The sequence below is a fragment of the Phycisphaeraceae bacterium genome, from assembly GCA_019636795.1.
GTDB lineage: Bacteria > Planctomycetota > Phycisphaerae > Phycisphaerales > UBA1924 > JAHBWW01.
In genome coordinates this window covers 115,344-173,014 of record JAHBWW010000005.1, presented here as the reverse complement: position 1 = coordinate 173,014, position 57,671 = coordinate 115,344, and the positions used below count along the sequence as shown (strand labels likewise).

Annotated in this window: 52 protein-coding genes (2 of these 52 cut by a window edge); 22 read left to right on the top strand and 30 right to left on the bottom strand. The window is 60.5% G+C overall.

Annotated features, from left to right (window positions below; translation table 11 throughout):
• The 6 genes from clpX to KF757_11595 all read right to left on the bottom strand — a co-directional run.
• Window positions 1-1,158, bottom strand: the 5' portion of a protein-coding gene (clpX, locus tag KF757_11620) for an ATP-dependent Clp protease ATP-binding subunit ClpX (protein MBX3323628.1). 246 nt of this gene lie to the left of the window's left edge; only the first 1,158 of its 1,404 coding nucleotides appear in the window; its start codon is at window positions 1,156-1,158; its stop codon lies beyond the left edge, outside the window.
• A gap of 129 nt (window positions 1,159-1,287) precedes the next feature.
• Complete coding sequence (locus KF757_11615) at window positions 1,288-1,677, bottom strand: hypothetical protein (GenBank protein MBX3323627.1); 390 nt, start codon at window positions 1,675-1,677, stop codon at window positions 1,288-1,290.
• Window positions 1,678-1,680: 3 nt separating this feature from the next.
• Window positions 1,681-2,418, bottom strand: coding sequence for a hypothetical protein (locus KF757_11610; GenBank protein MBX3323626.1), 738 nt, complete (start codon window positions 2,416-2,418; stop codon window positions 1,681-1,683).
• A gap of 28 nt (window positions 2,419-2,446) precedes the next feature.
• Window positions 2,447-3,721: a DUF418 domain-containing protein gene (locus KF757_11605; GenBank protein MBX3323625.1), complete on the bottom strand. Its 1,275-nt coding sequence runs from the start codon at window positions 3,719-3,721 to the stop codon at window positions 2,447-2,449.
• Window positions 3,703-4,395, bottom strand: coding sequence for a haloacid dehalogenase-like hydrolase (locus KF757_11600; protein ID MBX3323624.1), 693 nt, complete (start codon window positions 4,393-4,395; stop codon window positions 3,703-3,705). Before KF757_11600 ends, KF757_11605 begins: the two co-directional genes overlap by 19 nt.
• 37 nt (window positions 4,396-4,432) lie before the next feature.
• Window positions 4,433-4,702, bottom strand: a complete 270-nt coding sequence (locus tag KF757_11595) for an acylphosphatase (protein ID MBX3323623.1) — start codon at window positions 4,700-4,702, stop codon at window positions 4,433-4,435.
• A gap of 324 nt (window positions 4,703-5,026) precedes the next feature.
• Between KF757_11595 and dnaG the strand changes: the two genes are divergently transcribed.
• From dnaG to prmC, 3 genes are all read left to right on the top strand, one after another.
• A complete protein-coding gene (gene dnaG / locus KF757_11590; protein ID MBX3323622.1) occupies window positions 5,027-6,877 on the top strand; it encodes a DNA primase in 1,851 nt (616 codons plus the stop codon).
• Window positions 6,878-6,948: 71 nt separating this feature from the next.
• On the top strand, window positions 6,949-8,865 hold the full coding sequence (locus KF757_11585; GenBank protein MBX3323621.1) for a sigma-70 family RNA polymerase sigma factor: 1,917 nt from the start codon (window positions 6,949-6,951) through the stop codon (window positions 8,863-8,865).
• Between the two features lie 30 nt (window positions 8,866-8,895).
• Window positions 8,896-9,825 (top strand): peptide chain release factor N(5)-glutamine methyltransferase, encoded by a 930-nt coding sequence (gene prmC, locus KF757_11580; GenBank protein MBX3323620.1) that lies wholly within the window; start codon window positions 8,896-8,898, stop codon window positions 9,823-9,825.
• 17 nt (window positions 9,826-9,842) lie between these two features.
• Here the strand turns inward: prmC and KF757_11575 are convergent, their stop codons facing one another.
• Complete coding sequence (locus tag KF757_11575) at window positions 9,843-11,483, bottom strand: response regulator (protein ID MBX3323619.1); 1,641 nt, start codon at window positions 11,481-11,483, stop codon at window positions 9,843-9,845.
• Window positions 11,484-11,611: 128 nt separating this feature from the next.
• Between KF757_11575 and KF757_11570 the strand changes: the two genes are divergently transcribed.
• Genes KF757_11570 through KF757_11560 form a run of 3 tightly spaced genes read left to right on the top strand, consistent with a single transcriptional unit; the run spans window position 11,612 to window position 15,386 of the window.
• A complete protein-coding gene (locus KF757_11570) occupies window positions 11,612-12,556 on the top strand; it encodes an ABC transporter ATP-binding protein (protein ID MBX3323618.1) in 945 nt (314 codons plus the stop codon).
• Complete coding sequence (locus KF757_11565; GenBank protein MBX3323617.1) at window positions 12,553-13,275, top strand: ABC transporter permease subunit; 723 nt, start codon at window positions 12,553-12,555, stop codon at window positions 13,273-13,275. The genes KF757_11570 and KF757_11565 overlap by 4 nt, the downstream gene beginning before the upstream one ends.
• The gene (locus KF757_11560; protein ID MBX3323616.1) at window positions 13,275-15,386 is read left to right on the top strand and encodes a hypothetical protein; all 2,112 of its coding nucleotides are present in this window, start codon (window positions 13,275-13,277) and stop codon (window positions 15,384-15,386) included. The genes KF757_11565 and KF757_11560 overlap by 1 nt, the downstream gene beginning before the upstream one ends.
• Before the next feature lie 413 nt (window positions 15,387-15,799).
• On the opposite strand, the gene KF757_11555 is transcribed toward KF757_11560, so the two are convergent.
• Entirely contained in the window at window positions 15,800-17,410 is a 1,611-nt protein-coding gene (locus KF757_11555; protein MBX3323615.1) for an MmgE/PrpD family protein, read from the bottom strand.
• Window positions 17,411-17,552: 142 nt separating this feature from the next.
• Between KF757_11555 and infA the strand changes: the two genes are divergently transcribed.
• Window positions 17,553-17,777 carry a translation initiation factor IF-1 gene (gene infA / locus KF757_11550; protein MBX3323614.1) on the top strand — a complete coding sequence of 75 codons (225 nt, stop codon included), beginning with the start codon at window positions 17,553-17,555 and terminating at the stop codon, window positions 17,775-17,777.
• Between the two features lie 29 nt (window positions 17,778-17,806).
• Here infA and KF757_11545 read toward each other — a convergent pair whose 3' ends face one another.
• On the bottom strand, window positions 17,807-18,778 hold the full coding sequence (locus KF757_11545; GenBank protein ID MBX3323613.1) for an iron ABC transporter permease: 972 nt from the start codon (window positions 18,776-18,778) through the stop codon (window positions 17,807-17,809).
• A gap of 84 nt (window positions 18,779-18,862) precedes the next feature.
• On the opposite strand from KF757_11545, the gene KF757_11540 reads away from it, so the two are divergent.
• Window positions 18,863-19,312: a F0F1 ATP synthase subunit epsilon gene (locus KF757_11540; GenBank protein ID MBX3323612.1), complete on the top strand. Its 450-nt coding sequence runs from the start codon at window positions 18,863-18,865 to the stop codon at window positions 19,310-19,312.
• Window positions 19,313-19,333: 21 nt separating this feature from the next.
• Window positions 19,334-19,846, top strand: a complete 513-nt coding sequence (locus tag KF757_11535; GenBank protein ID MBX3323611.1) for an asparaginase — start codon at window positions 19,334-19,336, stop codon at window positions 19,844-19,846.
• Between the two features lie 4 nt (window positions 19,847-19,850).
• On the opposite strand, the gene KF757_11530 is transcribed toward KF757_11535, so the two are convergent.
• Complete coding sequence (locus KF757_11530) at window positions 19,851-20,687, bottom strand: thiazole synthase (GenBank protein MBX3323610.1); 837 nt, start codon at window positions 20,685-20,687, stop codon at window positions 19,851-19,853.
• A 72-nt stretch (window positions 20,688-20,759) separates the two neighbouring features.
• On the bottom strand, window positions 20,760-20,960 hold the full coding sequence (gene thiS, locus KF757_11525) for a sulfur carrier protein ThiS (GenBank protein ID MBX3323609.1): 201 nt from the start codon (window positions 20,958-20,960) through the stop codon (window positions 20,760-20,762).
• Window positions 20,961-21,031: 71 nt separating this feature from the next.
• On the opposite strand from thiS, the gene KF757_11520 reads away from it, so the two are divergent.
• The gene (locus KF757_11520) at window positions 21,032-21,877 is read left to right on the top strand and encodes a hypothetical protein (GenBank protein MBX3323608.1); all 846 of its coding nucleotides are present in this window, start codon (window positions 21,032-21,034) and stop codon (window positions 21,875-21,877) included.
• On the opposite strand, the gene lptD is transcribed toward KF757_11520, so the two are convergent.
• Window positions 21,874-25,044: an LPS assembly protein LptD gene (gene lptD, locus KF757_11515; protein ID MBX3323607.1), complete on the bottom strand. Its 3,171-nt coding sequence runs from the start codon at window positions 25,042-25,044 to the stop codon at window positions 21,874-21,876. The two genes, KF757_11520 and lptD, sit on opposite strands and share 4 nt — an antisense overlap.
• A gap of 219 nt (window positions 25,045-25,263) precedes the next feature.
• Here lptD and KF757_11510 point away from each other — a divergent pair, with 219 nt between their 5' ends.
• Entirely contained in the window at window positions 25,264-26,010 is a 747-nt protein-coding gene (locus KF757_11510) for a hypothetical protein (protein ID MBX3323606.1), read from the top strand.
• A gap of 90 nt (window positions 26,011-26,100) precedes the next feature.
• On the opposite strand, the gene KF757_11505 is transcribed toward KF757_11510, so the two are convergent.
• Window positions 26,101-27,354 (bottom strand): homogentisate 1,2-dioxygenase, encoded by a 1,254-nt coding sequence (locus tag KF757_11505; GenBank protein ID MBX3323605.1) that lies wholly within the window; start codon window positions 27,352-27,354, stop codon window positions 26,101-26,103.
• A 161-nt stretch (window positions 27,355-27,515) separates the two neighbouring features.
• Between KF757_11505 and KF757_11500 the strand changes: the two genes are divergently transcribed.
• Window positions 27,516-28,610, top strand: coding sequence for an aromatic ring-hydroxylating dioxygenase subunit alpha (locus KF757_11500; GenBank protein MBX3323604.1), 1,095 nt, complete (start codon window positions 27,516-27,518; stop codon window positions 28,608-28,610).
• Between the two features lie 26 nt (window positions 28,611-28,636).
• Here KF757_11500 and KF757_11495 read toward each other — a convergent pair whose 3' ends face one another.
• Window positions 28,637-29,227, bottom strand: a complete 591-nt coding sequence (locus KF757_11495; protein ID MBX3323603.1) for an SIS domain-containing protein — start codon at window positions 29,225-29,227, stop codon at window positions 28,637-28,639.
• Window positions 29,228-29,438: 211 nt separating this feature from the next.
• Between KF757_11495 and KF757_11490 the strand changes: the two genes are divergently transcribed.
• The 4 genes from KF757_11490 (at window position 29,439) to KF757_11475 (ending at window position 34,212) form a co-directional block, all read left to right on the top strand.
• Window positions 29,439-30,269, top strand: coding sequence for a hypothetical protein (locus tag KF757_11490; GenBank protein MBX3323602.1), 831 nt, complete (start codon window positions 29,439-29,441; stop codon window positions 30,267-30,269).
• A 219-nt stretch (window positions 30,270-30,488) separates the two neighbouring features.
• A complete protein-coding gene (locus KF757_11485) occupies window positions 30,489-31,310 on the top strand; it encodes a hypothetical protein (GenBank protein ID MBX3323601.1) in 822 nt (273 codons plus the stop codon).
• Window positions 31,311-31,422: 112 nt separating this feature from the next.
• Window positions 31,423-33,279: a hypothetical protein gene (locus tag KF757_11480; protein MBX3323600.1), complete on the top strand. Its 1,857-nt coding sequence runs from the start codon at window positions 31,423-31,425 to the stop codon at window positions 33,277-33,279.
• A gap of 192 nt (window positions 33,280-33,471) precedes the next feature.
• Window positions 33,472-34,212, top strand: a complete 741-nt coding sequence (locus KF757_11475; protein MBX3323599.1) for a hypothetical protein — start codon at window positions 33,472-33,474, stop codon at window positions 34,210-34,212.
• A gap of 57 nt (window positions 34,213-34,269) precedes the next feature.
• On the opposite strand, the gene KF757_11470 is transcribed toward KF757_11475, so the two are convergent.
• Window positions 34,270-35,211 (bottom strand): methyltransferase, encoded by a 942-nt coding sequence (locus tag KF757_11470; protein MBX3323598.1) that lies wholly within the window; start codon window positions 35,209-35,211, stop codon window positions 34,270-34,272.
• A 114-nt stretch (window positions 35,212-35,325) separates the two neighbouring features.
• On the opposite strand from KF757_11470, the gene KF757_11465 reads away from it, so the two are divergent.
• From KF757_11465 to KF757_11450, 4 genes are all read left to right on the top strand, one after another.
• Window positions 35,326-36,126 carry a tRNA (guanine(37)-N(1))-methyltransferase gene (locus KF757_11465; protein MBX3323597.1) on the top strand — a complete coding sequence of 267 codons (801 nt, stop codon included), beginning with the start codon at window positions 35,326-35,328 and terminating at the stop codon, window positions 36,124-36,126.
• A 71-nt stretch (window positions 36,127-36,197) separates the two neighbouring features.
• Window positions 36,198-36,590 (top strand): 50S ribosomal protein L19, encoded by a 393-nt coding sequence (gene rplS / locus KF757_11460; GenBank protein MBX3323596.1) that lies wholly within the window; start codon window positions 36,198-36,200, stop codon window positions 36,588-36,590.
• A 144-nt stretch (window positions 36,591-36,734) separates the two neighbouring features.
• On the top strand, window positions 36,735-36,998 hold the full coding sequence (locus KF757_11455; GenBank protein MBX3323595.1) for a hypothetical protein: 264 nt from the start codon (window positions 36,735-36,737) through the stop codon (window positions 36,996-36,998).
• 645 nt (window positions 36,999-37,643) lie between these two features.
• Entirely contained in the window at window positions 37,644-38,687 is a 1,044-nt protein-coding gene (locus tag KF757_11450; protein MBX3323594.1) for a zinc-binding dehydrogenase, read from the top strand.
• 9 nt (window positions 38,688-38,696) lie between these two features.
• Here KF757_11450 and KF757_11445 read toward each other — a convergent pair whose 3' ends face one another.
• The 14 genes from KF757_11445 to KF757_11380 form a co-directional block, all read right to left on the bottom strand.
• The gene (locus KF757_11445) at window positions 38,697-39,236 is read right to left on the bottom strand and encodes a hypothetical protein (GenBank protein ID MBX3323593.1); all 540 of its coding nucleotides are present in this window, start codon (window positions 39,234-39,236) and stop codon (window positions 38,697-38,699) included.
• Window positions 39,233-40,726, bottom strand: coding sequence for a D-glycero-beta-D-manno-heptose 1-phosphate adenylyltransferase (gene rfaE2, locus KF757_11440; GenBank protein ID MBX3323592.1), 1,494 nt, complete (start codon window positions 40,724-40,726; stop codon window positions 39,233-39,235). The genes KF757_11445 and rfaE2 overlap by 4 nt, the downstream gene beginning before the upstream one ends.
• Window positions 40,727-40,732: 6 nt before the next feature.
• On the bottom strand, window positions 40,733-41,806 hold the full coding sequence (gene lpxK / locus KF757_11435; protein ID MBX3323591.1) for a tetraacyldisaccharide 4'-kinase: 1,074 nt from the start codon (window positions 41,804-41,806) through the stop codon (window positions 40,733-40,735).
• Window positions 41,807-41,834: 28 nt separating this feature from the next.
• A complete protein-coding gene (locus tag KF757_11430; GenBank protein ID MBX3323590.1) occupies window positions 41,835-42,236 on the bottom strand; it encodes a hypothetical protein in 402 nt (133 codons plus the stop codon).
• Window positions 42,237-42,791: a DUF1643 domain-containing protein gene (locus tag KF757_11425; GenBank protein ID MBX3323589.1), complete on the bottom strand. Its 555-nt coding sequence runs from the start codon at window positions 42,789-42,791 to the stop codon at window positions 42,237-42,239.
• Window positions 42,788-43,537: a YebC/PmpR family DNA-binding transcriptional regulator gene (locus KF757_11420; protein MBX3323588.1), complete on the bottom strand. Its 750-nt coding sequence runs from the start codon at window positions 43,535-43,537 to the stop codon at window positions 42,788-42,790. Before KF757_11420 ends, KF757_11425 begins: the two co-directional genes overlap by 4 nt.
• 79 nt (window positions 43,538-43,616) lie before the next feature.
• On the bottom strand, window positions 43,617-47,168 hold the full coding sequence (locus tag KF757_11415) for a hypothetical protein (protein ID MBX3323587.1): 3,552 nt from the start codon (window positions 47,166-47,168) through the stop codon (window positions 43,617-43,619).
• A 44-nt stretch (window positions 47,169-47,212) separates the two neighbouring features.
• Entirely contained in the window at window positions 47,213-47,884 is a 672-nt protein-coding gene (locus tag KF757_11410; protein ID MBX3323586.1) for a hypothetical protein, read from the bottom strand.
• Window positions 47,884-48,300, bottom strand: a complete 417-nt coding sequence (gene rbfA / locus KF757_11405; protein ID MBX3323585.1) for a 30S ribosome-binding factor RbfA — start codon at window positions 48,298-48,300, stop codon at window positions 47,884-47,886. The genes KF757_11410 and rbfA overlap by 1 nt, the downstream gene beginning before the upstream one ends.
• On the bottom strand, window positions 48,297-48,710 hold the full coding sequence (locus KF757_11400) for a DUF503 domain-containing protein (GenBank protein MBX3323584.1): 414 nt from the start codon (window positions 48,708-48,710) through the stop codon (window positions 48,297-48,299). Before KF757_11400 ends, rbfA begins: the two co-directional genes overlap by 4 nt.
• A 65-nt stretch (window positions 48,711-48,775) precedes the next feature.
• Window positions 48,776-51,535 carry a translation initiation factor IF-2 gene (gene infB, locus KF757_11395; protein ID MBX3323583.1) on the bottom strand — a complete coding sequence of 920 codons (2,760 nt, stop codon included), beginning with the start codon at window positions 51,533-51,535 and terminating at the stop codon, window positions 48,776-48,778.
• A gap of 49 nt (window positions 51,536-51,584) precedes the next feature.
• Window positions 51,585-52,979, bottom strand: coding sequence for a transcription termination factor NusA (nusA, locus tag KF757_11390; protein ID MBX3323582.1), 1,395 nt, complete (start codon window positions 52,977-52,979; stop codon window positions 51,585-51,587).
• Between the two features lie 382 nt (window positions 52,980-53,361).
• Window positions 53,362-54,378, bottom strand: a complete 1,017-nt coding sequence (fliM, locus tag KF757_11385) for a flagellar motor switch protein FliM (GenBank protein ID MBX3323581.1) — start codon at window positions 54,376-54,378, stop codon at window positions 53,362-53,364.
• A 119-nt stretch (window positions 54,379-54,497) separates the two neighbouring features.
• Entirely contained in the window at window positions 54,498-55,046 is a 549-nt protein-coding gene (locus KF757_11380; GenBank protein MBX3323580.1) for a Maf family protein, read from the bottom strand.
• A gap of 174 nt (window positions 55,047-55,220) precedes the next feature.
• On the opposite strand from KF757_11380, the gene KF757_11375 reads away from it, so the two are divergent.
• The gene (locus tag KF757_11375) at window positions 55,221-56,009 is read left to right on the top strand and encodes a hypothetical protein (protein ID MBX3323579.1); all 789 of its coding nucleotides are present in this window, start codon (window positions 55,221-55,223) and stop codon (window positions 56,007-56,009) included.
• 255 nt (window positions 56,010-56,264) lie between these two features.
• Complete coding sequence (locus KF757_11370; GenBank protein MBX3323578.1) at window positions 56,265-56,492, top strand: hypothetical protein; 228 nt, start codon at window positions 56,265-56,267, stop codon at window positions 56,490-56,492.
• 153 nt (window positions 56,493-56,645) lie between these two features.
• Here the strand turns inward: KF757_11370 and tadA are convergent, their stop codons facing one another.
• On the bottom strand, window positions 56,646-57,671 hold the 3' portion of the coding sequence (gene tadA / locus KF757_11365; GenBank protein ID MBX3323577.1) for a Flp pilus assembly complex ATPase component TadA. It continues 630 nt past the right edge of the window; only the last 1,026 of its 1,656 coding nucleotides appear in the window; the start codon falls outside the window, past its right edge; its stop codon occupies window positions 56,646-56,648.

Below are 57,671 nucleotides of genomic sequence, written 5' to 3'. Positions count from 1 at the left end.
CAGGTGCTGATACTGCCGCACCAGAGCGTTTTTCGGCTCGGTGAGGATCTGGATCAGCGCATCGATACCCAGGGGCATCAGCGGCGTGATGACCGGCAGACGCCCGATGAGCTCCGGAATCATGCCGTAACTCACCACGTCCTCGTTGGTCACCTGTGCGAGCAGAATCTCGCGTTCCTTCAACTTGTCGCGCTCGGCCTGCTCGCCCGCCATGGCCGAGGCAAAGCCGATGCGGCTCTTTCCGACCCGGCGACGAATCACATCCTCGATCCCTACGAATGTGCCGCCACAGATGAACAGCACATGCTTGGTGTCGAACTGAATGTACTGCTGCTCGGGATGCTTGCGACCCCCCTGCGGCGGAACATTGGACACTGTCCCTTCGAGCATCTTGAGCAGACTCTGCTGCACACCTTCGCCCGAAACATCGCGCGTGATCGAGACGTTGTTGCTTGTCTTGCCGATTTTGTCCACTTCGTCGATGTAGATGATGCCGCGCTGCGCTGATTCGAGATCAAAGTCCGCAGCCTGCAGCAACTTGAGCAGCAGGTTCTCCACATCCTCGCCGACATACCCGGCCTCAGTGAGCGTTGTGGCATCGCCAATAGCGAACGGCACCTTGAGCATCCGCGCCAGCGTCTTGGCAAGCAGCGTCTTGCCGCTACCCGTCGGACCGATCAGCAGAATATTCGACTTGTCGAGTTCGATATCGCGCGACTGGTCGCTCTCAGAATGCAACAAACGCTTGTAGTGCGTGTGCACAGCCACCGAAAGCGATCGCTTGGCCTGATGCTGCCCGATCACGTACTGATCGAGAAACTCCTTGATCTCGCGCGGCGCTGGGATGTCGCTCAGCGCGCCCGAAGCCGAGCTGACTCGGCGACGCTCCTGCTTGAAAATGTTCTGGCACAGGTTCACGCAGTCGGAGCAGATGTAGACCTCGTTGGGGCCTTCGACCATCGGCCCGACCTCGCGGCTGGTCTTGCCGCAGAACGAGCACGTCGTGACGCGCCGCCCCTTAAACCCGCCGCCACCCGATCCTGACGTGCCGCCGCCGCCGCCCGAAGAGCCGGAAGAGCCATCGCCAGCTCCCGAACCTTGGCTGCGAGATGCGACAGGAGTCGGGACGTTCTTCGGAGTGTTTGGTTTGTCTGCCATGAATCCCTCAATCTCACGCAACCCTCTCGGCATGAGAGGGCGACTGGTCAATATCGACTTTCACTGTAGGTTTCTCAAATCACATTCAGTCCGCGTGCAAAGTTCCTCGCTTCGGACCGATAAAAACGTCTATTCCGCCTTTTTCCGTTCTGCGAGCGCCCGGAGCACTTCTGGCGGGAGTGGTTCACCCGTCAGGTCAAACCCTGGCCTTGCCCGCAGTTCTCCGGGCAAGGGTCCAAAGTCCGCCGGGCGAGGCGGAGGCTCTCGGCCCGCTGCCTTGGCCGCAATCGCTTTGCGCAAATAATCGTACTCGTGCTGGCTGATCTGGGCCTCGTCGCGCATGCGTTTGAGGTCATCGAACACTGATCCCGCGAGCGCCTGGTCGTTCCTGATCATCCGCTTGCGCACCACAAGCATCACAACGCCCGCGAGCAGCACAAGTCCGATCAGCACCGCCAGAAGGATGAGTACGTTCATCACATCCTGGCTCGAGCCGCGTTGTGCCAACACCACATTCACGACTCACCCTCCACTCGACGCGATCGCTGCCCGGATCGGTGCCAGGAGCGCCGGCACCAGTTTCGTATTGACCAAGTGTTCGCCTCGCTCGGCCAGCCGATCGAGCATGCCAGGCAGATGCTCGACTTCGACGCCGGGGTCGTACTGCCTCATGGTCAGGTAGATACTGATCGGATCGGACCGCACACGATCTGTGCCGCGCCGGGTCTTGACCTCGAAATGAGCCTCGATTCCCGTGGCATCGTGCCCGAGTTTCATCCCGTAGAGCGGTTGACAGTCGATCGCCGTCGCACCCTCCACATCCATCAGCGACGCCAGCGGCGAATCGCCGAGCAGAGCCGCCGCAACGATCGCATCGTGGTTTCCGGTTGTCACCATGTCAAACCCGAAGAGGAGTTCGACGAACTCGATATCCAGTGCGCTGATGCTGAGGAAGTAGGGTGCGACTTCGAGCACGCACCGGTGCAGGCCATAGGCATCCTCGAATGAATCCGGATTGACGACCCCCGAGCGGATGTTTGCGGGCTTGATCGCAAGCCATCGGCTGGGCCCGTGGCTGGGGATCGACTCGAGGGCGAGTTCATCTTCGTAGCGCCGAAACGACTGCATGGCCGGATACTCGCGCCGAACGCGCTCGAAGAGATCAAGCACCGTCTCGCGCGAGCTGGGCAGATCGAGTTTGACGCTCACCTTCTGGTTGATGTAGAAGTCCGAGCAAAGCGCACGATAACTGTCCGGCATTCCTGACCGCCTCCTGATGCAGGGCAGTCTAGCCAGCGTGCAGCCCTGAACGGGTTCTGCGAAGCGGGATCACCTTCCAGTATGTCAGAGATCTCCACACCCACTCAAGGGGGCCAAACTGAAACACTCGCAGCCAGAGCACGCTGAACGTGATGTTTACTGCCCAGACACCCGCCACGACCAGCCAAAGGTGCGGATACTGAATCCTGGCAAACAGCCCAAACCCGTATCCATAAAACAACGTCGTGCAGATGAGCGTTTGCATGAGGTAGTTGGACAGAGCCATGCGTCCGACCGCCGCCAGGGCCTTGGTCAGAAATCCGAGGAGATTGTTCCTGACCAGCAGGATCAGTACGGCTGCGTACCCGAGTGATGTCGGAATGCCCACCAACTGGCCAATCACGCTGAAGTACATACCCGCGAAATCGATGTTGGCTGCATTGAAACCCGAGATAACCAGGCCCGTGAGTCCCAAGCCGAGCACAAGACCACCGAAAGCAAGGGCTGCATAGAAGCGGTTGGATCGTTCTCCTGTGAGTACGCCAAGCCGCGTGAGCGCAATACCGGCAAGCATGATTCCCGTAATGGACACAGAAAAGAGCGGCCCCGAGAAGACGTACAACTGAACCAAAGTCCACAGGCGTGCGACAAGCGCTTCAAGATACGAACCTGTATAGGCCTGAACTTCGGAGGGAATAGTGCTGAAAAGGTCGAAACTGCCGCTGGAGTGAACGTGTGCTCCAATCGCCGTAACCCCGAGCAGAATCGCGGTTCCGAACAGATAGCAAGGCACCGCAATGAGAATCTGGGTCATCGGCTTGAGGCGGCGCAGCCACCAGACCAGCCCCAGCCCGCTTGCTGCGTACCACACGAGAATATCGCCAAACCACAGGAAGACTGCGTGCGTCAGGCCGATCGCCAGCAACCAGGCCATGCGCCGATACCAGAGCCCCGCGCCGACACGCAACGGAACCAGCCGATCGGGATTATCGAACTTGCGCGAGTACATCACGACCCCCGCTCCAAAGAGCAGGGCGAACAGGAACATCATCTTCCCATGAAAGAAAGACTGCGTCACGAAGTGCCCGAGCGCGTTGGCACTGTCGTTGGCCGGGCCGGTACCGAGCAGGTCGAGCGTCATCCCGAACACTTTCGTCTCGGACATGGCCATCTGAGGCCAAGAAAACGCCACGATGTTCGGCACAAGAATTCCCAGCATCGCAAAGCCACGAATCACATCCAGCGTCTCGATGCGTTTGCCTTCTTGCACCGGCGCAGATGTGATCAGTTCAGTTTCAGCCATGCGAGAACCTCCATCGTGTTGGATAGATCGGGCAAGACTTTGTGCGCGCCGGCCGCACTGAGCTGATCGGCTGTTGCGTGCCCCGTTGCGACGCCGAGCACACGGCACCCGTTGGCAATCGCACACGACACATCGTGGACCGTATCGCCAATGATGACCACCCGCTCTGGTTGCAAGTCCGCATCACGCCACGCGCGGTACCGTTCGATTGCTACCGCGGGCAGGTGCTCGCGCTGTGGTGGGGTGTGCGGTGATTCGTCGCCCCAGACATTGAGAACAAACGGCTCCGCATCCAGGCCCGACGAGGCCAGTTTCATCAGCCCCGTCTCCTGAAAATTTCCTGTCAGCAGCCCAAGCGTCAGATCCGATCGCTCGCTGAGTCTTCCCACCAGAGTGTAAACGCCCGGCAACGCGCGAGGCGTGCGCGAGGCCAACTGTTTTTCAAGGTGCTTGCGATACCCTGCCCGCATGGCAGTGCAGTTGGCAAGAGTCACATCCTGACCGTTTGCGATCAGCAGGTTCGTGATGATGACCGGGTCGAGCCGCCCGCCGTAGTCGGTACGCGTTTCGTCAAAACCGGAGCCGAAGAGTTCTCGCCCCGCCTCGCCCAGAGCCGCCATACCCGCGCCATCGGTGGTCAGCAAAGTCATGTCAATGTCAAACAGAATCAGCATGCGAACGACTTCCTTTGGGAAAACCAGCGTCCTGCTGTCAGTACGCGATCACAAACCCGGACTCATCCTCGACAATCGGGAGAGCCTCACGACGCGCTCGGGTGATAAAACTCCCCCGCTCCTGCACCACCGAAGCCAGGAACCGCTCGACCTCCTCGGCCACTCCCTGAACCTCAAGACGCACTGTCCCGTCAGGTTCGTTGCGCACCCACCCACTGACCTGAAACGGCCGGGCCAGAGATCGCACGGTTGCGCGAAATCCAACCCCCTGAACGAGCCCCGAATACGTCACGCCGATGCGATCCATCTGCCATTTCTCTCCATTGCAGGCCGTCTGCAAGTCTCTCTGCTGTGACCCTGTCGAAGCCAGTTTGATTCCATGAGGTACCGTGCTAGCCTATCCGTTGGCGGATTCCGAGCGCCCTCACCTTTGGCCTTCGCGGATCTCGCTCGGCGAGGATGATACCGCGAGTCGCTCACACGCATGTGGCGATTTGACAACCGGCTGAAGAAAACGGCCTTGGCGCTTCGCCAAGCAGGATTCGGCGCGCACGCGCCAGTTCGCGTCTGAAGTCTCAACTGTCGGAACCGCCGCTCGCATCGCGGCGTTGCCTTTCAAACGAGGGTGTGCATGAGTTCGGACCTTAGAGACGATGACAAGCAGCGCGTCCGTGACGCATCGAACATCGTTGACATTGTCGGCCAGCACGTCGCGCTTCGCCCTCGCGGGCGCGAGTTTGTAGGCCTGTGCCCATTCCATGACGACCACACGCCCTCCATGGCCGTCATCCCGCACAAGGACATCTTTTACTGCCACGCCTGCGGCACCGGAGGCGATGTCTTCTCGTTTGTGCAGAAATTCCACCGCATGGAGTTCCGCCCGGCACTCGAATACCTCGCTCAGCGCGCGGGAATCGAACTTAAACCCGCGACCGCAAAACAGGCCGCGACCGAACGCGATGGATTCGACTCGAACAGCATCGCTGAAGCCAACGGCATTGCACACATTTTTTTCCGCGCCATCCTCGCCCACGCCGAGCATGGCGAGCGGGCTCGCACGCTCATCGACCGTCGCGGAATCAGCGCGCAGATGGTTCAGGAGTTCGAACTCGGTGCTGCCCCGCAAAGATTCGATGGATTCCTGCTCAAGGTCCAATCACTCGCACGTTCCGAGGAACTGTTCGTCGCTGCTCATCTGCTCAAAAAACGAGATGCGGGCGGATTCTACGACACGTTCCGGGACCGCCTGATGTTCCCGATCCACGATCAGATGGGGCGCGTCATCGCGTTCGGCGCTCGGCGCATCGACGACAACGATCAACCCAAGTATCTCAACTCAGCCGAATCGCCACTGTTTCACAAGTCCGATACGCTCTATGGCCTGCGCCAGGCCGCCCGTTCGATCCAGCGCGAGGGCCGCGCCGTCATCGTCGAAGGCTATACCGATGTCATCGCATGCCACCAGGCCGGTTTCACCAACGTTGTCGGCACACTCGGCACCGCACTGACCATCGGCCACGCACGCACGCTGCGACGATTGTGCGACGAAATCGTTCTGCTCTTCGACGGCGACCAAGCCGGAACCAAAGCCGCAGATCGCGCCATTGATGTGTTCTTCAACGAAGATATCGACGTGCGCATCGCCACGCTTTCATCCCACACCGACGCCAAGGATCCCGACGAGTTGCTCGCTCGCACCGATGGCCCCGCCACCCTCAAAGCCGCGCTCGATCTGGGCACGCCGCTGCTCGAATACCGCTTCGACCGCATCCGTCTGGCGTGGGCAGGCAAGGGGCCATCCGCGCTCAACAAGGCGTTGACCGAAGAAATCAAGCATCTGGCCGACCTCGGCCTCACAAATCTGGAACCACGCAAGCGTGCGCTCATCATGCGACGCCTGCACGAAATCACGGGCCTCGATCACAAGACCCTCACCGACACCCTCCCGAGCGCACGTGCACGCAAGCCGCGTCAAGCCCCCGAGGAGAGCGCGACCAACTGGTCCCAGCCCGGCCGCGCCCTCCCTGCGCCACACGCTCTGCTTGGCTGCCTGCTGATCGAGCCGAAACTTTGGCGCGCACACGCACAGGACCTGGCGCTCCTGCCGACGGGCGAGCGGTTCGACACCCCGACCATTGCCATGCTGGCCGACTGCATCATGGGGCTCATGCGGAGCGGGCAGGATCCATCGCTCGAAGCCGTCCTCGACGCCGAGCATCGTCCCGAGGTGCAGGCCGCCGCCATCGGTCTTGCCACCGCAACCGAGACACAGACCGAACGGAACATGGATCGTGTGCGCACACTTTTTGAACATTGCCTCTCGACCCTCTGGGCCGATCACCACTCATCCCCAACCGATCGGCCCCCAACCGGCGATTCGACCGATGCACTCCAGCAGCGCCTCGATCGCCTCCGTCAGTCGCGCGAGCGACTCCCGACCAGTGCTCGCGCAAATCCCTGGAGAATGAAGCGCCCCACCTGACCTGACCGACATACCGTGTTGCAGGTTCGTTTCGGGCCTCCATGCGAGTCCCGCTCCCGCAAGGTTCATTCATGGCAGCAAAGTCCAACAACATCGTCGGCCCCAACCACCTTCACCCGGCGCTGCTCGAACTGCTCAAACTCGGTCAGGAACGCACCTGGCTCAGTTACGAGGAACTCAACAACACCCTTCCCGACGAGATGGTCTCTCCGTCTTCAATCGATGAACTCCTGAGCATCATCGACGCACACGGCATCGAACTCATTGATGAACTCGAATTCCGTGCCCGCGTCTACCGTGCCTCAAAAGACGCCGCCCAGCCACCCGAAGCACCAGAAGACACCATCACGGGCCTTCCCAAGCGATTTCGCGCCTTAAGTGTCCCCGGCGGCGAAGGCGGAAGCGATTCGCAAGCCATGCAGGTGCGCCTCAACGCGCAAAACCACGGCTTGTCACAGGCCGAACGCGATGTTGCCGAAGCCGAATCCCTCGACGACGAAACCCTCCAGCGTGACCTCGATGAGGCTGTGCATGAAGAGGGTGCAGTGCGCCGCGTCGATGATCCCGTGCGCATGTATCTCTCGCAGATGGGCTCAATCCCGCTGCTGACGCGCGAAGAGGAGATTCGTCTTGCCAAGAAGATCGAAACCACGCGCATGATCTTCCGTCGGCGATGCTTCGAGAGCGACTACATTGTCACCGAATCAGTCAAGGTTCTGCGCCTCGTCCATTCAGGCGATCTGCCGTTCGACCGCACGATGCGCATCTCGACTGCCGAGTCGAATCACAAGGATAAACTCGCCCGCCGCATTCCTGCAAATCTACCGACCGTCGACTCCATCCTCAGGCGCAACCGCGAAGACTGGGTGGCAATGCAGGAAGCCACAACCAAGTCGCGCCGCCAGTTCTATGCCGATCGCCTTCTCTCTCGCCGCCGCCGCATGGCCACCCTCGTCGAAGAACTCTGCCTCCGAACTGGGCGCGTGATCCCGCTGATGCGCAAACTCCGCTCCATCTCACAGAAGATGGAAGTCCTCTCCGAACAACTCGAAATAGCCTCCACGCGAGCACGCCACCATGATTCCGAAGACCTCGCGGTCATGGCCGAGGAACTCACGGGCCTGCGCGAGCTTGTCCTCGACGATCCTCAGGATCTCTTCCGCCGCATGCGACGCATCTCCACGGTCTTCTGGGAATACGAGCAGGCCAAACGCGATCTCTCCGGCGGCAACCTACGGCTCGTGGTCTCGATCGCCAAAAAGTACCGCAACCGAGGACTCAGTTTCCTCGATGTGATTCAGGAAGGCAACACCGGCCTCATGCGTGCCGTGGACAAGTACGAGTACCGCCGCGGATACAAATTCAGCACCTACGCCACATGGTGGATCCGCCAGGCCATCACGCGCGCAATCGCCGACCACGCCCGTACCATCCGCATTCCTGTCCACATGATCGAGACCATGAATCGCCTCCGCACGATTCAAAAGGCGCTGCTCCAAGCCAGTGGTGTCGAGCCCACGATCGAAGAAGTCGCAGAGCAAGCCGGTCTCACTCCTGCCGACTGCCGCCGAGTCATGAGCATCAGCCGCCAGCCTGTCAGTCTCGATCGCCCAGTCGGCGAAAGCGAAGATAGTTACTTCGGCGACTTCCTCGAAGATGAACGACAGGACGCACCCAGCGAAACCGCCGCCAACGAAATGCTTCGCTCACGCATCGATCAGGTCCTCAAGACCCTCACCTACCGCGAACGCGAAATTATCAAACTCCGTTATGGCATCGGCGACGGATACACCTACACCCTCGAAGAAGTCGGACGGATTTTCAAGGTCACGCGCGAACGCGTGCGCCAGGTCGAAGCCAAGGCCATCCGAAAACTTCAACACCCCGTCCGCGCCCGCAAACTTCAGGGCTTTGTCGATGGCTCGATCTATAAGGAGGTCAAGCCCGACCCCACCGAGCCCGATCGCAAAGGCACCGACGGCGACTGAATCTCCCATTTCCCGCATACACTCTTGATCGTGAGTGTCGCACAGAGCGGTCCAAACTCGGTCTGGACAACGCGTCGCCTGCTCTCGTGGATGAACGACACGTTCACTCAAAGAGGCGTCGAGTCGCCTCGCCTCTGCGCCGAGATGCTCCTGTGCCATGTCATTGGGTGTGACCGCCTGCGCCTGTACATGGATTCCGATCGCCCTGCCACGCCCATCGAACGACAATCGCTACGCGAACTTGTCGCGCGTGCCCTGGCCCACGAACCGATTCAGTATCTTATCGGCGAAGCATGGTTTTTTGGCCTCCCCATGCACGTCGATCGTCGTGTTCTTATTCCCAGGCCTTGCACCGCCATCATTGTTGAGCAGGTCATTCAGCATGCCCGTGGCCGACCGGGCTTCGGCGGACACGAAGGCGACGCACTTCTGATCGCCGATGTCTGCACCGGCTCGGGGTGCATCGCCGTCGCCATCGCCAGGCACCTTCAGCATGCCCGCATCATGGCCACAGACCTCTCGCCAAGCGCCCTCGAAGTTGCACGCCAGAACGCCGAGCGACACGCCGTCGCTGATCGCATCGACACGATCTGCGGCGACCTCCTCGAACCGCTGCTCAACCATCCCGTCGCTGGCAACAAAGCATCGCTCGGAGCGCTTGTGGCCAATCCGCCGTACATTCCTGACTCCGAATGGGATGATGTCGCCCCGCACGTCCGCAATCATGAACCGACAACGGCGCTTCGCGGCGGGACCGAAGGACTCGACTTCGTGGCCCCCATCATTGCCCACGCTCCGCCACTCCTTCGACCCGGCGGCTTACTCGCCATCGAGATCGCGACCAGGACCGCAGATACTGTCCTGCGCATCGCGCAGAACCACCCTCTCCTGACATCGCCCCAGATTCTGCGCGACGATGACGGACTGCCTCGAACGCTCGTGGCATGGCGCAATGCCTGAACTCACTCCACGATTGTTCAGTCGGCTTTGGGTGCGAGCGCCTTGCGAATCTGTTCGAGCAGTGCCTCGATCTCGAACGGCTTGAAAATCACCGCCGTCAAGCCTTCCTGACTCGCTCGCACGATCGAATGGTGCGGGTCGTAGCCAAATCCTGTCATCAGGATCACCGAAGTCTCACTATTCACCGCCTTGGCAGCCGCGAAGACTTCGTACCCATTGCGATCCGGCATCTGAATGTCGCTGATCACCAGATCGAACGGCAACTCCTGCTCGGCCTGTCGCGTGTGCAGTGCCTGAATTGCCTCTTCGCCGCAGGCAGCAATCGTGACATCGCAACCCTTACTCTTGAGCACTTCGCCGATAACCTTGCGAATCTTGGGCGCGTCATCAGTCACCAGCACCCGGCGCCCGATCAGGATCGGATCCTGCGTGCGCTCGGCCAGCGCCCGATCCACGCCCAGCAAAGTCTGAGGCCCGGACGCGACTTCCTTGACACGCTGACGGATCGACTCCACATCCGCCCGAATCCTCGCGATGTGCGCCGCCGCCTCGGGAGCAAAGACCTTGCCCGATTCTCCAAGCCATTCCACTTCGTGCAAAATGTCGTCAAGTGGCTCGTTCAGTTCGCCCTCGACGCGCCCGGTCACATTCTCGTTCGTCGCGCAGCGCTCAACCACCAGCAGATCGAGCATGTGCAGCGCCAAGGCCACATGCCGAGCGAAAATTTCAACAAAACGCCGATCTTCCTCGTCAAAAGCCCGAGGCTGCTGCGACTCGATGTCGATAATCCCGATCACCTGATCGTGCAGCAGCAGAGGCACAGTCAGCGAACTCCGTGCGCCCACCAGGCCCGGCAGGAACAACTCATCGGACTGCGCATCCTGACAGATATAACTCTGACCCGTCGCCGCCACAAACCCGCTGATCCCCGAGCCATCGGCTTCGGGGACCAGATTCAAATGCTGAATTTCCTGTGGCAAACCCGTCGAAATCACCAATTCCAATTTGCGAGAACGCTCTTCGATCAGAAAAATTGCGAAGTGGTCGTAGTGCAACACCTCACGCATGTATCTCACGATCTTGCTCTCGAGCAGCTGAAGCCTCTGCATCGAGTTCATCGCACGAACCGCCTCAGCGTCCAGACGCACCAGTTCATACCCGGCGCGGTCGATCGCCTCCATCTTCGCCTGCACGCTCCGCTCGCGCGTCACGTCGCGCAGCACCGCCGCCACACGCGAGACATCCTCGCGGTTGCACAACGCACCCTCATCCACACGCTGCTTGGCTGGAGTCACAAACACCTCATACAGCCGGCGGCCATCCTCCGACCCGACATCAAACTTGCACATCAAGTCGCGCAGCGGCACCTCCCCTTGTCCGACACGACTCACAAACCACGAAATCGCCTCGCTGCAGACGTCGATGATTCGCGCCCGGGTTGCCTCATCAAGCGCCCCGAAGTAACTGTTGCTCCAGAGCAACCCCCCCTGCTCGCCGCAGAGCACAATCCCCTCCACAAGCGAGTTCGCAATCAGTTCCACCACTGGCGCTTCGTTCGCCGTCGTCACTTCATACTGTTCCGCAAGCACAGTTTGCAACTGAGACACCTCTTCGGGTGACATTCCCTCGGCAATCACTGTGACACGGCCCTTGGTCATGTCCACGAACGGTCCCCGGTTTGCGTCTACTTACAACAGTGTATCGCCCGAGTGGGCACCCGCCCATTCATTTCGCGTCACAGGTCCTATACGTTCCACGACTTCCAGCCCGATATTGTCTGTACGCCATGATCGAAGCCAAAGTCATCTGCAAACGGTTCGGAAAGGTACGGGCCGTGCAGGACGTGTCCTTCTCGCTCATCCCCGGGCAGGTCGCAGGACTGCTCGGCCCAAACGGAGCGGGAAAGAGCACCACAATCCGCATGATTACCGGATTCCTCTGCCCGGATCAGGGCTCTGTCTCCATCGGCGGACACGACACCATTCGCGATCCGCTCGCTGCTCGCCGTCTGATCGGGTATCTTCCCGAGTCCGCCCCCGTCTACCCCGAGATGCGCGCGATCGACTACATTCATTACCGTGCTCGTCTGACCGGGTTGGGCCGCCGCGATGCCCGGGCCACCGCCCGCAAAGCCGCCGACCGCTGCCGTATTGGCACCATGCTGACCCGGCGGATCTCTACTCTGAGCAAGGGGTACAAGCAGCGCGTGGGGCTGGCAGCCGCACTGGTCCACAACCCACCGGTCCTCATCCTCGACGAACCGACGAACGGCCTCGATCCGACACAGATCCGTGACGCCCGAAGCCTCATTCGCGAACTGGCAACCGATCGCACAATGCTCGTATCCAGCCACATCCTGCCCGAGATCGAGCGCACCTGCGATCGCGTTATCGTGATCGTCGGCGGGAAGCTCTGCGCCGATGGTTCGCCCGATGCGCTCTCACGCACCGGATCTGCAGAGCTGATCGTCGAGTATCGCGCCAATGCGGGCGACGTTTTGCCCGAAGCATTGCGGCGTGTCGCGGGCATCGAGGTCGTGTCCCATCAAGCCTCTGAAGATGGGTGGACGCGGGTCTCGGCCGCAATCACGCACGCCAGCGCCCGCGACGAAGTCGCCCGCCTCGTTCGTGCTCAGAATATCGAAGTGCGTGAGCTGAGCATGCATTGGCCAACTCTCGAAGACGTGTTCGTCCAACTCGCCGAACGGGCCGGCGCAGGGGGCCAGCCATGAACGTGATGCTGGTTCTTGCAGCTCGTGAACTCGGATCGCTCTTCCGCACACCGGTCGGATGGATCGTGCTGGCGTTGTACCTCTTTCTGACTGGTCTTGTCTTCGCGCTCAACACGCTCGTCCCCGGAGAGGCTGCCACGCTGCGATACTTCTTTGGTGCCTCGGCATTTCTGCTTGTGCCCATCGCGCCAGCTGTTTCGATGCGGCTTCTGGCTGATGAATATCGCTCTGGAACAATCGAAATTCTCAGCACAACACCTCTGAGCGAATGGTCGCTGGCTCTGGGCAAGTTCGCAGGCGCAGTCCTCTTCCTCCTTGTCATGCTCGCTCCAACGCTCCTCTATCCCGTCCTTCTGATGTGGCTCAGCGATCCACGCCCCGATCCGGGCCCGATCGCAACTGGATATCTCGGCCTGATCCTCGTCGGCTCGCTGTACATCGCGATCGGACTCCTCGCTTCATCAATCACCTCGAGCCAGACGCTCGCATTCCTTGCGACGCTCATGTTTCTGATCCTTGTTTCGCTGACTTCAACACAGATTGCAAGTCTCGCGCCTGCTCCGGTCGCAGAGGTGCTCATGTCGCTGTCAATTGACCGCCGCGTCCGCGACTTTGCGATCGGGATCGTTGACACTTCACACGTGGTGTACTTCGCAAGCCTGATCGGGCTGTTCGTCACGCTTGCTGCGGGCGTGCTGGCGATGCGGAGGTGGCGCTGATGCTCCGCAACCGACGCCTGAGCGCATGGAGTTCAACATTGATCGTTGTCGCCGCGATCCTGCTCGCGGTGGTGCTGATGAATCTCATCGCACTTCAGACGCGCACACGCTACGACCTGACCCTCACCGGGCAACACCAGCTCAGCCCGCGCACAAGTCGTCTGATCGAACGCCTGCCGGGGCGATTCGACCTCGTCTTCGCAGTCGATCGTTCACGCGTGGATCAAAAGTCGTACGACGCGATCGTCGATCTGCTCTCAGGCCTGGCACGAACGAACGAGAACATCCACTTTCAGTCCGTCGATGTCGGCACCAGCCGCGGCAAGGCGCAGTTCGAAGCCCTTGTCCATCAACTCCGTGAGCGCGATCGGCCGATCATCGAGCGCCAATCGCAACGGTTGACCGAATCTGCAGCCAACTTTCGCACCACTGCTGTCGATCTCGAATCCGTTTCAGCCGGCATCGAGAGTGCCGCGCTAGCCGTGCCAACCGATCGGCCCGATGCAAACACCGTGCGCCGCCTGTTGCAGAATGGAGCTTCCCTCTCGCGCATCGCAGCGCAAGATCTCAGCCGCATCGCAGATCTTATCGATCAGGAACTAGCCACGCAGGATGGCATGCTGCCTGACACCGCCACCATTCGCGACCGCATCGCCACCGACCTCGACCGCATCGAAGATCAGTTGTCGATGCTCGGGACCGAACTCGGCCGATTTGGTGCGACCGAGACGATGCCACAGGCCGCACGGCAGGAGGCTGCACCCCGCGCGCGCGAACTCCTTCGCGCACGCGACCTGATCGCCACCGAGGCCGACACCCTGGCCCGACTCCCTCGCCCAGCGGTCTTTCGCGTGGCATCCGCCCTGGCACTGGGCGAAGCGTTGCTCGTCATCGGCCCGCCCGATGTCGGCATCACCGCGATCGACCGCGACGCGCTTCTGCCCTCCATCGACGGCCTTGTCGCGGCGCACGTCGGAGTCGGGGGCGAAGTCGCACGCCGAGCCGAAGACCTGCTCACCGTCGCACTCGCTTCGCTCACGCTGCCTCACCAGCCGATCCTCATCATCGTCCACGCCGAAGTCGAGCCTTTCGTCATGAAGACACCTGTCTTCGAGCAATTGATCGATCGCGCCCGCTCGCGCAGCGTTGACGTGCTCGAGTGGGCCATCGTCGCCGCGCCCGATCACCCGACACTGGACAAACTCGACCCTGCCGGGCGCAGGCCTCGCGTCTATTTCATCATCTCTCCCAACAGTGCCGCATCCAGCGCGGGCGGCGACGCAAACCTCACCGGTGCCCGCCGCGCAACAGCCCTTGCGCGCGTCGTGACCGACCTCATCGACGGTGGCCAATCGATTCTCCTCTCGCTGAATCCTTCAGTTTTTCCCACCTTCGGGGATGCCGACCCCATCGCGGCTGCGCTCGCGCCCTTCGGCCTGCGCCCGAATACCGGCACACCCATCGTGACAGAACAAGTCACCGACCGAGGGCGAGCCATCGCAACCACGCTCACAACTCCAGGCAGCGCGGGCGAACATCCGATTCAACGAGCCATCGCAGCCCTTTCGACCCAACTCCTCTGGCCCATCGCGATCGAAACCGACTCACGCGATGATGTGCAAACCGTCACACTCCTCGAAGCGCCCGGTTCAAACTCGCGATGGATGGAAACACAGTGGATCGGGCTCTGGCAGGCACAGCCGACCGCTGCCGCAGCCGATGTCTTGGCAAAGTTCGATGAAGGCCGAGATCAACGGCGCGATTCCTACACGCTCGCCGTCGCAGCCGAGCGCACGCTTGCGGGCCAAGAACAGCGCGTGATCTGCATCGGATCCAACGGATGGGCGCTCGATCGCGTCGCGCAGCCCCGCCGCGCTGTCGATGGTCGACTCATCGCCATCAATCCGGGCAATCTTGAACTGCTCGACGCCTCGATTGCATGGCTCGCTTTTGCTGACGATCTGATCGCACGAAGCGCAGCGTCCGGAAATGTGCCCACCGTTCAAGCCATGTCGCCCGCCATGGCCGCACGTCTGCAATGGCTGATCCTTGCCGGACTGCCCCTCGGAGTGCTGCTGGCTGGAGTCGGATGGCGCATCGTGCGAGGGTGATAACGCGCGCCTGTACGCGTCCCAGAATCCGGATCTCGTTGCCGCTTCGCCACCTGCGCCAGCACACAGCATCCAATCTGCCCATCTTCGCCAAGCGTGTTTCAAATGCCCTTGCATTTGTGCGTTCGATCAGGCATCTTGTCTGCATGATTCGAAAGTGCCTAGCGCCTCGCAGTCAAACAACCCGCGTCAACACACTCGCCCGAGGCCCTGGCCTTGCAGCGAGTCGAATCTGAAGCCTTGTGTTCCCGTTCCGGGTTCAGGAGCGATCAGGTTGGCCAGTGCTTTTGGCTAGCCCCAGCAGAGTTCGCCGTTGAGACGAGTTTCACCCGGTCGGTTCATTTCCTTGCTGAAGGCCCGCGCGAAAGCGCGGGCTTTCATTTCAACACTAATTGCACTGCATCATCTGCCGATCACTCGAACGCGCCGCGGTCCTGAATCACAAAATCATGCAGCGTCGCCAGTTCGGCCGCAGACAAACTCGCCAGCCGCATGAATCGATCCACAATCGGCTTGGGCTCATCAAACGCCAGCGCACCAAGAAGACCGAACTTGTGATCCAGAATCTGACGCAGCGGAGCCTCCACATTGCGCGCGTGCCCGCCCGGATACATCACCAGCCCTGAGTCATGCAACGCGCCGCTCGAGTCCTCTATCACCACGCTCGTCGGGATGCCGTCGGGATACTTTGCGTCGTACTCCGGCCCGCCGTGCGCAAACTCAATCGTGTCCATCAGCGCCCGTGTCTTCTTGTTGAAGATGGCGTCGGCGCAATAGTCAGCCGGTTCGAGCATCAGTTCAGTCCAGCCGACTTTCTTGCTCTCGATGGCCTTGCGCAGCAACGTCGCCACGATGTACACCATCGAATGGTCCGCCGACTGTCGCGTCTTTGGGTCGCGCTTGGCAGGGTCGCCGATGATGCCGAATGCGGGCTCGTATGCAACAATGCGAATGCGCCTGATGTTCGCGCCGTCATTTTCAAGCAGTTTCGGACTTCGCCCCAACAGCGTAATCATGGCCTGCAGCGCGCCCGCCGACTGGTGCTCATACAGCCCGAGTTTGAAGTGCATCCCCATCACCGCAAAATCGCTCCCGCTTCGCCCAAGCACAAGTTCGAACGGGCTCGAATCGCGCGGCGACACGTCCTTGGGCTTGCCCCCCACTTTCACAAACATCTGCCCAGGTCCTTCGAACATGCGGAAGATCGCCTCCGGATTGCGAAATATATCGCGAGGCCCCAGGAAGCCCATCATCGAACGCCGCATCGCCAGCACCGCGGCTTCGGTGCTGATCGCCGCACTCGCGCCTTTCGAATCGCTCAACTGCTTGCCCGCGCGAATAGCCCGGAAAGGAATGTAGTGCGCAACCGTCATTCCGATGGCCGATTCGATCTGCTCGGCCGTCGCGCCAAGCATCGCGCCAAACACCGCTGCCGACGCGATCGCGCCATGCACCACATGATCCACCTTGTACGACTTGAGGCTGAAGACCTCCGCAAGCCTGCCTCGAATCTCATCAAGGCAGATCATGGCCTTGAGCGCGTCGGCCCCCGATCGCCCCGCCATCTGCGCCGCCGCGATACACACCGGATAAAAGTCGTTGTGCCCAAACTCGCCCGCCGTGTGCCCGAGCCTCGGGTTGTATCCAAAGTTCGTCCCGTTTGAATCCCATTCCCGCACCGCCGCAGCGTTGGCCACAATCGCCTTCTCAGGCTGCACGAGCGTTCTTGATCCGAACACTGTCGCCCCGGATCGCTCCGATCGCCCGATTGGAGCCGCATCCGGGCCGATCGAGTACGTCAGTGCCTCGCGCCGCAGGATCGTTGGCGCGTTCGTCCCCAAAGCCAGTGCCGAAAGCCCGCACAACGCCGCATCCGTATGAAACAGCGTCGTCTTCTCCAGCACATCGCTACCGGGTTCGCCCCGCTTGCCAGGTTCGCTCGAAAGAAAGTCGATGGCATACCGGGCGATGCCCAGCGCCTGGTTCGAGTCGGCAGGGAGCGTGACGTATTGATTCTCGGACATCGGGGGTCTCCTCCTGATCATGGGCGCGACCGCAGGCCTCGCCTGGGGGGATGAAGGTTATGCGTCCATCCGCTTCCCCGGCCCTCTGGCGACCTGCTCGCTCCTGTACCTATTCCCCGAAACGCGCTACACTGTCCCCCACATGGCCAAACAGGACGACAAGATCTCACTTGAAGCCGTCGTCGTCGAGGCGCTGCCGAACACCATGTTCAAAGTGCAGTTGCCCGACGACAAAAAGACGGAAATCCTCGCCTACCTCTCGGGCAAGATGCGCAAGTTCCGCATCCGCATCCTCCCAGGCGACATCGTAACAGTCGAACTCAGCCCCTACGACCTGAGCAAGGGTCGCATCACCTACCGCAAGTAACTCCGCGCTTTGCCGCGTCCCCCGGGCTCTTACCGCCCCCGACGCACCTTGAGCAACATCACCAAAAACACCGGCCCACCCAGAAGCGCGGTCACCACGCCCAGAGGCAACCTCCCCGATGGCAGCGCCAGCAATCGCACCCCTGCATCGGCGGCAATCACCAGTACCGCCCCCACCAGCGCCGCCGCAGGCGACTGCCACCGATGAACCGGCCCAACGATCCCGCGCGCGATGTGAGGCCCGATCAAACCAATAAACCCGATCGGCCCCGCCAGCGCCACCGCAGCCCCACTGAGCAGCCCCGCGCCGACAAACTGCCCCCCACGCACAAGCCCCAGCCGCACCCCGACGCTTCGGGTTTCATCTTCGCTCATCATCGCCGCATCCAGCGTGCGCCCGAATGAAATCGAAGCGACCAGACCGATCGCCAGTGTCACTCCCGCCGCAGCAAGCCGAACACCCCCCGCTTCCTCATCGATCGCCCCATACAGCCAGCGTCCCGCGTATACACCCCGATCTGGCAACAGATGCTGAATGAGCATCGTTCCTGCCGAGCAGGTGATGCTCAAAATCACCCCGACAAGTATCATGGCCACCGGATCAATCACACCGCGTCTGTTGCTCAACACATAGACGATTGTGAGCACGCCAAACGCCCCGAGCATCGCCGGAACCAATGGCCCGGACCCAGCCACAACTCCCGCCCCTGCCATGCTGGATGCATAGGCCGCCACCATCACCGCAAGCCCCGCGCCCGACGCAAGCCCCATGATGTCTGGCGATGCCAGCGGATTCCGCAACAGGCCCTGCAACAACACCCCCGCCAGTCCCAGGCAGCCACCGACAAGCCCCGCACTGATGGTCCGCAGCAACCGAATTTCAAACATCTGGGCCGCGACCTGCGGGTCGCTGTGCGTCGGCCCTACCCCAACACGTACCAATCCCACCGCGATCATCAACGCGACAAGCAAAGCAATCCGAACTCCAATGGGCAACCGCACGCCTCCAGCCTATCCACCCGGCACCTTGGCCGCATCGTCAATTGCCCACCTATCATGCAAACCGCCCTCTGCAGGAGTCCAGTCTTGGCTGAAAACACCATCCGCTGCCGCGTTGTCACTCCCACCCATGCTGTCCTTGATGACCAGGTCCGGTACGCCTCAGTGCCGCTCCACGACGGCCTTGCCGGTTTTATGCCCGGACGCAGCCCACTCGTCGCCCGCCTTGGCCTGGGCGAACTCCGGCTCGACTTTCCCGACTCACGCGACAGCAAAGGCGGATCGCGCTCCTACTTCATCGACGGCGGATTCGCGAAAATGAGCAGTGAAGGCCTGACCATCCTCGCCCAGGAAGCCATGCCCATCGAATCGATCGCCAAGTCCGATGCTCAAGCCGAGCTCGCCGCAGCCGAAAGCCGCAAGGTCGACATTCACGCGACTGACGCCCTGGCCCAATCCGCACGAATCTCCCACGACCGCAATCGCGCACGCCTCAAAGTACGCCTCGCATCGCAAAGTCAGGCCAAGGGAATCTGACGAGCGACCTACGCTCTGATCATGCGGCACATCACGCTGATCTCCACCGGCGGCACCATCGAGAAGACGTACGACGAACTCACGGGCTCGCTGTCCAACGCACGCAGCATCGTCCCGCTCATGCTCCGCCGCCTCCGCCTCGAAGACACCATCGTCAACACCATCCAACTCCTCTCCAAAGACAGCCTCGACATCACCGACGACGAGCGCCTGCGTATCGTCGAAACCGCACGCCTGCTCGGCTGCTCGGCAGGGTGTGATGGCGTCGTCATCCTTCACGGCACCGACACCCTCACCGCAACAGGCGAACTCATCTACGAACGCATCATCGATCCGCCCGTGCCCATCATCCTCACCGGCGCGATGCGCCCCTTCGAAATGAAGCACTCCGACGCGCTCCAGAATCTCACCGAGTCAATTTTCGCAACAGGCATTCTCGCGCCCGGGGTCTATGTCGTCGCCCACGGCCGCACGCTCCAGTTCCCCGGCGTACTCAAGGACCGCGCGAAAAAGACCTTCATCAAACAGGCCTGAAAACTCACTCGCCGGGTATGTACGAAATCGCGCCCTCGACCGGGCTGCTCGCCGTCGCGTAAAGCTTCTTGTCGATGCGTCCTGCAAGGTAACTCTGCCGCCCCGCCTGCCAGGCCTTGCGCATCGCGTGCGCCATCATCACCGGCTCCCGCGCGCCCGCGATGGCAGTATTGAGCAGCACCCCATCGGCCCCCAGTTCCATTGCCACGCTCACATCGCTCGCCGCGCCTACGCCCGCATCCACAATCACCGGATACGCCGCGTCACCTTCCTTCAACAGCGACAGACACAGCACGATGTTGTTCCGATTCAGTACCCCTTGCCCGCTCCCGATCGGACTCCCCGCGGGCATCACCGACGTTGCCCCCGCTTCCTTGAGCCTCAGCGCACAAATCGGGTCATCGCTCGAATACACCAGCACGCTGAATCCGTCAGCAACCAGTTCCCGCGTCGCTTCCAGCGTCCCCACCGGGTCCGGAAGCAGCGTCCGCTTGTCGCCCAGCACTTCGAGTTTGACGCATTGCGCCCCCGGGTTGCCAAGCTGTTCGAGCAGATCACGCCCAAGCCGCGCCACCCGCACCGCATCCTCCGCCGAAAAACACCCCGCCGTATTGGGCAGAATCGTGTATCGATCAAGATCAATCGCGTCGAGCAGACTCCGGCCCTCGGCGTTGTACAGCCTCTCGCGCCGCACCGCCACCGTAATCACCTCCGCACCCGAAGCATCCAGAGCCGCCGCCATCAACTCGTGAGTCGCATACTTGCCGGTGCCCACGAACAGCCGGCTCATCAGCCGCCGCCCCGCGATGCTCCACGCATCAAGCCCAGGTTCTTCGCGCATGTTCGATCCCATGTCCAACTCTAGAGCCGCACCAGCACGGGCGAGTCATCAGCCGCCTCGATCGAGCGCCACTCAACCCCCGCCGACAAGCGTCACGATCTCCACCGCGTCGCCGTCGCGCAGTTCGCGCGTGTCCTGATCGCGCTTGGGAACCAGATTCCGGTTCACCTCGGCTGCACAAATCGTGGTCGAAAGCCCTATCTGCGCAATCAATTCGGCCACCGTCACCCCTTCGGGCAGATCGACCGGCTCTCCATTGACCGTGATCCTCATCCGAAACCCCCAACGAATCGTGTTCGCAGAACCGACCGAATGGTACACTATAGCGATCCGGAGGCCCCGACATGCTCGTTCGTCAAGCCCCATTCCTGCTCATGCTTATCGCATCCATCCTCGGCGGGTGCTCGAAACCCCCGACCTCCTACAGCCGCAACTCCCCCGAAGCCGTGCTCGAGTCCGCTGCCCTCATGATCCAGAACGGGGAGGCCAAACGCCTGACAGAACTCATTTACGCCGAGAATGTTCAGATGCGTTCTCTTCTCAATCAGATCGGGCTGACCTTCGGATCCATGGCCGACCTCGCCGACGCCTTGCAGGACAAGTTCCCCAATGAAATCGAAGAAGTCCGCAAGCAGATCGAGGCCGACGGCGGACTGAATCTCATCGGCCAGCTTGCCGGTCCCCAAACGCGCGGCCGCCGCGGGCCACCCGTCGGCGGATCCAACGATTCCAACCGATTCCAAAACCTGGGCAAACAGATCTTTGCCGATCCGTATGGCTGGCTCACTCGCAACAATGACAAGCTTGACGTCATCTACATCGCAGACGACACCTATGGCGTCATGTACGACAACAAACCCCTCCTTCAGCCATGGGGCGTCCTCATCCAGAAACAAACCGACGGGTGGTACCTCATGCTCCCGACGAATCTCCCCGGCGCACGCGAGTTCATGCCCAAGTCCGACGATGAGTTCATGATCTGGGGAAGCCTCTTCAAAACGCTCGAAAACGGCATCAACGACATGACCCGCGACGTCAACACCGGCCGCACCACCAGCATGAACCAGCTCGGTCAGTCCGCTGTCGAGAAATTCGCAATCCCGGCCGTCATGGTCATGTTCGCCTACACCAAGCACCGCGAAGCCGCCCAGCGCGAACGCCGCGAAGCGGACAAGCCGGCAGATGGCTAACCGCCGAATCCATCGTCGCTCGCCGTACTTCGTGTGCGTTGACCGATGCCGCTGCTCGCACCGAACGGAACAAACGTAAACCCGAACGACGTTTCACCGCGGATGTTGTCGTAGTTCAGCGCCAGGCCCAGTTCGCCGATCGTGAAACGCCGGAAGAATCGCACATTGAACGTCTGGAAGTCGTCGAGCCTGAAGTTGTACGTCGTGTTGAACGTCAGGCGATACTTGTCCGTCAGGCGATACTGCATGCCCAAGCGCCCGAACGTCACATCCTCCGGATTCAGGTACCGCAGTTCGACCGCTGTCGCAAACTCGGGGTTGTGTTGCATCAGCACGCCGATGCTCGATCGTGCCTGCTGGTGCAGATCCAGGTCATAGATCGTTTCGCCCGCGATACCGAACGCTTCGGTCAACTGAAGCGTGCTGTCAAGTTTGATGTACTCACCAGGCACCGAAAGCTCCGGCTGGGCCGAGTAGAACCGCCCCACCGCGCTTGTGCGTCCCGTATCGTCCGAGTGCCAGACGTACGCTGCGTTGAATGTGAGAAAGTCAACCGATCTCCACCGTCCCGGCCCGCCTCGCTTCGTCTGGAACGTCTGCCCCAGGCGCGCCTGCACCGCCGAGCCCTCGAGCAACGATTCAACCTCCACGTCATAGATCGGCAGGTCCTCACGATCAATTGTCGTTCCCGCCGACCACACCGTCACGCTCGGCTCGATGATGTGCCGCAACTCATGCAGATCCAGTAAATCCGACTCGACATGGCGATACACGCGCTGAAACGATGTGGCCGCCGTCACGCCCGCTCCACCCCAGAAGCGAGTATTGCTCGTCTCGTCGGGGCTGAATGACTCGAAGTCGTCGTCATACACCGTCACGCGCCCGACCACAAATGGCGTGATCAGCACCTCACCCGCGCGCAACTGTGCCGACAACTCGTGCCGCGTATCGAATCGATTTACAAACGCCTCATCAAGTCCAATCGATCGGAACAGATCCCCCAGCGAATCATCCGCATCGGTCCCGAATGCCTGCTGAGCCGCACGATCGATCGTGAAGCCAAGATCCCGCGCATCGACTTCGCTGAAGGTCAGCCGCATGTGCGAATAAGACGCCTCCCATGTGTGCGTCAGAAGACCGGGATACGTCTCGGCAAGCAGATCGGCCGCTGCAACGAAATACCGCAACTCGGGCAGCTTGTCCACCATGTACCCGGGCGTCTGCAACTGATGCTCGGGAATGATGAAGTCGTCGAGCGCGCCCTTGAGTTCTGCCGTGAACTGCCTGTTCTCGACCGTGTGCCTCGCATACACGCGCGACGTGAGCTCGCGCGCCTCACGCGCAATCTCCGGAAACAGCGCCATCACGAACGCTTCATCCGACACCTTCGAGAGTTCAGCCAGAATCGTCCAGTTTTCCGCAATCTCCGCTCGGTGCTTCAGGAACGCCATTCCGCGAAACTCACCATCCCGATCGACTCGCGTTCCTCGCGACAGGATGTCCATCCCCGTGTCCTGTGGCAGCATGTACCAATACAACGAACCCGAAGAACGCTCCGTTTCCCACGATGTCCGCGAACCCAGCCCAAGCCCGCGATCAAAATAGACATCCAGTTCCAGCGAAACATCCAGCCCCGGCGGCCGCTCAATGCCCAGCAGACTCAGCGCATCCCACTGCGAAGTCAGCACCCCGCCCGTGCGGTTCGAATCCTCAAACCCAAGCGACCGCAGCGGAAACTGCGCCGGATCGCCCCGATACCTCGGCCACCAGAAAAACGGCACATCGCCCGCACGAAATGTGATGTTCTTCGCATCGACGTACGTCGTATCGCCCTCGGGCGATTCGCGCCGTTCGATCGTCACCGATCGCACGCCGATCGTGAAGTCCGGCTTGAAGAACGCCGTGTTCGACAACACCGCATTTTCCGCCGAAAACTGCTTGGCCGATTCCTGCCGCACCGCGTCGGCTCGCATGTACAGCGGACTCCTCAGCCTCGCGTCATACGCCCAGAACACAGCATCAAGCACCAGTGCACGGTTCTTCTCAACGTCGTAATAGATCCGAGGCCCGCGCAACGTGTACGTCCCATCCGTCGCACGCACCTCGCCTTCCAGATACAGCCCGAGCACATCGTCAGCAGAAAAACTGCTCAGTCGATCCGACAATTTCCCCGGCTTGAGAAAGATCACCGCTCGCTCGGCCGTGAGTTCGAGTGACTCGACCCCCGACTGATACTGCACCACCACCCCGCCGCTCACCACAACCGAAGAGTCATGCTCGCCCGACTGCACCGTGATGCGCTCGCCCGCAGAGATAAAAAAGATCCCCGAGCTCGTAAACAATGGCGAACGCACAGGTGTCGCACGCGCGCCTCGCGCATCGACCGCTTCCCCAACCACCGCCGGAACCTCGCCCTCGGGCGATGGTGCCTCAGCAACCACTTCAGGCTCAGCACGCGTCTCTTCCACCGGCGGAGGCACCACCACGGGACGATCCGTACGCGGCGGACGCTCTGCACGAGGCTCCACCACTGGCGGCTCCGGCCGCGGCCCCTCAACCCGCGGCTCCTCAATATCGCCCTCCGGCACCACCCGAGGCCGACGCACCGGACGCGATTCCAACGCCCGAGGCGGAGGGGCAACATCAAACGCCCGAGTCAACGCATCATCAGCCTGCGCCAACGCCCGCTTGATATCGTCCGTCACCCGAACAGGACCGGAAGAATTCGGAGGACCATCCAGCCGCACATCAGCCATCAACTCCGGCTTCCCGGCAATCACCGCCCGAATCGGCAGAAAGTCCGCTTTGACACTGACTGCTGCATCAGCGCTCGGCGTGCGCACACGCGTCAACGCTGCAAACACCTGATGAGAACCATCCTCCAGTTCTCGAAGCCACACCACCGCCCGCTCGGCTTCAAAAGTCGAGTTCCCCAGCGTCACTCGAACGTTCCGATCCAGCACCAGCCTCTGAGTCGGGCCTTCCCGCCAGACCCACGCCCGCGCACCCTCAAAACGAATCTCACCCAAAACAGGGGATATAGGCAACCGCGCGGTCGAAAAATCCGTCGCCCGAACCTCCTGCGCACCGGCCCATGGCACTCCCGCCAGCGCCAGGCCGGAGGTCAGCACAAGTATCAAAGCCCGTGAACGCCTGTGTGAAATCATGCGGGACTCGGTCCCTGACGCCTGTGCAGGGGAACGAGATGCTACGGCAGATCGCACCCACGCACAACCCAGCCAACGAAACTGTGGAGAGAGACTGCCCAACCAAGGAACAAATCCCTATGGCCTGCAGAGCACCATCGGGTACACTGACAACGGGTCGAACGACACCCGAGCACCCGGGATCCGAAATTCCCATGCCTCGGAAGCAAGGAGCATCACATGAAGCGTGTTCTGATCGGTTGTGCCGTCGGGCTCGCGTCCGTTGCGAGCGGTCAGTCCATCAACATCGATCTTGGGACCGAAGCCGGCACCCCAGGTTCCGGGTACGCCGCTGCCGGTCATGCCGGATACTGGAACGACGCCCTGCACGGCGAAGCACTCGACCTCAAAGATCTCAATGGCAACCCCACGGGCGTCTCCATCATACTCCCCCACGACTTTTCCACTCCGATCACCGATCCCAACCTTGCTGGCGGGGCGCTGGCACTGCTTGGGGACGCCATGTCGGGTTTCGGCGATGTCATGGCTTTCATCCAATTCTCCGGTCTCGCGCCCGGCATTTACGACGTGTTCGCCTATGGCTATTCCGGCGGCGGACCCTTCGAAGCCACCCTGTTCCAACTTCAGAGTTACTACCAGAACCTCAGCGGCCCATACACCGGCACACTCGTCGAAGGCGTCACACACGCCCACTTCTTCCTCCAAGTCAACCAGAACGGAACGCTCGAACTCGGAGTCGTCGGCGGATTCTGGGGATCAAGCGGATACGTCAGCGGTTTCCAACTCGTCCACGAGCCATGCCTCGCAGACTCCAACCGCGACGGAGTTCTCGACTTCTTTGACGTCTCCAAATACCTGTCATGGTTCTCGAGCGGAAACTCGCGGGCCGATCTGAACTTCGACAACACACTCGACTTCGCCGATGTGCAGTTGTTCCTCCAGGTATTTTCCGCCGGTTGTCCTTGAAGTCTCGAAGGACCCACGATCACACTGACTGAAAAAATAAGCCCAGGCATTCGTATGCCTGGGCATTATCGTGCGCGTTCATGAAACGACTCATGTCCAGGTGTTGACCGGACCCGATCCATCGCGCGCCTGACCCGGCGCATGATGGTCGGCACGCCAGCTCTCCGGGTAGCTGGGGTCATCAAGGTCCAGCGCGTGTTTGGTCGGGAACAGAGGCCTGAACGTGTCGCACATGACCGCCAGTTCGTCGGTGTAGGTCTTGCCCAGCGCCAGTTCGACGGTGCCCGGATGCGGGCCGTGCGGAATCCCCTGCGGGTGGAGGCTGATCGAGCCCGACTCGATCCCGCGCCGGGCCTTGTAGTTGCCTTCGACGTAGTACAGCACCTCGTCGGAGTCGATGTTCGAGTGGTTGTACGGAATCGGAATCGCTTCGGGATGGAAATCGAGCACGCGCGGACAGAACGAGCAGATCACAAAGTTGTGCCCTTCGAAGGTCTGATGGATCGGAGGCGGCATGTGCAACTTGCCCACAATCGGCGCGAAATCATCGACATTGAAACAGAACGGGTAGTAACACCCGTCCCACCCGACGACATCGAGCGGGTGATAGCTGTAGATATAACTGTGCACCGTGTCGCGGGCTTTGATGCGCACCTCGAACTCGCCAGCCTCGTCAAAGGTCATCGGCAGCTGCGGCACACGCAAATCACGTTCGCAAAATGGCGCATGCTCAAGAAACTGTGAACTCGTCTTCGACACATAGCGCGGCGGCGGGCCGATGTGCGAGCCATTGGCCGTCTCGAACAACACGAACTTGCCCAGAGGCATCTCGGCAGCGCTCACACCCTGCGGCCGGTCGGCGTCACTGAGCGCATTGAACTCAATGCGATAGATCGTCCCCTTCGGAATAACGATGTAGTCCTTCTTGTGGAACTTGAGTGAGCCGAACATCGTGTACACGGTGCCCGAGCCATAGTGAATGAAGTAGCACTCGTCGCCCTGTCCGTTTTTGAAGTGGTACTTCATCTGCTCGACAGGCACGCACAACGCCATCTCGACATCGGAGTTCCCAAGCACAACCACGCGCCCGGTGATGGCGTCGCCGGCAGGTTTCATCGGCGCGGTCTTGATGTGCCGCATGCGCATCACTTCCTGCTCGACATACTCGACTTTGGTTGAATACAGCGACTTCCACCCAGAGACCTGCGTCGGCGGATGGATGTGGTACATCGTGCTCGTCGGGCCTACAAAGCCCTCAGTGCCGAAAACCTCTTCTGAGTACAGCGCGCCGTCAGGCCTGCGAAACTGCACGTGGCGCTTGACCGGGATCTCTCCAAGTTTCATGTAGTACGGCATCGATCTGCAAACCTCGTTCTTCCCCGCTGGCGCTCGCGCCAAGGGGAGGGCGTTTGATCTGCGATCATAGGGCTGCAGGACCGTTGGCAAGCACCCGTATCAGGTATGCGCCAGCCGCGAATCGGTCCAAATCGGATACACTGGAGGCAATGAATCTGCCATTGTTCGAGATCGACCCGGACATCACCCTCGCCAGCACACTCCCGGCCTGGATCTATGCAGACCCTCGCTTCTTCGAAGCCTCGCGAGCGCGCGTCTTCGCGCCGTCGTGGCAAGTCATCGCCACCACCGATGACATCAAGGTGCCGGGGCAGACATGCCCCGTGACACTGCTCGAAGGGTGTCTCGATGAGCCGCTGCTCCTGACACGCGACCGCAACGACCAGATGCATTGCATGAGCAACGTCTGCACGCATCGGGGCACGATTCTCTGTGAGCACGCGGGGGTCGAGAAAAGTCTGGTCTGCCGATACCACGGGCGGCGATTCGATCTCGATGGCACGTGCCGGCACATGCCCGAGTTCACGCGCGTTAAGGGGTTTCCTGCGCCGGCCGACCATCTGCCAAGGGTGAAGTTCGGCTTGTGGGGTAAGTTCGTGTTTGCTTCGCTCTGCCCGCGCGTCACGCTCGAAGACGTGCTCGCCCCGATGCACGAACGCCTGGCGTGGTTCCCGCTCGATCGCCTGCAACTCGACCCCAAACGCTCGCGCGATTACCTCGTCAATGCCAACTGGGCCTTGTATTGCGACAACTACCTCGAAGGCTTTCATATCCCGTTTGTGCACGCCTCGCTCAATGAAACGATCGACTATGGCGAGTACACCACCGAGTTGTACCCATGGAGCGTGTTGCAACTGGGCGTCTCGAAGGATCGCTCAGGCTGCTTCGATCTGCCCGGAAGTTCGCCCGATCACGGCCGAAACATCGCGGCATATTACTACTGGCTCTTCCCGAACACGATGGTGAACGTGTATCCGTGGGGCATTTCGATCAACATCGTGCGGCCTCTGGGAGTCGCCAAAACGCGTGTCAGTTTCCTGAGCTACGTCCTCGACGAAACTCGAATTGCTGAAGGCGCAGGAGCCGACCTCGATCGTGTGGAGCGCGAGGACGAAGCCATCGTCGAGGCTGTGCAGCGCGGGTGTCGATCGAGCCTGTACACACGCGGGCGGTATTCGCCGGATCGCGAGCAAGGCGTGCATCACTTCCACCGACTGTTGGCTGGTGCGCTCGCGCAGGCTTGATTCAACGTCGAACTTGGCACACGCGTCTATGAGCCGACGCCCAGTTCGATTTCAACCGCTTCGACGATGCAGTGCAATATCAGCATGTGGATTTCCTGAATGCGGTCAGAAGTCCGGGCTGGAACGATCCATTGGTGTTCGCACAATCCGCTCAGCACCCCGCCGCCCTGCCCGAGAAGTGCAACTCGGTGCATGCCGATGGTTCCTGCCGATTCAACCGCGCGGACGATGTTGCGACTGTTGCCACTTGTGCTCAGCGCGATGAGCACATCGCCAGGCCTGCCCAGTGCCTCGACCCATCGGGAAAAGACAAACTCGAACCCGAAGTCATTGGCCACACACGTCAGATGCGAAGGATCGGAGCACGCGATTGCAGGCAATGCCCGGCGGTCCTGCCGAAATCGCCCGGTGAGTTCTTCACAAAAGTGCATGGCATCGCAGCACGACCCGCCATTGCCGCACGCGAGGACTTTGCCTCCGCTCCGCATGGCCGCCGCGATCTTGGCTCCTACAAGGGCAATTCGATCGACCGCTCGCTGGTCCGAGAGGAATTGCGCCAAGGCATCGTTTGCAGCTGCGAGCGAGGCTTTGACACGATCGGTGGCATTCTGACCCATGTTTTATAGCGTAGTCGGAGCACACCTATCGGGCCTTGCGAACCGGCAAAGTTCCCCTGGATTGGTGGGGTAATCGTCACAACCGGGAACCGCGGCGCTCCCGCGAACGAAAGTTCATAAGTCACTTGTCTACTGCCACTTAGTGTGGCATTCTGTAGACGGAGCCTGCGATATGGCTCCCTCGGAACATCGTGAGACTGGAGGATGAGAGATGCCAAGGATCAAGGCTAAGGCTTGTGGTTTGTCGTTGCTGGTTCTGACCGGGTCGGCCCTCGCGGGACCGGTCGAGCCCCAACTCATTGCTACGAACGGCACCAGAGCGTACTTCTTCCAGCGGACGACCACGCCTGAAGAGTTCGACACCATCTCCGCCCTCGACTCAACAGGCCACTACCAGGCCATCACCACCGACCCCACTGGCAAGGTGCTCATGCACGGCATCTCCGGCACCGGAGGCGTCTTCTATCACCTGAAGGGACGCCCGGGAAACTGGCGCGTCGACACTGTCAGTTTCACAGACATCTGGTACAACACCATCGACTACGTCGGCGAACGCATGTTTGCAGTCCGTAACGACATCGGGCACTCGGACGCGCTGGTAGAACTGAACCCTTACACGTTCGAAGAAATCGCTGTGCTTGGGATCTACGAACTCGGGATCGGAGGCATGGCCTACGTCCCCCACCTTGACGAATTTGTCGTCGGCGACACCCGCACCAACTCCTTCTACGCCATTGGTCTCGGGCTTACAGAGTCCACGGTCCAAGGCGAGATCCGAACGATCGGGCACTCGGGCATGCGTTGGGGCGGGCACGGACTTGAGTACTTCGAAGGCGAGGTCTACGGAGCCGCCATTCGCGGCGAAGATATGAAGTTCGTATTCGGTAAGGTTAATCTCGAAACCGGGCACTTTGACGTCTCTTCGATCCTGGCAGACGCGATCCACGGGGGAGTCGGATTCGGGATCATCCCCGCTCCGGGGACGGTCGGATTGCTGACGGTTTTCGGGGCCTTGGCGTGTCGTCGTCGCCGAACTGCCTGATCGCGGACCAAACGATCACTATCCGAACATTCAGTTATTACGACCTCCGGGCATGGGGACAAACCATGCCCGTTTACCTTTTTTGGGAGCCGGACGGGGCTTCAAGGGTTGAAACTCCAAGGGGATGCACGATTTTTTTCTCAGATTGGTTGCAGTTGTAGGGATTGGGCGCACCTTGTCGGGTGGAGTTGAGGACTTATTCCACTTGGAGAGGTAGCCATGATTAATCGCAATGTCGTTTCAACCGCAGTCATCGTTGCCCTTGCCGGGTTTGCATCTGCTCAGGCGCAGTATGTGACGGGCCATGGGCAGAAGCTTTTCCTGACCAACGCCGACACCCTTCAGACCGAGGTCCTGAATCTCGCTGACGGCGAAGGAGCTTGGACCTTCTCGGGTATGACCACTGACTCGCGTGGCCGCATCATCGCCCACACGATCAATCAGGCCCAGGCTGTCACCGAGTTCTACCGCGTCGGTTCAAACAAGAACACCGACGCCCCGACCATGGTCCGCATCGGTACTGGAAACGCGACGTACAACACGATCACCTATGTCGGCGAGCGTCTCTTCGGCGTCGAGCGCCAGGGTTCCCTGAACGTCATCGTCGAAATCGACACCCAGTCGTTTGAGAAAATCGGCGAGTGGCATAACCTGACGCAGGCCATCGGTGGCATGGCGTACAACGAAGCAACCGACGAGTTCGTCTTCGGTGACTCCCGCACCCGCAACTTCTACGCTGTGTCGGCCTCCGACGCCAACGCTGAAGTCCGCCTGATCGGTCACGCTGGCATGAACTTCGGCGGCAACGGCATCGAGCTGTTCGATGGCCGCCTGTATGGTTCGTTCATTCGTGCAGGGACGCTGGACCTGGTGATGGGCGAAATCAGCATGACGACAGGTCAGATCACGATCTTGGCCAACCTCGGCGCTTCAACCGCGGGTGCAGGCACCTCCTTCACGGTCATCCCGACCATCCCGTCGCCGACCGGCCTGGCGCTTCTGGGCCTCGGTGGTCTGGCTGCGATCCGTCGCCGCCGCTGATCCGCTTCGATCATTCAAGTTTTCACGGGCCCGAGGTAACTCGGGTCCGTTTCTTTTTGTCCTCCCTCACCTGCGCGCCCATCAGATTGCCTGATTCTGATACCATGTCAGGATGATGATCCCCTATCCACATGTGTTGCTGAAGTTTCGTCTTCAAATCCAGGTTGCTCTCAGCATCGCCCTTGCCTGGTGTTGTACGCTGGCACCGGCTGCGACTCGGATCGCGCCTGCACCAGATGAGTTTGAGTCCGGGGTACTGACGGCGCGCGAGACGGCGAATCTCGAAGCCGCCGCCCGGCTCGTCGCCCTCGTGCGCTACTTTGACCCGAGTTCACAAGCAAGCGGAGTCAAAGCATGGGATCTGTTCACGATTCAGGCAATGGAGTCTGTTTTTGATGCTGTTGATGCTCAAGACCTTGCAGCAAGGCTCGCCAAAATTTTTACCCCGATCAGTCCGCTTCTGGAAGTCTGGGCTGGCGGACCCGATTTTGCGCCCCCCGAGCCCGAGATTCCCGAAGGCTCGCGCTCAGTGCGTTACTGGGAGCACCAAGGCGTCGGGTCTCTCCCGACCACCTTCAAACAGTTCGTCTATTCAAGTCAACTGCGCACCGCCCGTCTGACAAGTGATGATCTTCCCTTTCGGGTGGAAGACCGGTTCCACATCGCGAACCTCGGAGGCGGGGTGTCGTGCCGATTGTCGCTGATTGTGTATCGAAACTGGACGGGTACATTCCCGCTCGGCTCAACGCCGCAGGAATGGACAGTTTCCCCTGAAAACACAGCGTTTTCCCTGTCAAAGCGTGCAACCCGATTTGCGGATATTGCGACTGCCTGGGGCGTGATGGAGCACTTTTATCCGTACTTCGATGTTGTCGATACTGACTGGGACAAAGCGCTGACGGAGGGGCTCAAGCAGACATCAGAAGCCACGAGCGACGCGGATCACCTGATGACCCTTCGACGCCTGATTGCACAACTTCACGATGGGCACGGATCGGTCACACTTCACCGTGTCGGTTTTGCGGGGTGCCTGCCAATCACGCTCGATTGGACCGGACCAGATCTGATCGTCGTCGGCGTGGACCCCGGATTTACCGAGATGATCGGCGTAGGGGAGGTTGTGCGAGCGATCAACGACAAACCCATTGCGGAGGTCTATACCGAGGTGAGGCTTTCCATTTGCGCATCGACTGAGGGCTGGGCGAAGTATCTGGCTGCGTTTGAACTCACTTGCCCGCGCACTTCCGACCCGGTCGAGATCGAGTTCCTGCGACCCGACGGCGAAGTGCATCGGGTTCTGATGAAGCCGATGCCCATAGCCCTACCAATGCCGAAGAAGGGAACCCCTGAATCCGGTACTGAAGTCTCGCCTGGGGTTGTGTACTTCAATCTCGTGGGTGCCGAGTCCGATCAGTTGCGAAGCAATCTTGAGACACTGACGTCTGCACGCGGCATTATCTTTGATATGCGAGGCTATCCAGCCGGAGCTGCTTACGAAGCCATCAGGCATCTGATCGATCGAAATGTTGCCAGCGCTCAATGGCATGTCCCCGTCATTACCCGTCCCGGGCGCGCGGGGTGGAGGTGGGATCAAAGCGCTTGGGACATGCCGCCAAAGGCGCCGCACTGGGACAAGCCCGTCGCGTTTCTGACATCATCAGCAGCCATTTCGTACGCCGAGTCGATCATGGGCATCGTCGAGCACTATAAACTCGGAGACATCGTCGGCTCTACCACCGCGGGTACCAACGGCAACGTCAATCCCTTCGTCCTCCCGGGCGGAGCGATTGTGGGCTGGACGGGCATGAAGGTACTCAAGCATGATGGCTCAACCCATCACGGAGTCGGGATTCTGCCGACCGTTCCTGTCGTGCCTACGCCCGCAGGAGTTGCTGCCGGTCGTGATGAGGTACTCGAAAAGGCGATCGAAGTTATTGCTGCTCGACTTGGTGAAGCGAAGACGGACTGATCACAGTTGACAGACTTTTGTGTCCGCTGAACGATCGTGGTCGCGCCGGTTTGCTGCTGGCGATGTCGTCGATGAGAAGAATCGTGGGTAGGATTACGCGCGGCACTTGCCATGCGCCGCGACGTATTGGACCGATGAGACTATTGAGTCGTGCCCAAGTACGGCACGGCCTGATACAACACGAGGACCAGCATGACCATCACCATTGCTCGCGCCAAAGCCATCTGTTCGAAACCTGAACTCGGACTGGTGCACTGGAGCACTCGCCAGCGTGTCAAGGATCTGACGCCATCGCGTTTAGCGCAAAAGCTCGCTCTCGCTCGAAAACTGCGCGACAAATACCGCGATCTGGTTAACCAGCAAACGCGCGAACAACGCGGCAAGAGCACTCGAACCCGAACGAGGCCAGTCGGGGACAACAAGAACACACACCTCAAGTTGCAGTTGTTCCAGGAGACTCTGGATCGCTTCGAAGCCGCGCTCAAAACGAAGACGGCGGCCGAGAAAGTGAGCCCGCCCAAGGCAAAAGCCGCTAAGAAACCGGCCCCGAAAGAGACTTCAAAGCAGTCCACCATTCCGGCACCCAAAGCGGCCAAGAAGAAATCATCGGCCAAACCTCGCGCCAAGAACGCCGGCGGACCGGTGAGCAAGAAGACGCAGGCCAAAAAGGCCGCTCGCAAGAAGGTGGTCAAGAAGAAACTCGCCGCGTCCCGCGCAACCAGTCGCTCAGGACCTGCCTCACATGAGTCAAGGGACAACCTGGGGAGTTCCATCGCGGCTGAGATTCAGCAGCAGCAGTTCGTCGCGTATGACAAGGCCTCGACCGCCAACCGCAACGCATTGCTGATCTCTCAAACCGAGTCGCCGATCACTGTGCACGGCGTCGCGGGAATTACAAAGCGGAATCAGGCTAAGCGCGACAGCAGACCCTGAACCGCATCACGAGGCGCGACGCACAAGACGACTTGACCATCGCTCTTGATGACTCGGTCAGGGCTTGCGACCGCGCACCGCAATGTTGCGTATGGCTTCATCGAGCAGGACGATATCGGTGTAGTTGAGTTCCTGCATCATCTGGCTCAGCTGCGGGAATGTGTAATGGTCCTCGACGCGCGGCGCGGTTGCGTCATACCAGCCGCGAGCATCGCCGCGGATTTCGCCAGCGTCGAGTTGCTGCTGAATGTACGCGACGGCTTCCTCGCCGGTCATGTGCCGAATCGCCTGTCGGATTCGTTCCTTGCGCACCATATGGACAAAGTCGCCATGATGGCCTGGGCGCGGATAGCCATAGACCATCAAGGCCAGATAACCCCCGGGCTTGATGAGTGAATCGAGGTTTGCCATCGACTTGCGTGTGTCGCCCGTGCAGTGAATGACACCGAAACTGAGCACAAGATCGAAACTCGCGGGCTCGGCTTCGTAGCGATCGAGCAGATTCCAGACAATGCCGCGATGTCCAGGAAACTCTTTGCAGTACTCGACCGTGCGCTGGACACCCTTGGTCGATTGATCCATGCTTGTGACGATGGCGCCGAGTGAGCACAGGCCGTAACTCAGCCGCCCATCGCCACAGCCTGCGTCGAGCACGCGCTTGCCCTTGAACCACTCCCGATTGAGTCCGGTCCATCGGAGCACCGTGTCGGCGATGACGGCCTTGTGCTCCGGATTCTCCAGACTGCTCACACCCTTGTTGAGTTGTTGCCACTTGAACTCGAAAATTCCTCGTGTGTCGCGTTCGGCTTCGGGCAGCCCGCCGATGCGGCTCGTCAAGTCGCGGATGTTCTCGTCGCTGCGAATCGTCCAGAAGTGAAGATACTCGAGCATGGTAGCGAGTTCGGTATTGCGGCGTTCGAGGGCGTCGATGCGGATCTTGAGCGCCTCGATTTGACCTGCTTCGGCCTGGCCTGCTTCCGTGACAACATCTTCGATCATGCTTGCCCTTTCCTCTCGCAGCCGTCCGCCGAGCCGGAACGTGTTTGCAACCAGACGAATCGTAGGGCCCGCGCCTTTGCCACAGGCTCGGGAGCCGCTAGGGTTTGCTCGACGATGCGCATTGACGTGCTGACGACATTTCCCGAACTGTTCTCGCTCACGCCGCCCGGGGTGCTTGGGGTCTCGATCCCGGCACGCGCGATTCGTGCGGGGGCGCTCGAAGTCCTGGCCACGAACATCCGTGACTTTGCCGACAACAAGCACGACAAGACCGACGATCGACCGTTCGGAGGCGGGCCGGGCATGGTGATGATGTGCCAGCCACTCTGGGATGCCGTCCATGCTGCCGAAGCCTGCGACCCGACACCAGCGTTACGGATCCTGCTCACGCCGCAAGGTGTGCCGCTGACGCAGAGGCTTGTCGAGGATCTCGCCGCCCGCCCGCGTCTGCTCCTGATCGCCGGGCACTATGAGGGAATCGACGAGCGCGTCATCGAGCGTCTGTCGCCGCTGGAGATCAGTCTGGGTGACTATGTGCTCTCGGGCGGAGAACTGGCAGCCCTTGTGCTGATCGACGCTGTCGCCCGCCTCCAGCCCGGCGCGCTTGGCGATCAAGCAAGTGCGACTCAGGACTCGTTTGGGCAGATATCCGAACTGAACCCGAATGGAAATCCTATTGAGCCGCGGCTCCTGGCTCAATGGCGAAGTGAACTGCGTATCCCCGAAGATGCCCGTCTGCTCGACTGCCCCCATTACACTCGCCCACGCGAATGGATGGGGATGCCTGTGCCCGAGATCCTGCTCAGCGGCGACCACGACGCCGTCGCCCGCTGGAGGCTTGAGCAGGCCGCGGAGCGAACGCGGGCACGGCGTCCGGACTTGCTTGCCCCTTTCGAGAGCCCCGAGCACAGTTGAACCTCACCGGCAACCCCGCCTATCATCAAGGCCCCCGACGAACGGGGGATTTTTGACCATAGGGGTGCGCCATGGGCACGCAGCAGATCATCGAATCCATCAATGCCGAATCCCTCAAGACCGATATCCCGGTCATGGATGTCGGCGACACGATCAACGTTCACGCCCGTATTGTCGAAGGCGACAAGGAACGCGTCCAGGTGTTCCAGGGCGTGCTCATGAGCCGCAAGGGTCGGGGCATCGGCGAGATGATGACCGTTCGCCGCATCGTCGACAACGAGGGCGTCGAGCGCACGTGGCCGATCAACAGCCCGATGATCGCGAAGATCGAAGTGGTGCGTCGTGGCGATGCCCGCCGCGCCAAGTTGTACTTCCTGCGTGATCGTGTGGGCAAGAGCCGCCGCCTCCGCGATCGCCGCCGCGGGCTCAAGCATGTCGAAGGCCAACCGACGATCAACCGCTGAGCGATTCGCAGATCAATCTGAACTTCGAGGGACCGGTTTCGCGCCGGTCCCTTTTTCTTGGGCATCTTGGCCAGGCATAGTTGCCAGATTCGATTCAACTCGGGCACATGACAATTGCGGCCGACCCCGTCAAGGATCGGCCGCTTGGTGTTCATCATCCATCGCATGGTCTGCGACGCTGCATCAGTTCTTGCAGCCGCAACCAGCGCAGCATGCACAGCACGAACAATCGTCGCACTGGCAGTCATCGCACTGACAACTGCACTGACAGCACGCGCAGCATCCAGCGGTGGCTGCCTTGGCGGGCTGGGTTTGCATGGGATTCATGGCCAGCGCAGCCGCCGCCATCGCGCACGCGGCGCACGCCGCAACAATCTTCTTCGACATGGAAAATCTCCTGAATTCTGATTGATGTTGATCGTTCAGCCCACAACGGGCCGAAGCGACTCGAGAAGTCAACTCAACACATTCAGGAGACCTTCGGAGGCGGGCTTGGTGGCCGCAAAGAACGCGACAGAGGAGCCGCACGCTCCTCACCAATGCTTAATTGATTCGGAATCTCGAGTGCTGCCGCCCACGAGAACGCAGACGCACTGGATGTTGCAGGCACGCGTTGGCAGCACAGACACGGACACTCTTCGCCGGATGCCGGGCAATCCGGTGAGTCGCGGCCATCGTGGTTCGAGCTCGTCGGACTGCTCGTCGTTTCTAAAGCGGAAGCGCAACAGGACAATGCGTTGGCACCGGCACGTCCGTAACTATTCTCGGACTCATCAAGATTGCAGTACCCCGGCTCAACCACGATCTTACAGCACTCGGCCGCGGCGATCATTGACTCCGCTTGCCAGCCTTGGCTAAGCAGCAGCGACCAGATCATCACCATGGCAAGCACAAAGCGGCCCATTAAAGCATCATACCACATGCTCAGACAAATGCTTCCCGATCTGCTCGATTTTCGTGTTTTGATCGCCGAACACCTCAGCACAACGGACCTCGTACCCGAAATCGGTCGACTCGGCAGGCACAATCACCTCGCCCTACATAGCCTACCCCATGAAAGCCATCGTCGTCACCAAGCAAGGCAACCCCGTTGCGCCCAACATCCAAGTCCGCAATGACTGGCCCGATCTGCAGCCGCCGCGGGCCGGATTCGTCACCGTCCGCACACTCGCGTCGGCGTTTAACTATATGGATCTCTGGGTCGGTCGCGGCGTGCCGGGGCTGGAACTCGCCTACCCGCGTATCTCGGGGTGCGACGGTTGTGGCATCGTGGAATCAGTCGGACCGAACGTCAATCCAGCGTGGATCGGCAAGCAGGTGATCTACAACGCCGCGATGCGCATCGTCAGGCCACTCTCACCAACCGAGCCACCACGAACCACGCTCGCGCCTGAATATGAACTCATCGGCGAGCACCACTTCGGGGCACACGCCGCACAGTTTTCCTGCCCAGCCGACAACCTCGCGGCAGTCGATGACTGCGATCCGATCGAGGCGGCTGCGTTCGGCCTGTGCGCGCTCACCGCCTACTCGATGATGATCACCAAAGGCCAACTCGCACCCGGACAGCGCGTGCTCATCACCGGCATCAGTGGCGGAGTAGCGACCAGCGCTCTGGCCATCGCGCGGCACTTTGGATGCTCTGTCTGCGTCACGAGCCGAAGCCGCACTAAACTAGAACACGCTCGCCAACTCGGTGCCGAATGTCTGATTCTCGACGAGGGCCAGGACTGGTCGCGCGATGTGCGCGCGTGGACCGGCAAACGCGGCGTTGACATGGCTATCGATTCCGTCGGCAAAGCCACACACCTCAACTGCATCAAGTCGCTGGCGCGCGGCGGAGCGTATGTCACCCCAGGCTGCACCACCGGCCCCGATGCCACCACCGACCTCGCCCGCATATTCTGGAACCAACTCCGCATCCTCGGCTCGACCATGGGCTCGAACGATGAGTTCCGCGAAGTCGTTGCACTCTACCGCACTGGTGCGCTCAAACCGGTCGTCGACACTGTCTTCTCGGCAGACGAGGCGTTCACAGCGTATGAACGTTATGAGGCCGGGGAACATTTTGGAAAAATTGTCATCGATTGGCGCTAAGCCGGTGAATCATGTTCCTGCGCAACTCGATTCGAACAGGCTCGGCTCAGTCCTCGCGCTTCGTTGAGCTTCGTGCTGGCAACAGGCCGGATAGACACACTGCTCGCCGGGGCGGATGATCCACGCCGAGCGATACGACCGCTCTCGCCCGTGAACGTCGTCGGGTGCGAATGCCGCCTTCTCAAATCTGTCAAACCACATCAATGTCGCAAAGCGTGCATCATTTTTTTGATGCCAGTATGCTTCGGCTGCTGCGATACATGGACCATAACGATCGCGCAAGTCTCGCACCCCTCGCTCGTCGAGCCCCTCAAACGACTCGACGCGCTCGACGCGACCAGTCACGATCAATCCTGCCCGGCGGGCCAGAAAATACACCCGATCGTCCACCTCGATCTGCCCGAACGGCGCACGCCGTGTGCGAGAGAAGCGCGATTCGATGCGCTTATTGCCCTCGAGCATGGCCCGCACGAGTCCCGGCTCGATCACAGCGAGATGCACACGCCGCACTCCCACAAAATCTGGTTGTGACCTCGCGTCATCAGTCATGGGCCCAATGGCTTCCGCATGCGCTCGATTGTGGACGTTGTACTCTTGCCGGCAACAAGCTCGATCAGGTGCACACGCCCGCCATAACTCTTGACCAGATCGGCTCCGACCACCTGATGTTCTTGATAATCCGCGCCCTTGATAAGCACATCCGGTCGAATTGCCTCGATGAGACCCATCGGTGTGTCTTCATCGAAGAGAACGATTGATCCGACACCCGAAATTGAGCCAAGCACACGAGCGCGATCCTGCTCGCCGTTGATCGGGCGCTCGGGGCCTTTGAGTCTCTGAACCGAAGCATCACTGTTGAGCCCGATGATGAGCAGGCTGGCAGTCTGCGATGCCTGTTCGAGCAGACGCACATGCCCAGCGTGAATGACGTCGAAACACCCGTTCGTGAAGGCGACGCTGCCCCCATCCTCACGCACCGCACGCACCTGCACTTGTATCTGTTCGAGCGAGCGCAGTTTGCCCAGTCGCAGAGCCTGTTGTTCGAGAATCTCGTGGTGGATGCGTTCAATCGGGATTGGTTTCACGCCGAACACTTGCACTTCGAGACCTGCAGCAGCGTTGGCCAGCCGCACCGCGCTGGGCCAGTCGAGCCCATTGGCACGCGATGCTGCCAGTCCCGCGAGCATCATGTCGCCCGCACCAGTCACGTCGTACACATCGCGAGCGATCGTGGGCACCGGAAGCGGCTCATCGGTTGTGCGTTCAAGCAGAAGCGCGCCATGACGATCAAGCGTCAACACCACTGCATCGAGTTCCAACCGAGCCAGCAACCCGCGAGCCAGTGCCGCGTTGTGCTCCGCGTCTGCGTGTTCGTGGGTCTTGAGGCCCGTCGCCCGCTCGGCTTCGGTGCGATTGGGAGTGATCGCTGTCGCACCCCGATAACGCACAAAGTCCGTTGAGATGCACGGATCCACCAGCACCTCGCGCCCGCGGGCACGCGATCGACGAATCACCTCCTGGCAGAGTGCATCGGTGCAGACGCCCTTGCCGTAATCTTCGATGCACACGATGTCGGCCTCGGACAGAATCGCATCGAGACGTGCCAGGATCGCATCGCTGATACTCAACGCGATCGGTTCGCGCGATTCGAAGTCCACGCGAAACATTTTCTGAGGGTGCCGCGCCTGCGCGAGACCGATCAGATTGCGTTTGATCGTCGTCGGGCGTGACGCATCAGCGATCAGGCCCGTGGTGTCGATGCCGCGCGTATCCATCTCGCGTCGGAGAACCTGCCCTTCCGGATCGAGTCCTACAACCCCGAGCGCATACACGCGGCCTTTCATCGCGGCAAGATCCATGCACAAGTTGGCAGCGCCGCCCGGCATATTTTCCTGACGCCGCACCTGAAGCACTGGCACGGGCGCATCCGAACTCAGCCGCTCGGCATCGCCAAACAGCAACTGATCGAGCATGAAATCACCGACAACCACAGCCGTGAATGGCTTCCACGCAGCAAGATGTTCAAGCAATCGATCCATGTGGACCTATCGTATTCGGCTTCCGCTCGCCACGACTTGGAGCACCCGCTCGCGCAGAGCGTCCTTCCCCCGATCAAAACGAATCTCCAGTTCGGCTGTTGCCACGGGGCAAAGACCATCCCTCGTAGCCCATGCCGAGAGTTTGACATCATCTTTGCGCGTTGTCAAAATGACATCGGCCTGTGTTTGCTTGACCGCTCGGAAAATTCGGTCGAGCGTGCGGCGGTCATAGTGTGCATGATCGCGCAGCACGATTGCACCCGCCAGCGCGCTGCCAACCGCTCCCTCAGCTGCCGCCACAAACGCCGCCCCATTGCCGATGCCACACACCGCGAGCACTCGCTGCCCGTTGAGCCACGACACCGGATGTTGCTCGACCGCGCCATCGAATTCGCGCACACTTAGGCCCGACCAGTGGTGCCATGAACTCGCCAGGGTCAACTGCGCGTTGATTCGGGAGAGGCGTTCGAACATCCGCTCAACGACACCCACACCGACTCGCTCAGCGTGCGTCACAACAACCGCGTGTGCCCGCCGCAGTGCTTCGGGTCGCTCGCGCAGCCATCCCGCGGGGAGCAACCTATCGGCAAACGGATCGCGCGTCGCATCGATCAGCACAAGATCCAGATCGCGCGCGAGTCGGCGATGCTGAAACCCGTCGTCGAGCACTACGCAATCTACACCCGCTCCCTCTGGCGATGCGAAAAGTGTGTTCAACCCGGCGCGACGGTCGGGCTTGGCCACCACAGGCACACCCGCGATCACCTGCCGATACTCCATCGCCTCATCCGACTCGCCATCGCGAGCCCGATATCCACGCATCGCAATGCAAGGCCTATGCCCGGCCTCGAGCAGCCATCGAGAAACAGCCGTCACCGTCGGAGTCTTGCCCGTTCCGCCGACCGACAGATTCCCGACGCTGATGACCGGTCGATCAAGCCGGTGCACTCCAACCCCGGCATCGAACCTGCGCGATCTGCGGTTCAGTTCAACTTCATACACTTTGCTCAGCGCGCGCCCGAGCAACCCCCGGACCGGAGGTCGCTGCGTATTCTCTGTCCTTGCGGCAGATTCGCTCACGCCAGAACCCTAGCGTGTCTGCCCCCGCTCAGCCCCCGGCCCGATGGCGTTCGACATATTCATGCAACTCCGCCCGCAACGATCGGAGATTGGCCCGAATCTGCCGCTGCTCGCTTGCGTGAATGCGCACATTGTTGAGCATGTCAAGCCCAGCAAGGACAACCATGATCCCCATCACCCCCAGCACGGCCAGCCACACCATGACGAACACGCGCTGATCGTCAGTCGTCGCGATGCCAAACCCGTACGCCGCCAACGGAATCAAAAGCAGACTCAGCATACCAGACGTCGTGCGAATCCGCTTCCGACTCGCTGGCATCGCCGAACCTTGCATGGCAATCAGATGCAGACACGTTGCGACAAGTGCCACCACCGCCATCGGCAGCACCACTCCCACAGGAAACACCGGATCTGCGCCAAGCACGAACATTCACCCAGCATACCGCGCCGCACCGGCAGCCTCAAGCACAAAACTCGGGATCGCCATCGGTAGTTCGCTTTGCGACAAATACAACGGATGTCGCGGCTCACCCGACTGCGTCACACCCAGACACATCGCGGACTTCGTCTTCGATACAAGCCTCACGACCTCCCTCCCCCGTCCCCCAAGTTCCCCATGTCCACCCCAAGCCAGCACTAGCAACTGCGCACGCTCGGCAGCCCGCACAATCGCCGCGTCATTGCGAGGCCCGATCGGATCCGCAGCCTCATAAAGCCCGCGCGGATCCGTCGAACGCAGCGCAAAGATATTCACAACCTCCAGCGCATCAAACCCCCACCGCTGGGCGTATCCGATACAGCGCCGCACGGTCGGATCGTTCTTCGATGCGTCAGCAGTACTCGGGTTGAGCATGCAGAAGCACACGCGACGCCCCCCCGCGGCCCATTGCCGCTGAAGCGCATACCGGTATCTGCCCGAACGGTCGAAACTTGCCCGCCCGATCCATGGCATCAACTTCGCACCCGCAACAACCGGCACACTCACCCCATCTTCTCGAGTTCATCCGCCGGGATGTCCGCATTCGAGTACACGTTCTGCACGTCGTCGTTGTCCTCGAGCGCTTCGAGAAACGCCAGCAGTTTTCGCGCGTCCTCGCCTCGAATCTCCTGGCTCTCCTTCGGAATCTTGGCAATGCGTGCTTCGAGAATCTTCATGCCCGCGCCCTCGACCGCTTCCTTGACACTTTGAAAATCAGTCGGATCAGTCAGAATCGTCCACGCCCCACCGGCCTCGGGCGCTTCGACATCCGAAGCACCGGCCTCGAGCGCACACTCCATGACCTTCTCTTCCTCATACTCGCCATCGAGCACGATCTGTCCCTTTGTCTGAAACTGAAACGACACCGCGCCCGTCGTCGCGAGCGAGCATCCCACCTTCTTGAAGATCGTCCGCAGATCCGTCACCGTGCGATTGCGATTGTCCGTCAGCGCGTCGATGATCACCGCGATCCCGCCCGGGCCGTAGCCTTCATAACTCACTTCGGCCCAATCTTCGCCGCCAGTTGCACCCGCCCCCTTGTCAATCGCCCGCTGGATCGTGTCCTTGGGCATGTTGGCGTACTTGGCTTCGTCGATTGCATATCGCAGCGAAAGGTTCGTGTCCGGATCTCCCCCGCCGGCGCGAGCTGCAGCCATGATCGCCTTCGAACACTTCGACCACACCTTGCCCTTCTTCTTATCCTGGCGCTCCTTGCGGTGCCTGATATTCGCCCATTTGCTGTGACCGGCCATGCTCGTCCTCTTTGCTAGACTGCCCAGAATGATCTCTGGAATGGTTTCTGATTGTTTCCCGCTCGACGTGCGCCCGCCTCTATTGTTGCCCGCCTGTTTCAACGATCGGCGCCACCGGAGGCCGACCACCGGCTTCCACAGCCCGCAATTTCTCCCGTACATTCCGCAAAGCTACTTCCAACCTCGAATACTCCGGCAGACGGCGCTGCTCGGTGGTCTGATACGTCCGCTGCCGTGCCAGATACAGCACCTCAGCTCGAACCCACGCTTCGCTTGCGCCCGCAGCATCCCCGTCACGCCACCGCGCATCGCCCAGATGATTCTGGATCGTCGGATTCGACACGCCCTCAGTCGTCAGCGCGGCTCGGGCAAGCAGCGACACCGCCCCCAAGCCATACTCTCCATCCGCAAACCGTCCCTGCCTGTAGCGCAGCCACCCAAACGTATCGAGCACATTGCCATTCGTCGTCAGTTTCGCATACGCGATCTGAACGAGCCGCTCGGCCTCCGACAATTCCTGATCGCGCTCGATCAGAAAATATGCGTAGTCATTGCACACCCACGGATGATCGGCTTGAAACTCAAGCGCCTTCTGATACAGCAGCGCCGCCGCCGCCTCACGCTGCCTCGACGCTGCGATGCTGGCCAGCACATACGCGATCTCCGCACGGTCATCCGTGGGGCCGATATCTCCCGGATGATCGTCCGTCCGCGTCGCATCGACCGCTGCAGCGATCTGCCCCGTCTCTGCAAGCCTCACAAGAACCCGATCCACAGTCGCGATCGTGCCAAGCGTTGCCAGAGGCAACAGCATCTGACGCCAGCGATCCGCGAGAAACTCATTCGCATTCGTCGTCGCGTGGGCCGCAAAGATCAGCGATTCCTGTGTCCGTTGCGTCTGAAGCAGCGCGCCGAACGTTTCGGCGAACGCCGCCTCGCTCACTTGACCATGCTCATTGGCGAACGAGTCGGCCGCACTGAGAATGGAGTCAAGAGTAACGTTGGGCAGCATCGAGAGGCACGCAAGTCGAAACCGGTGCATCGGCTCCGGCATCGCAAGCGCATGGCGACCCGAGACGAACTCGATCAATGTCACGAACTGGCCAGCGCGTTCATGCCGCGCTGTGTCGGTCTGCGCGTTCAGAACTTCACCAGACAGACGCCCAGCCACAACCAACATCGCTTCACGTACCGAGCTCCGCACCTGCACCCACGGCGGCACCTTCGCCAATTCTTCAAGCACATCATCAAGACTCTCGCCGCGATCGAACTGAAGTGCCAGAAGTTCAAGCAGCTCCTCAACCGACCGCGGCTCGGTCCCCAGTCGTGCGATCGCCCGATCCATCGCCTCCTCGCCACGCCCAAGCGAGCGAAGCACAAACTCACGCGTCCTTTCCACCCTCGGCGTCGACGCAAGCGCCGGATCATCGAGCAGCGTAAGCCCCTCCTCACCACGCCTCATCAGCACGAGCAGGCGAGCGAGAGCCAACGATGCCGCCTCTTCAGGCCTGTCGCGATCAATGCGTGACCGAAGCCATGATTCCGCTTCCTCCAGCGCCGCCGGGCCAGACGCATCATCCAGCGTCGCCCAGTAGGCAAAGCACGACGAATACTGCTCATCGTGCGGGATCATCTCCAGATCGATCAGCCTCTGGAGCAATCGTATCGATTCAGCACCGAATCGTGCCCGCTCGATCATCGCCAGTTGCTCACGAACTCGCGCACGCACTGAGTCGCGCACCAGATCCTGTTCGAGCAGGAGCACGCGAAGCGACTCTGACTTCGCTCCTGCGCTTGCACCCAACACCATCTCGACGGCTCGCACAATCGAGCGCTCATCGCGTGGATCTATCTCGATCAGCCGCCGAACGAGTGCATCCTGAGCATCAACCGCACCGGCATCGGCAACAACGTCCATCGCCCACAAACCATCATTGACGCTAGTCACCACCGCTGCGTCATCAGCACTCAATATCTCCACAGCCTCGCCCAACCGCCACGCAGCCGCAAGCGCCCGAGCCCGCAGCATCGCCGTTCCATCCGACTTGCCTTCAAAAAGAGCCTGCACATCTTCCCACCGCCCGCTCTGGCTCCCAATGCGCAACGCCAGCACACGATGCATGGGTGACAACGCAGCCAATGCCTCCAGATCCGCCTTTCGGTTCGCCACACCCAATCGCACCTGCACCGCAAGCGAAAGCAGATCTGTCGGGCTTCGGCTGCTCAGCCGCTTTAGTTCCGCCGTCGAGATCACCGGCACAGCACACAGCGCGTCCGCAATCAACTCCACATCTTCTGGCTGCAGAGCCGCCAGCCGAACTGCAATTTCCCAACGCTCAGTGTCTACTTGTGACGAGGTCGTCAGCGCAAGAATCAACTGCGGGCTCAGCCTCAAGTCCGATGGCACCAACGCCACGCGATGCTTCCACGACGAGTTCGATAGCGTTGCAATCTGTGCAAAGAGCATTGCTGTTCGCTGACTTGGCAGACCCCCCGGGCCGCTCGACGCCAGCGCGTTGATTGTTCGATGCAACAACGGTTCATGCTGCCCCAGCGCCGACAGAAACTCCAGATCCGAAGCCTCCGCATGCCCGGCACCCGATGACAATGCTGCGATGGCAATCAATGACGCCTCCGCCGTACGACCAAGTCGGTACAGACAGTACATGCGACGACGTTCAAGCTCATCTCGAGGCATTCCCTCATACGCAGCCGCCCGCTCGTATCCTGCCGCCGCCCCTGCCCAGTCCGCAAGTTCGCTTTGTGCATCCGCGACCGACATCCAAAGCAATGGATGACGCCGCACGAGCACCGCATACTCGCTCGCAAACGGTGAAGCGATATGCGTTTCCTGATCTCGGCGCAGCACCGGCTCAATCAGATCGATCCCCGCTCGCAGGGAGCCTTGCTCCAGCAACAACTCGCCCAGCGACACACTGATCCACGCGACTGCGTATGGGTCCGTCTGATTGTCGATCCTGGCATGGGCCTCGGCAAGCCATCGCGTTGCTTCCTCAATGTTGCGCCGCCGTGCTGCATCCATGCCCACAAGCGCCCAGATACGAAGATCATCCGCTCCGTTGGCCGCCGCCTGCCGAAGCGACGACACGCCAGAACTCCGAAGCCCCTGTCTGATCTGCGCCTGCCCCAGTTCGCTCCAGATCTGTGCCGAACTCGGATCGAGCCTTGCCGCACGTTCCAGCAGTGACAGCGCACCAGAGCCGTCTCCTTCGCCACTGCGCACGCGCGCTTGCACATACAGCCGAAGCGCCTGATCCTGACTTGATTCATCGACTGCCGCTCGCGCCATATCGCCCGCAAACAATGGCCGGTTTCGTATGTCGCTCAATATCTCCGCAAGGTCCAGAGTCGCAGACGCTTCAGCCGCACCATCGCTTCGGACATCCCGTGGCATCCAAGGCCGCTGCACACCCGTGTTCTGAACCGGCTTGGCAGTTACTTCCTGCTCGTCAGCACGCGCTTTCAACGCTTCTATCAGTTCCGCACTCGATTCGATGTCCTGCCCAGCACCTCGCGATAACGCGCTGTCCGGGCGTGAGTTGTCATGCTGGTTCGAAGCACACGCTGTGAGCCCCAGCACCACCAGAATCACGCAACCGATCGACCACATCGACGTAGACCAGAACCCCGATCGAGTTGTATGCGTTGCCCGCCTCACGACAAGCCTTTTTCCGTCTCACGAGTCTCGTTTGACTCTCGCGCCGCGCCAGTCTCAGCGTTCATCAGCCTCTCGAGGCACCGATAAATCGGCGGAATTTCCCCCGCATAAAACGCCCGCTCAAGCAGGAGCGCCATCGCGTCGGGCTTCTCTTCCAGTTCGAGCAATGCACGCGCATGCGCACAAAGACGCCCATCCATCGGAAATGCATGCCCGCCCAGTTCGAGCAGCATCACACGCGATGCAACAAACGGCACCATGCCCTCCATCCCGTCCAGATACGCTCGCGCATCACGCTTGGTCTGCTGTTCCAGAAAACTCAGGTCCATCGCGTGCTCACGCTCATAGACTGCCCCAAGGCACGCACGCAAACGCCTCGAACGCTCTTCCGCCCTGGGGTAACGCGAACCGATAATCCCTATCAAGTCCGAAGGAAGACACACCCGCAACTCATTGACATCCGCCAGCGATTCATCGATCGCGACGATCGCACGCTCGGCGCGCATTGCCGTGCTCTCCCACAGGATGAAAGAATACACCACCTGATTGACAAACCGACACTCCGAGCGCACTTCGCCCAGAGCACAGTCAGAATCTCTGCAACGATCGGTTTCCACAACCAATCGTTCAAGAATCTCGCGAATGCGGTCGGTGCCATCCTTGTCCATCACATGCCGGCTCCCGATTCACCCGACTGATCCTCACTCTGCTCCGTCGCCGGGCCTTTTTCTTCGAGCGCCGCACGCTCCTCCGCGATCTTTCCAAGCAACTCAAACACCTTGGCCTGATTCTTCAGCCCGGTGTCCAGTTTGAAAATCAGTACCGGCATCAACCGCAAGTGCACACGTTTCATCACCTCGCGCCGCAAGTATCCACTCGCCGAGACCAACGCATGCATCGTCAACTTCTCGTGCTCTTCGGGATGAATCGAAACCATCACTCGCGCAGCCGAGAGATCCTCGACAACCTCAACTGCTGTCACAGTGATCAGGCCCTTGGCACGCGGGTCCGCAAGTCCGCGAGCCAGCACTTCATTGATTGCCTTCTCGAGTTCTGATCCAATCTGAAGCGTTCGACGTTTCACTCCAGCCCCTCCGGCTCTTGCTCGGCTCGACGCAGCATCTCACGTTCGATCCCTTCAAAGGAATTGGCATCGTCTTCAGTCAACGCCTCAGGCCCCGCAGCCCCATACAAGAGTTCCCGCCGCATGTTCCCCAGTTCCGCATCGTGCAACGATCGCAGCTTCTCGGTGATTCGATCAAGCGTCTGACCGATGTACCGCCCGTCTCCACCAACCATCGCCAGCCCAAGCACTGCCAGATCTGCCCGCTCCTGCGCATCAACTTCCGCCACACTCACCTGATGCTCCCGATGCAGGCGATCCTTCACCGACCGCACCACCCGCCGCTTGTCCTTGAGCGATTGGGCGTCATGGATCATCAACTCAAACTGAAGAATGCCGACGATCAGCGCAGTTCCCTCCGTCCATTCCAACTCATCGCACTCACACGACGCCAAAGGGAGTACGTCCAAAACTCTTGCCTCGGAGTGTGCCCGATTCACAGCGTGCGCTTGACCTCAACGTTCTTGTAGCACTCGATGATGTCGCCAGCCTTGATGTCGTCGTATCCCGCGATCTTCATGCCGCACTCCATCCCGGCGCGAACCTCCTTCGCATCGTCCTTGAACCGCTTGAGCTGCTCCAGTTTCCGATCGTGCTCAACGACAATGTCGTTGCGCGTCACACGGATCATCGCGTCGCGTTCAACTGTGCCATCCGTCACATAGCAACCCGCGATCGCGCCCACTCGCGTGATCTTGAAGACCTGGCGAACCTCCGCATGCCCAAGCACTTCCTCGCGCACATCCGGCGCCAGCAGCCCTTCCGCCGCCTTGCGGATGTCATCCGTGATGTTGTAGATCACGCGATAACTCCGAATCTCCACGCCCTTGTCTTCGCTCATCCGTCGAGCCTTGCCCGAAGGAATCACGTTGAACCCGACGATGATCGCCTTCGATGCCTCGGCCAGAATCACGTCCGATTCCGTAATCCCGCCAACCGCTGCATGCAGCACTCGCACCTTGACCTCAGGCGACGAAATCTTCTCAATCTCGTTTCTGATCACATCCACCGAGCCCTGCACATCCGCCTTGAGCACCACCAGAATCTCTTTCAGCCCCACTTCCGCCATCTGACTGAACAGCGAATCCAGCGTGACCTTCGGCTGCGCCAACTGCTCATGCCGCTCACGCTCGCGACGCTGCTCGGCTGCCTGCTCGGCCTTCTTGAGCGTGTCTGTCACAAAGAACTTGTCCCCCGCATCCGGAAGCGCATCGATGCCCGAAATCTGAACCGGCATCGGTGGCGAAGCCTCCTTCAGCCTGCGCCCACGATCGTCCGTGATGTCGCGCACACGCCCGAAAGCACGCCCCAGCACAATGAAATCTCCGACCTTGAGCAAGCCGTCCTGCACCAGAATATTCGCGACATTGCCGCGACCCTCTTCGGGTCTGGCCTCGATCACCGTTCCACGCGCAGCGCCGCCAAAGTCCGATGTCAACTCCAGCATCTGCGCCGTCAGATCCAGAACCTCCAGCAAGTCCTGAATCCCCGTGTTCTTCAACGCACTCGTTCGCACGACTTCCGTCTGTCCACCCCACTCGACCGGGTTCAGCCCATGCTCGGCCAACTGGCCCATGATGCGCTGAATGTTCCCATCCGTCGCCTCGGCCTTGTCGATCTTGTTGAGCGCAACAATGATCGGAACCTTCGCAGCCTTGGCGTGGCTGATCGATTCAATCGTCTGAGGCATCACGCCGTCATCGGCTGCAATCACCAGCACCACGATGTCCGTAACATGCGCACCACGCGCACGCATCGACGTAAACGCCTCGTGCCCCGGCGTATCAATGAACACAATGTGCTTGTCCTCGTCGCCAAACCTCAGAGGCACGCGGAACGCGCTCGTCGCCTGCGTAATGCCCCCAGCCTCGCCTTCCGCAACATTCGCATTGCGAATCCGATCCAGCAGGCTCGTCTTGCCATGATCGACGTGACCCAGAATCGTCACCACCGGGCCGCGAGACTTCAGGTCGACCACTGTCCGATCAACAAACGAATCCGAAACACGCTGCTCTGCGCTCTTCGATTCCACGACATCAAGTTCAATGTCGTATTCGAGCATGATTTCCTGGGCCTTGAGCTTGTCGATCCCCGAATTGATCGTCGCCATCACGCCCTGCAGAAACAGTTGCTTGACAATGTCCGCGCCCTTCACGCCTGTAGCGGCCGACAGTTCCTTGATCGTGAAAGGCTCGGCTATCGTGATCTTGCCGCCCGCTTCTGCTGCCGACTGGCTTCGTTCGCCTTCCTGACGCTTGAGCTGCTGACGCTTCTGCCTCAGGAACCCGCCAGCACGCTGCAACTTCATCTCACGCTCAGCCAGATCCTGCTCCGACCAGGTCCCGTCGCTCCCGCGACCCGATGACGCAACTCCACGACGCTTCGAACCACCTCCACCACCAGGTGCACCCCCACGCCGCGGACTCCGCCCACGGTCATCGTCTGATGACGGCATCGCCGGAGCGAATCCAGGCGCGCCAACCCCTTGCCCACCACCACCATCGCGAGGCGGACTCCGCCTTGGACGAGCCGGTTCCACAGGCTCAGGCGCCTCCACACGCACAACCTTCGGACCCGACAGCTTTACACGCTCGCGCTCACCCAACTGAGGCCCCGCCGGCTTGACCACCTGAGGCCGTGTCGGAACATTCATCGGCGCCGCGCTCGAAGCAGCCTTCTCCGGCGCACGATCGCCGACATCCCGACCAACAGGCACCTTCGTGGCCACATTCCCGCCATCGCTCGAAAGGTCTTCTCGAGGCTCTGCCTGCTTCTTCTCCGGTGCTTTGACCGCCTCCGTTGGCACTGGTTCAGCCCGCACCGCAACAGTTTGAGGCACGCTCGCCGGCCCACTACTCGCCACCGCGCGATGGCTCTCGCCGTTCGCACCGACAGACACCGCCGTATCAGGCGCCGGCATCATCGGTTCATCATCAGGTTTCGACAGCGGCTTGGCCTTACGCACCACCTTCTGTCGCACCTTCTCAATGTCTACCTTCTCCGCCGTCTCCACAGCCGTGCCGCCGGCGTCACCCGCGCGGAACCAATCGTGAAACGTCGCTTCCAAACCGGCTGACACCGTCGACATGTGGTTCTTGATGACTGCTTCGGGAATTCCCTCCGCGCGGCACTTCTCCACGATCGCCTTCGATGTGATCCCCAGTTCCTTCGCAACTTCAAAAACCCGCTTTGCCAAGCCAGCCTCCAACGGTTCTCGATGGTGTCACCACCAATCGAACGAACTCTCAGTTCTGCTCACCACCCAGAATGTCTGCCGCACGTGCGTCTGCATCCCCACTGTCAACCTTCGCCGCTGCAGGTGCACGACGCACCGAGTACGAACCCGCACCCAGAATCGCCGCCGCCGCTGTGTCAGGATCCATATCTTCCAGACTCTCCTCACCCGACAACGCCCGACGCGCAGCCTCCGTCTCTTCAGCCTTGCGACGCTCTGCCTCTTCCTTCTCTGCCTGCTGCTTGGCCGCGACTTCCTTCGCCTTGCCCGCAGAAACCTGCACCATCTGGGAGGCAACCTCGGCATCAACCTCGAGCTCCGACATCAGCACCTCGGCACCGACTTCCTCGATATCAAAAACGCTCACCATCCCCAGGGCCGCAAGGCGATCAACCATTTCCTCGGTCACGCCTTCGATCCCGACGAGTGTCTCCGACAGCGTCTCAAGACCCGCTGTGAACTCCTCGGGCGTCAGAATGTCGATATCCCATCCCGCCAGACGCGCCGCAAGACGAACATTTTGCCCACGCTTGCCGATCGCAAGGCTCAACTGGTCATCACGCACCACCACCGTGGCACGCCCAAGTTCGAAGCAAAGACTGATCTCCGCGACTTCGGCCGGCTTCAGCGCGTTCTGGATCAGAATCTGGCTCGACTCATTCCATCGCACGATGTCGATTTTCTCTCCATTGAGTTCATCAACAATGTTCTTGATGCGGCTACCACGCACGCCCACGCACGCCCCAACCGCATCAACCTTGCTGTCAATCGAACTCACCGCAATCTTCGTCCTGTAGCCAGGCTCACGCGCCATCCCTTTGATCTCGACGATTCGCTCGGCAACTTCCGGCACTTCGACCTCGAACAGCCGCTTGATGAAGTCCTGATGCCCGCGACTCACATAAATCTTGACTTGACTCCCGACATCCTTGACATCCAGCACCATCGCACGCACCCGGTCGCCAGGCATGAACTGCTCGCCCGGAATCTGCTCATTGCGCAACATCACCGCCTCGGCCCGATCCACCGTCACAATCAGCACGCCGTGGTCATATCGCTGCGCAGTCGCCGTCACAATCGTCCCGATCCGCTTCCCGAACTCGTCCTGAATCGACGCCCGCTCATCATCGCGGAAACGCTGAATCATGACCTGCTTGAACGTCTGCGCAGCGATGCGCCCAAACGCCTCGGGCGGCATCTCCAGCGGCTCCCCGTGCCTGTACAGCGAGAACGTCCCCGCAATCGGATCCAGAGAACATGTGAACTCCTCGGCATCCAGCGTGTTGAAGTACTTGCGCGCAGCAGACACCATCGCCTGCTCCAGATCCGAAATCAGCACCGAACGGTCAATGTTCCGGTCGCGTGCGATCGAGTCCAGAATTCTCATCATCTCTTGCGTATTCACGTCATCACTCCGACGGGCCCGTGCCCTGCATGTTGAGTTTTTCAGAATGTCGTCCGTCGCCCCGAAAAAATTGGCGAACGAACAAAAACAAACGAACCACGAGAGGTGGCTGACACCTTCGCGGCTCCGGTCCACGGGAATCGCGTCAACGATCCCGCCCGTCACGATCTGCCCGGAAGGTCAGCCCATCACGACCCCTCCCGAACCCGCGCCGACGCCAGCAAAACTGGCGACACGCACGACCGGAACTCCCAAAGCATCAGCCGACATGGACGCTGCTCGTCTGCATGCCAAACACCTCTCCTTCGGCCGCACCCGCAGCCGAATGTACCACATACTGTAGTGTCAGGCTCGCACTCCGGTCAAATTCCGCACCGAATGCTCACACCCGGTCATCAACCGCTATCGAGCGGTCAATCCGGATCGCACGCTTGCCCTTATGCTGTCCGATCGACCCCAGAAACTTCTTCTCCCCCTCGATCGAAAGCACCACAGGCTTCGCACACGCCTTCTCGGTCAGGATCACATCCCCAACCTGCAACTGCGCCAGATCCGCCAGCGTGATCGTCGTCTCCGCCAGCACCCCCGTCACCCCAAGCGCCGCCCGCCCCAACTGCCTCGAAAGCACCTGAGCAATCTCCCCGTTCGAATCCCCCTTCGTCACGCTAAACCAACTCTGCGAACTCAAATCCGCCATCACAGGCTCGATCACGTTATAGGGAATACACAGGTTCATCGTCCCCGCCCGATTGGACATTTTCAGTTCCAATCCCACCACAACCACCACCTCATTCGGGGGGACTATCTGCACCAACTGCGGGTTGCTCTCAGACGACGCAATCGAGAACGACACCTTCAGCACGCTTTCCCACGCCTCGCTCAGGGTGTCCAGCGCACGCCGGGTGATATTGCTGATCAGCCTCATCTCGATCGGGGTCATCGGCCTCTGGGGGATAAACAGGTCGTGTGACGACCCCCCCAGAAGACGGTCGATCATCGGGTACACGATCAGGGGGCTGATCTCCAGGCAAATCGTCCCCTCAAGGCTCGAAGCCTCGATCAGATTGAAACTCGTCGGATTCGGCAAGCCCGAGATGAACTCGCCGTACGTCATTTGTTCGCATGTCGCAACCTTCACTTCCACGATCGTGCGCATGAAACCCGACAGAGACGCACCAAAATTTCGCGCAAAGGCCTCGTGCAGCGTCTGGAGCGACCGCATCTGGTCCTTGCTGACACGCTCGGGGCGTTTGAAGTCGTAGGAACGGATCTCGATCTCGTCAGGATCGATCGGTCGGCGGCTGAAGATCGACTTGGGACGTTCTTCCGCCTGCACTGTCCCCGCGTCAACAGCGGCGAGCAGTGCGTCAACCTCGCTTTGGTCAAGTACGTCGGCCATGCGCGCGCGAAGCCTCCATCAATGAACCCATCATGCCTCGTATCGGTCCGCCACGCCTGGCACCCGCTACTTGGACGCGATTTTCGCACGTCGTGCGCAAATACTGCGCGTTCCGGGTTTCAGACGGTCGCAGCAAAGCGCGACAACCTCGGGACCAGAAGCGTCATTGGCAGCCCCATCACCCCGGTCGGATCACCCTCAAACTCGATGGGCCAACCGGCGTCAAGCCGCTCCCCGAGGTTATATCCGCCCGCCTTGCCCTGCCAAAGCCCGCTGGCGACGTATGAATCGACCTCAACGGGCGACAGGTGGCCGACGCGAACACTGGCAGCACTGAAAAACAGATCCCGCCGCCCGGTCATCGGCTCGATGAGTGCAACGCCTGTGAGCACATCGTGGACGCCATTGGCAAGTTCAAGGATCATGCTGCGTGCATGGTCCTCATCGCGTGGCTGCCCGATGATTCGCCCGCCCTGCACGCAAATGGTGTCAGCACCGAGCAGGACAGCGGATTCTTCGTGGACGAATAGAGCGTCGCGACGCCCGGCAGCGGCTTTGAGATAGGCAAGCGACATCACCCACGAGCGCGGCTCGCGCCCGTGCGAACACAGTTCGCCATCGTCAATCGCGACGTTGACGACGGAGTGACGAATACCGTGCGAAGTCAAAAGCTCCCGCCGTCTCGGCGATCGACTCGCCAAGACGACGGGGGGAAGGGGGCGTGTCATCGGAGCGTCATCCAAGGCCACGTCAATCTCGCATTCCAGGATCTGCTGCATGAAGTCTTCTTGATGGATCATCCGCTTCACAACGGGCTTTGCTGACGTGATACCATGCATTCCGTGCAGGCACATCTGATCCAACTCGATATCTCTTGGGAAAACCGCGACGCCAACTTTCAAGCGACAGCGGATCTCCTGGCTCACACCGACACCAAGCCGAACGACCTGATCGTACTTCCCGAACTATTTGATAGTGGTTTCTCGCTCAACATTTCACACACTAACGATCAGGACAACGCTACTGAACATTTTTTGATGCACCTTTCGACCACTCTGCGAGTGTACGTGGCGGGGGGCCGAACGGTTCGGCCTCAAGCGAGCACTCGCGCACTCAATATGATGACTGTGTATGGGCCTTCAGGCGAGAAAGTTGCGGATTACGCAAAAATTCATCCTTTCACGTTCGGGCGCGAACCCGAGGCGTTTGATGCGGGTGACACAGTCGTGACATTCTCGTGGGCGGATTCCTCGGGTGACACGCTGCGTGTATGCCCGGCCATCTGTTATGACCTGCGATTTCCCGAGTTGTTTCGCCTTGGAATGCGCCGCGGGGCTGAAGTTTTTGCCATTGGTGCCAACTGGCCAAGTTCCCGCCAGGACCACTGGCGCACGCTGCTCATCGCCCGGGCGATCGAAAACCAGGCCTTCGTCCTCGGCGCGAACCGAACCGGCGACGATCCGTATCTGAACTACAAGGGCGGGACCATCGCTATCGACCCGAAGGGGCGAATCCTCGGCGAACTCGCGGACGAAATCGGTGTGCTGAGCGTGCCGATCGACTCGGCGCTGCTTCACGCCTGGAGACGCGAATTTCCCGCGTGGCGCGACGCTCGACTGCTCGATCGGTGAGCGCTCGTCTGATATTCCCGTTCAAGCGTACAAACTGAGAGAATTCGGCCTTCTCCGCAGAGAATCGGTGGCAGAGCCACGTGTTCTATAGGCCAATTGTGTCAGGCCGAGAAAAAAATCGGCAGTAATCCGAAAGAACTGGCGTGTGTCAAGGCTTCAAAATCTCGCTTGAGAACTGGCGAACAAACAAACGTGACCTCGGAATGGAAACTCAAAGTCGATTGTTTACGAAAGAGAATGTGTAAGGAGGGCGCGATGAACAACCAACCTGAACCCATCAGCGCAGAACGATTGATCGAAGCCGCAGAAGCAATTTTGCTCGCGGTCACTGAAATCGCCGAAACTGCCAGTGGCCGGTATGTCGAACCGACCGAACTGCTCGGCAGCGAACTCCAGCCTCAGATCCTCTGCGATTTCACGCGCGAAGAAGTCTCGCAGGCAACCGTGTTCCTGCACCGCATGGGCATGTTGCCCGCAGCCTGAGCCTCAACTCCCCTCTCTCGTGCTGACGCGTTCGGCGGTCGGCCCCCACACACCCATGAGAACACTCCCTCTCTCATGCCCGTGTGTGAAGGTCGATCGCCGGATGTGTTTTTACGAACCGCTTACCCACGAGCAGCCGCTCGCGAGTCCGCCTCAACTCGACCCGGCCACGCGATCGACCTCTTCCATCGAGGTGACCCCGTCGGAGACGAGGCGATACCCGAATTGCTGAAGCGTCGTGAAGAGGCCCTGGTCGATGATCTTGCGCATCGCCTGAATGCTCGGATTGCGCAGCACCACATCGCGCAGTTCATCGTTGAAGTCGAGCAACTCGAACAGCGCGTGTCGGCCTCGATACCCCGTCTTGATGCACTTGGTGCACCCAACTGGCGCACAAATCTGTGTCTTGGTGCCCAGGAACCGCCCGATCTTGTTGGCCTGCCCCGGGGTCACGGTCACCGACTGCTTGCACGCATCGCACAGCGTGCGCACCAGTCGCTGGGCAAGCACAAGATTCAGTGCGTTGGCCACAAGGTACGGCTCGACGCGCAGGTCGAGCAAACGAAACACCGCCGAGATCGAATCCTTTGAGTGAACGGTCGAAAACACCAGGTGTCCGGTCATTGCAGCCTGCATGGCTGTGCGCGCGGTCTCCTCGTCGCGAACTTCGCCCAGAAGAATCACATCCGGGTCCTGCCGAAGCACGGACCGCAGGAGCGTGTTGAACGTGTTGCCCTTCTTTTCATCGATGGGCATCTGGGTGACGCCTTCGAGTTGATACTCGACCGGGTCCTCGATCGTGATGACGTTGCGTGTGTCGCGGTCGATCTCGCGCAGCGCGTTGTAGAGCGTCGTCGTTTTGCCCGACCCCGTGGGCCCGCACACCAGCAGCAAGCCCGAGTCCTGCATTGTCACCGCGCGGATGCGCTCGTGCATGTATCCGACAAGCCCGAGATCGGACAGAGACGTCGGCACGCCACGCTGATCGAGAATTCGCACGACCATCTTCTGGCCATGCACCGAAGGCGTCACGCTGACGCGGTATTCAACCCGGCGATCAGGGAATCGGCAGGAGAAGTGCCCGTCCTGCACAGCGTCGCGCGCCGCGCTCTTCATCTGGCATGCGTTCTTGACCAGCCCCAGCATGCGCTCGCCGACATCGTTTGGAAGTTCCGTGAT

Bases quoted from the DNA above. Each gene is read 5' to 3' on its own strand.
- infA (MBX3323614.1), top strand. From the start codon at position 17,553: ATGGCCAAACAGGACGACAAGATCTCACTTGAAGCCGTCGTCGTCGAG.
- KF757_11560 (MBX3323616.1), top strand. From the start codon at position 13,275: ATGCTCCGCAACCGACGCCTGAGCGCATGGAGTTCAACATTGATCGTT.
- rfaE2 (MBX3323592.1), bottom strand. From the start codon at position 40,726: ATGGATCGATTGCTTGAACATCTTGCTGCGTGGAAGCCATTCACGGCT.
- dnaG (MBX3323622.1), top strand. From the start codon at position 5,027: ATGAGTTCGGACCTTAGAGACGATGACAAGCAGCGCGTCCGTGACGCA.
- KF757_11370 (MBX3323578.1), top strand. From the start codon at position 56,265: ATGAACAACCAACCTGAACCCATCAGCGCAGAACGATTGATCGAAGCC.
- KF757_11445 (MBX3323593.1), bottom strand. From the start codon at position 39,236: ATGACTGATGACGCGAGGTCACAACCAGATTTTGTGGGAGTGCGGCGT.
- KF757_11490 (MBX3323602.1), top strand. From the start codon at position 29,439: ATGCCAAGGATCAAGGCTAAGGCTTGTGGTTTGTCGTTGCTGGTTCTG.
- KF757_11410 (MBX3323586.1), bottom strand. From the start codon at position 47,884: ATGGACAAGGATGGCACCGACCGCATTCGCGAGATTCTTGAACGATTG.
- KF757_11480 (MBX3323600.1), top strand. From the start codon at position 31,423: ATGATGATCCCCTATCCACATGTGTTGCTGAAGTTTCGTCTTCAAATC.
- KF757_11600 (MBX3323624.1), bottom strand. From the start codon at position 4,395: ATGCTGATTCTGTTTGACATTGACATGACTTTGCTGACCACCGATGGC.
- thiS (MBX3323609.1), bottom strand. From the start codon at position 20,960: ATGAGGATCACGGTCAATGGAGAGCCGGTCGATCTGCCCGAAGGGGTG.
- KF757_11505 (MBX3323605.1), bottom strand. From the start codon at position 27,354: ATGAAACTTGGAGAGATCCCGGTCAAGCGCCACGTGCAGTTTCGCAGG.
- KF757_11610 (MBX3323626.1), bottom strand. From the start codon at position 2,418: ATGCCGGACAGTTATCGTGCGCTTTGCTCGGACTTCTACATCAACCAG.
- KF757_11415 (MBX3323587.1), bottom strand. From the start codon at position 47,168: ATGTGGTCGATCGGTTGCGTGATTCTGGTGGTGCTGGGGCTCACAGCG.
- KF757_11605 (MBX3323625.1), bottom strand. From the start codon at position 3,721: ATGGCTGAAACTGAACTGATCACATCTGCGCCGGTGCAAGAAGGCAAA.
- fliM (MBX3323581.1), bottom strand. From the start codon at position 54,378: ATGGCCGACGTACTTGACCAAAGCGAGGTTGACGCACTGCTCGCCGCT.
- KF757_11585 (MBX3323621.1), top strand. From the start codon at position 6,949: ATGGCAGCAAAGTCCAACAACATCGTCGGCCCCAACCACCTTCACCCG.
- KF757_11520 (MBX3323608.1), top strand. From the start codon at position 21,032: ATGCTCGTTCGTCAAGCCCCATTCCTGCTCATGCTTATCGCATCCATC.
- KF757_11485 (MBX3323601.1), top strand. From the start codon at position 30,489: ATGATTAATCGCAATGTCGTTTCAACCGCAGTCATCGTTGCCCTTGCC.
- KF757_11570 (MBX3323618.1), top strand. From the start codon at position 11,612: ATGATCGAAGCCAAAGTCATCTGCAAACGGTTCGGAAAGGTACGGGCC.
- rplS (MBX3323596.1), top strand. From the start codon at position 36,198: ATGGGCACGCAGCAGATCATCGAATCCATCAATGCCGAATCCCTCAAG.
- KF757_11535 (MBX3323611.1), top strand. From the start codon at position 19,334: ATGCGGCACATCACGCTGATCTCCACCGGCGGCACCATCGAGAAGACG.
- KF757_11465 (MBX3323597.1), top strand. From the start codon at position 35,326: ATGCGCATTGACGTGCTGACGACATTTCCCGAACTGTTCTCGCTCACG.
- lptD (MBX3323607.1), bottom strand. From the start codon at position 25,044: ATGATTTCACACAGGCGTTCACGGGCTTTGATACTTGTGCTGACCTCC.
- KF757_11565 (MBX3323617.1), top strand. From the start codon at position 12,553: ATGAACGTGATGCTGGTTCTTGCAGCTCGTGAACTCGGATCGCTCTTC.
- KF757_11500 (MBX3323604.1), top strand. From the start codon at position 27,516: ATGAATCTGCCATTGTTCGAGATCGACCCGGACATCACCCTCGCCAGC.
- KF757_11450 (MBX3323594.1), top strand. From the start codon at position 37,644: ATGAAAGCCATCGTCGTCACCAAGCAAGGCAACCCCGTTGCGCCCAAC.
- KF757_11530 (MBX3323610.1), bottom strand. From the start codon at position 20,687: ATGCGCGAAGAACCTGGGCTTGATGCGTGGAGCATCGCGGGGCGGCGG.
- KF757_11495 (MBX3323603.1), bottom strand. From the start codon at position 29,227: ATGGGTCAGAATGCCACCGATCGTGTCAAAGCCTCGCTCGCAGCTGCA.
- KF757_11555 (MBX3323615.1), bottom strand. From the start codon at position 17,410: ATGTCCGAGAATCAATACGTCACGCTCCCTGCCGACTCGAACCAGGCG.
- KF757_11595 (MBX3323623.1), bottom strand. From the start codon at position 4,702: ATGGATCGCATCGGCGTGACGTATTCGGGGCTCGTTCAGGGGGTTGGA.
- KF757_11430 (MBX3323590.1), bottom strand. From the start codon at position 42,236: ATGTTCGTGCTTGGCGCAGATCCGGTGTTTCCTGTGGGAGTGGTGCTG.
- KF757_11420 (MBX3323588.1), bottom strand. From the start codon at position 43,537: ATGGCCGGTCACAGCAAATGGGCGAATATCAGGCACCGCAAGGAGCGC.
- KF757_11475 (MBX3323599.1), top strand. From the start codon at position 33,472: ATGACCATCACCATTGCTCGCGCCAAAGCCATCTGTTCGAAACCTGAA.
- KF757_11510 (MBX3323606.1), top strand. From the start codon at position 25,264: ATGAAGCGTGTTCTGATCGGTTGTGCCGTCGGGCTCGCGTCCGTTGCG.
- KF757_11470 (MBX3323598.1), bottom strand. From the start codon at position 35,211: ATGATCGAAGATGTTGTCACGGAAGCAGGCCAGGCCGAAGCAGGTCAA.
- KF757_11575 (MBX3323619.1), bottom strand. From the start codon at position 11,483: ATGACCAAGGGCCGTGTCACAGTGATTGCCGAGGGAATGTCACCCGAA.